Here is a 57447-nt window from a genome sequence, read left to right as displayed (position 1 = left end):
CCGTGCGCGAGGCGGGAGCACACCGGTGATCGCCACGGCCGAAGGACTTCTCGACGGGGTGCGCCGCTGGCTCGCGGAACGCGGCGCCGAACCCACCCCGGCCAAGGTCGCGCTCGCCGTCCGCGAGCAGGGCGGCGTGCTCGGCGACAGCGAGGTGCTGCGTTTCACTCACCTGCTGCGCCGCGAGCTCATCGGCGCGGGGCCGCTGGAACCGCTGCTCGCCGACCCTGACGTGACGGATGTCCTGGTCTCCGCGCCCGACCAGGTCTGGGTGGAGCGTGGCGGCGGGCTCGAACTCAGCGACGTGCGCTTCGCCGACGCCACGGCGGTACGCCGGCTCGCGCAGCGGCTCGCCGCAGCCGCCGGACGCCGCCTCGACGACGCCCAGCCTTGGGCGGACGCCCGACTGCCCGACGGGACACGCCTGCACGCCGTGCTGCCACCGGTCGCGGTCGGCTCCGCCTGCCTGTCCCTGCGCGTCGTACGCCCCCGGGCCTTCACCCTGGTCGAGCTGACAGCCGCAAAAAAAATCCCTCCCGGCGGGAACGCCGTCCTGCGCGCACTCGTCGCCGCCCGCCTCTCCTTCCTGGTCAGCGGCGGCACGGGAACGGGCAAGACGACGCTGCTCAGCGCGCTGCTCGGCCTCGCCGGACCGGCGGAACGCCTCGTACTGGCAGAGGACTCCGCCGAGCTGAGACCCGCACATCCCCATGTCGTGCGGCTGGAGACACGGCCCGCCAATCAGGAGGGCGCGGGACGCGTCACGCTCCAGGACCTCGTCCGCCAAGCGCTGCGGATGCGTCCCGACCGACTCGTGGTCGGCGAGGTGCGCGGCGCCGAGGTCGTACACCTGCTCGCCGCGCTCAACACGGGGCACGAGGGGGGCTCGTGCACTGTCCACGCCAATACGGCCTCCGATGTCCCGGCCCGGCTGGAGGCGCTCGGCACCGCCGCGGGGCTCGACCGGGCCGCGCTGCACAGCCAGGTGGCCGCCGCGCTCTCCGTCGTTCTGCATCTGGTCAGGGACCGCGCGGGCCGCCGCCGGATCGCGGAAATCCGCGTGCTCGCGCGCGACACGGCCGGGTTCGTGGTCACGGTGCCCGCACTGCGCTGGGGCGAGCACGCCTTCGTACGCGAAGAAGGCTGGCCCCGTCTCAAGGAGCTGTTGCGCGAGCGAGGCCAGGAGATCGCCTCGTGACCGGGCAGTCGTGGTCGGTGCTGGCGGACGCGGCCCCGGGATATCGCCGAGTGCTCGGCTCACCGGCCTGGGCGCTCATACTGGCAGTGGCGAGCCTGGTGCTCGTGCGGCGGGGGCGACGGCCCGGGGCGGCCAGAGCACGGGCGTTGCTGGCCGACGGCCCGCGGTACGAGGCGCCCGAGGCGTGGCGGCGCGCGTTCGCGCGGCTGCGGGCCGTGTGGCGTCCGGAGTGGTGGTGTCTGCCGGGAGCGGTGGCGGTGGCCCTGCCGGCAGGGTCCTTCGTCCCGCTGGTTCTGGCGGCACCGGCCTGGCCCCTCGTGCGCGGGCTGCGTCGCGCCCGGGCGGTGGCGCGAGCACGGGCCGCACGGGCGGACGCGGTGGTGGTGCTGTGCGGGCTCCTGGCCGGTGAGGTACGTGCCGGGAACAGACCCGCCGAGGCCCTGGCCCACGCGGTGAGCGCCTGCGGTGAGCTCGGCCATGGCCGGGCGGACATCCTGGCGGCGGCCCGCTTCGGCGGGGATGTCCCCGCCGCGCTGCGCGTGGCGGCGCGGGAGCCGGGTGCCGAAGGGCTGGTCGGCCTGGCGGCCTGCTGGCGGGTGGCACTCGACCGGGGAGCCGGGCTCGCGGTCGGCTTGGAACGCCTGGAACGCGCGCTTCTCGCTGACCGGGACCAGCGCGCCGACCTCCGCGCGCAGCTGAGTGGGGCCCGTGCGACGGCGGCACTCCTGGCCGCGCTGCCGCTCCTCGGACTGCTCCTCGGCTCGGCGGTCGGCGCGGCCCCGCTGAACGTCCTCTTCGGCTCGGTACCGGGCTTCGTGTGCCTCGTGCTCGGGAGTGCGCTGGAGGCCGCCGGGGTGTGGTGGTGCCTGTGGCTCGTGCGGCAGGCACAGCGCGGAGCGGGGCTCGCGCGGTGAACGGGGAAGTCATCCACAGGGCGGGGACAGCCGCGTGGACCCTGACGCTGTTCCTCCTGCCGGGGATGCTGCTCGCCCGCCGCCGCGGGGCGGTCGTACGGGCCCGCGGCCGGAGGCTGTTCGGCACGGAGGAGCGCGGCTCGCCACGCCGTACGGACACCGGGTCCGGGTCCGGCGCGGCACGACGATGGGTGAGCGTCGCGGGGGCGGGGCTGGCCGCGTGGGCCCTGGTCGGCGGTGTGAGCGGGCCGGCCTGTGGCGCTGTTGTGGCCCTCCTCGTGCGCCGGTGGATAGGTGCTGAGGAGGCACGCCGGGCGAGGAACGGGACCGGTGGGAACCTGCCGCCGACGTGGCTTCGCCGTCCGCGGCGGCAGGACGGGACTCCGGCCGATCTGCCGCTGGCGGCGGATCTGCTCGCCGCCTGCGTCGCGGCGGGTGCCGGGCCGGTGGAGGCGGCGGAGGCGGTGGGAGGTTCGCTCGACGGACCGGTCGGGGAGCGACTGCGGCATGTCGCGGCGGAGATCCGGCTGGGCGGGGAACCGGAGCGGGCCTGGGCACTCTTCGGCTCGCTGCCCGGAGCGGGCGGCCTCGCCGGCCTGCTCCAGCGCGCCACGCTCTCGGGCGCGCCGATCGCGGCACCGGCCCTGGCACTCGCGGCGGACTGCCGCGCCCGCTGGGCGCGCGGTGCGACGGCGGCGGCCCGGCGGGCCGGGGTGCTGGTGACGGCGCCGCTCGGTCTCTGCTTCCTGCCGGCGTTCCTGATCCTCGGGGTGGCGCCCGTACTGCTCGGGCTGGCAGGGCAGCTGACGCACCGCTGAGCGGAGCGGCGGCGGAGGAAGAACTCGGAGGGCGCACGGTCCGCCGAGACGGAAAAGAACCAAGGAGCATGTGATGGGGAACAACGTGAAGGCCGGGCGCGGGACTCGGGGCCGGGGCGGCGCGGGCGTGCCCGGAGCGGTTACGCGAGGTGGCACGCACGACAGGAAGCGCGGTGGAGCAGCTGCCGGAGGCAGGGAGCGGCAAGACCTCGGGGAGGAGCGTCTGGTCATCGCCCGTGGTTGTCGTGCTCTCGCGGCCGCGGCGCGTGAACGCGGTGCTCCGGGGGAGGGCCCGGCGGGAGGTCGGCCGGCGAAAGGTCGCCCGGCGGCGCACCGGGTGGCGGAAAGTCGTCCGGCCGGGGAGCACCCCGCGCGGGGGAAGCGAGCGGACGGCGCGACATCGCGGCGTGGTGGCGAGTGGGCGCCGGGGTGCACGGCGCTGAGGCCGCGACGCACGGGCGAAGTGGTGGACACGGGACGCCCGGTGGAGGGTCGTTCCGCGCGACCCGCGAAAGCGGGTGGGCCCGTAAAGCCGGGTGGCGCGGGACGGGCGAGCGGAGCCGTCGAGCGGGACGCGTCCGTGGAGGTGGGCGCACCTGCGAGGGCCGGTGGCCCCCGAGGCTCGGATCGTGCGGTGGGCACGGACTGCTTCGCGAACTCCGGTCGGTCCGGGGAAGCGGACGGTCCCGCGCACTCGGTTTCCGTGGACGCGGATCGTTCCGTGGACGCCGGGAGTTCTCGGGTGCCGGGCGATCCCTCCGCTGCCGGGCGTGCGGAGAAGGGTGCCCGTCGCGGCGAGGCGAAGGCCGGTACCCGTCGGCGGCGTAGGAGGCGGCGCGCGGCGGGTGATGTCCCCGCTCTCGGCACGGGGGTGTTGCCCCGGGCGGGTGGCGAGGGAATGACGGCGGACCGTGACGTGGCCGCAGCGGCGGTGGGTAACGCGGCGTCGCTCGTCCGGGACGAGAAGGCGAGGACAGCGCCGGTCCCTCAAGCGGACGGGGACCGCGATGCGCGGTTGGCGCGGGCCGGGGTGCGGCTGGAACGGGCGCGGCGCCGGGCGGAAGTGCTGGACCGTCGGCGGACGGCGGCCCAGGGAAGCGAGGCATTCCCCCGGTACCACCGCAGGGACGCGGCGCGGCGGGACCTGATGCGACGGCGCATCCGCTGGACCTTGCGGCAGGCCACGAAGGAAGCGAGGGAGCGCGGGGATGCCGGCATGGCGACAGCCGAGTACGCCGTCGCCCTGCTCGCCGCCGTGGGTATCGCCACGGCGCTCTACAAGGTCGTCACGAGCGGCGCGGTGCAGTCGGCTCTCCAGTCCGCGGTCATGAAGGCGCTCCATGGGTGAGAGGAGCCGCCCCGGGCGTCGTGTGGCGTGCGCCGACGCCCGGCCGGGCGCCTTCCGCGGGCGGGACGAGGGGATGGTGACGGCGGAGTCGGCGATCGTCCTGCCCTTGCTCGTGATGGTGACGCTCGCTCTGGTCTGGGCGTTGTTCGCGGCGGCGGCGCAGGTGCGCTGCGTGGACGCGGCCGGTGCCGGAGCCCGGGCCGCCGCGCGGCAGGACCCGGAGGCACGCGCGGTGGCCACGGCCAGGGAGGTGGCACCGGAGGGCGCGCGGGTGACGATCGCGCGGGAGGGGGACCTCGTACGGGTCACGGTCACCGCCGACGCGCCCGGTCCTGGCGGGCTCGGGGTCCGGCTCGGCTCCTCCGCCGTCGCGCTCGCCGAAGAGACGGACGGCGACGGGGAGACCGACGGCGACGGGGAGGCGACCTCGTGAGCCGCGAGCACCGCGTCGGCGGTGTGTGGACGGGGGATGGCCGGAGCGCGGGGGACCGAGGGGCGGCGACGGTGTGGGCCGTCGCGGTGCTCGCGGCGCTGGGAGTCCTCTTCGCCGGAGTCCTGGGCTACGGGCAGGTGGTCCTCGCCCGGCACCGCGCCGCCCAGGCCGCCGACCTGGGGGCGCTCGCTGCGGCGGACACATGGGCGCGGGGCACCGTCGCGGCCTGCGGGACGGCTCGGCGCGTGGCCGGGGCGCAGGGCGGGCGGCTCGCCGCGTGCGGACTGCGCGGGCGGTACGCGGACGTCGCCTCCGTCGGGACGGTCGGGCCGTGGACCGTGCGGGTCAGGGCACGGGCGGGGCCGCCGGTGGTGGCACCGGTGCCACCACCGGACGAGTATCCGGTGCCGGGCGCGGCTTCGGAGCCTGACCGGTCTCCGTGGCCGGGGCCGCCGCGTCAGGAGCGCCCTTGAGGAGTGCGGCGAGGAGGCGGACGGCGGCACGTTTGTGGAGGGGTTCGTTGCCGTTGCCGCACTTGGGGGACTGGACGCAGGAGGGGCAGCCCGAATCGCACTCGCAGGCGGCGATGGCCTCGCGCGTCGCGGTGAGCCACTCGCGGGCGGTGGCGAAGGCGCGCTCGGCGAAGCCGGCGCCGCCGGGGTGGCCGTCGTAGACGAAGACCGTGGGCAGCAGCGTGTCGGGGTGGAGCGGCACGGAGACCCCGCCGATGTCCCAGCGGTCGCAGGTGGCGAAGAGCGGGAGGAGACCGATGGAGGCGTGCTCGGCGGCGTGGAGGGCACCGCCGAGTTGCTCGGGGTGGATGAGGGCGGCGTCGAGCTGGTCCTCGGTGACGGTCCACCACACGGCGCGGGTCCGCAGGTGGCGTGGGGGCAGGTCGAGCTTCGTCTCGCCTAGTACCTCGCCGGTCAGGAGCCGGCGGCGCAGATAGGAGACGACCTGATGGGTCACCTCGACCGAGCCGAAGCAGAGGCGGCCCTCGCCCCAGGGAATCGAACGATCGGTCTCCAGGACCGAAACGGAGGTGGTGTCACGAGCGACGGTGGTGTACGGCGGTGACGCCTCCGTGACCAGGGCGACGTTCGCTTCGAGGTCGAAGGCGCGGACCTGGTAGGTACGGCCCTGGTGGAGGTGGACGGCGCCCTCGTGGACGGTCGAGTGCGAGGCGGAGGCGTCGACCGTGCCGAGCAGACGCCCTGTGCCGTCCTCCACGATCTGCACCGGCGGGCCGCCCTCGCCGCGGATGTCGGTGAGGTCGGCGGCGCGCTCCTTGCGGGTCCAGTACCAGGACGGGCCGCGGCGGCGCAGCAGTCTGGCGCCCTCCAGCTGCGGCAGCAGCTCGGCGGTCGCCGGGCCGAACAGGTCCCTGTCCCGCTCGGTCAGGGGCAGCTCGGCGGCTGCCGCGCACAGGTGCGGGGCGAGGACGTAGGGGTTGTCCGGGTCGAGGACGGTGGACTCGACGGGCTGGTCGAAGATCGCCTCGGGGTGGTGGACGAGGAAGGTGTCGAGCGGGTCGTCGCGGGCGACGAGGACGGCGAGGGCACCCTGCCCCGTACGCCCGGCGCGGCCCGCCTGCTGCCAGAGCGAGGCGCGTGTGCCCGGGTAGCCGGCGATGAGGACGGCGTCGAGACCGGCCACGTCGACGCCGAGTTCGAGGGCGGTGGTGGCGGCGAGGCCGAGGAGTTCGCCGGAGTGGAGGGCGCGTTCGAGGGCGCGGCGTTCCTCGGCGAGGTAGCCGCCCCGGTAGGCGGCGACGCGGGACGCCAGGCTCCGGTCCCGCTCGGCGAGGCGTTCCTTGGCGATCACGGAGATCAGCTCCGCGCCGCGCCGGGAGCGGACGAAGGCGACGGACCGCACGCCCTGGAGCGTGAGGTCGGTGAGGAGGTCGGCGCTCTCGGCGGTCGCGGTCCGGCGTACGGGGGCACCCTTCTCGCCCTGGAGCTCGGTGAGCGGGGGCTCCCACAGCGCGAAGACGACCTCGCCGCGCGGGGAGCCGTCCTCGGTGACCTCGGCGACCGGCAGCCCCGTGAGCCGCTGCCCGGCGAGGGCCGGTTCGGCGGCGGTGGCGGAGGCGAGGAGGAAGACGGGCTCGGAGCCGTAGCGGGCGCAGAGCCTGCGCAGCCGGCGCAGGACCTGGGCCACGTGGGAGCCGAAGACGCCGCGGTAGACGTGGCACTCGTCGATGACGACGTACTTGAGCGCACGGAGGAAGGAGGACCAGCGGGGGTGCGAGGGCAGGACGCCCCGGTGGAGCATGTCGGGGTTGGTCAGGACGTAGTTCGCGTACTGGCGGACCCACTCGCGTTCCTCGACGGGGGTGTCGCCGTCGTAGACGGCGGGGCGCACGGCACGGCCGAGCGGCGCGGCGAGCGCGCGGACGGCGCGCCGCTGGTCGGCGGCGAGCGCCTTCGTCGGGGACAGGTAGAGGGCGGTGGCGCCGCGTCCGTTCGGGGCCTCGGAGCCGTCGAGGAGGGTGGAGAGCACGGGGACGAGGTAGCCGAGGGATTTGCCGGATGCGGTGCCGGTCGAGACCACGACGGATTCGCCGTTGAGGGCGTGCTCGGCCGCCCGCGCCTGGTGGGACCACGGATGCTCGATGCCAGCCTCCTGCACGGCGGCGATCACTTCCGGCCGAACCTGATGCGGCCAGACGGCATAGCTCGCCGGGCGCGGGGGCAGGTGCTCCGTATGAGTGATGCGCTCAGCGCGGCTCGACCCCCCGGCGAGACGGTCCAGAACCGCTCGGGGAGAGTGCTGTGCGGCCGTGCCCCGAGGGGGGCGGCCGGTCGTGGAGTACGTGGCCATCGACATCGAGTGTGTCACTGGCGCGGTGGACAATGCCCGGAAGGCGTCGTGCACCTGCACCGGTAAGTGATTGAATGCCATGGCGGCTGGCGAACCGTCCCGGGGGCTCAGGCCGAGGTGTCCCGAGGGACGACCGCTCGATAGCAAGGTGCTGGAGGATCAGTGGACCTGTCCCTGTCGACTCGCAATGTGTCCGGCCCTGGTGGCGACCGTACGGTCGTCGAGGTTGGCGGCGAAATCGACGTTTACACCGCTCCCAAGCTGCGTGAGCAGCTCGTGGAGCTGGTGAACGACGGCAATTTCCACCTGGTGGTCGACATGGAAGGGGTCGATTTCCTCGACTCCACCGGTCTCGGCGTCCTGGTGGGTGGCCTCAAGCGTGTCCGGGCCCATGAGGGCTCGCTCCGCCTCGTGTGCAATCAGGAGCGCATCCTCAAGATCTTCCGAATCACGGGCCTGACGAAGGTCTTCCCCATTCACACCTCGGTTGAGGAAGCCGTCGCGGCCACCGACTGAGTTCCGCTCCGCCCCGGGCCGCTGGGCCCGGGGCCGGGGGCGGGCCACCGGCGGGTCCTTCCCCCGGTGCGCCCGCAGGCACGTTCGTACGTCTGAGGGGGACCGCATGGCCACCGTCGAACTCCGCTTCAGCGCGCTGCCCGCGCACGTCAGGACGGCCCGGCTGGTGGCGGCATCGGTGGCCCGTCGCTCCGGTGTCGACGAGGCCGTGCTCGACGAGGTACGGCTCGCCGTGGGCGAGGCGTGCACGCGCGCCGTGGGGCTGCACCAGAACCACGGGGTGACCGAGCCGGTGAGCGTGCGGCTGATCGAGGGGGAGAACCAGTTCTCCATCGAGGTCGTGGACCAGGCTCCGCACGCCTTGGTGACGGATGCCACTCCCGGCGCGATGATTCGCGACGAGGACGTGGACACCGAGGGTGAGGACGAGATGGGCCTCGCGGTGATCAGCGGACTCGTGGACGACGTGGAGGTCACCACGGGCGAGGACGGCGGTCGTCTGCGGATGACCTGGCCGGCCAAATCGGACGTCTTCGCGGACAGCGGGCCCAGCGCCTGACGGTGAGGCACCGCCTCGGAAGGCGGAGTGGCGTCCCCGGTCGTCACGGCCCCGCCTCTGCGAGTGGGTCCGGCCCGCCCTGGGCGTGACGCAGCGTTTGTGGACGCGCGTGCCCAGCTCTGGGCCTTTCGTTGTCCGTCGTCCCCTCGGGCCGCGTTCTTCTGCGTCCGCCCGGATTTTTCGTTCCCGCGTCGCTCCGACTCCCGCCTGGGTCGTCCGCGCCCGGTCTCGGTTCCGCCCGGTCTGGTGCGCGCTGTGTGCGGTGCGCCTGCGGAGCCGCGTACGGGGTGCGCCTCCGTGCCTCGTACCAGTTTCCCGCGGCTGCCTCGAACCGGTGCCCGGTCCGCCTTGTCGCGGGGAGCTCGGCTGCCTCGTAGTGGCGGCTCGGTCGATCGGATCGTGCGGGCTTTCACGCCGCTGAGCCCGCGAAGCCGCGCAGTATGCCGTGAGTCATCTCTCTCGTGGGGCAAATGGCGCAATAAACCGCGAACTTCTCGAAGGGCGCGTGGGCTCTTCGTCGGCCCCGTGTAAGTTCCGGGGCCGACAGTCATGGAGGGACCGATCCGTTGAGCAAGAAATTCGTGTGCGCACTGTCCGGCGGTGCGGTGCTGCTGCTGGCCCTGTCGGGGTGCGGCGATGACAACGACGCCAAGGTCAACGACTGGGCGAAGACCTTCTGTGGCGACATCAAGCCCGACGTCGACAAGATCAACGCGTCCACCGCCGCGATCGACAAGCAGACGGCCGACACGAGCAAGCCGGCCGAGGTCCAGAAGACCGACTCGAAGGCGTTCCAGGACCTCTCGACCGCCTACAAGGGGCTGGCCCGTTCTCTCGACCAGGCGGGCGCGCCGCCGGTGGACAACGGTGAGGACATCAAGAAGGACGTCGTCAGGGAACTGAACGCCAGCTCGGCCTCGTACGCGAAGCTCAAGAAGACGGTGGACGGGCTCGACACGGGCAACCAGGCGAAGTTCGCCGACGGGCTCAAGGACGTGGCCGGGCAGCTCGCCAAGATCTCGCAGGGCAGCAACGCGGCGCTCAACGAGCTCCAGTCCGGCGATGTCGCGAAGGCGATGAAGAACCAGAAGAACTGCCAGAAGGCCTCGCCCTCGCCCTCCGTGCCGAACGCGTCACCGTCCGCCTGAGTCCGGGTGCCCGAGTCCCGTCGCTCGCGTCCGGGCGGCTGGGGCCGCCTTCCGGAGTCCCGCCCCGGCGGTGGGAAGCGGGGTGCCTGAGTTCGTTCGCCTGAGGGCGGGCGGGGGAGACCAGGCGTGAAGGCCGGGCCCGGGAGGCGGGGCGGGATGGCGTCGCGTGGGGGCGTTGCCCTGTGTCGCTCGGCGCTTCGCGTGCTGCGTGGTTCCGAAAGGCGCGGTCCCGCTCGGCGCGCTCACGGACGCGGCGTCGCGGGCAGCCAGGCTCTGCGGAAGACCCACCCTCAGCTGCATGGGCGCCGCGCCCTCAGCTCCTGGGCGCCGCGCCCTCGCCGCCCCCCATGCCCCCTCCCCCCGTTGTCAGTGGTACCCGTCACAATGGACGGGTGAGCACGACTTCTACGCACGCGAGCCCGCAGGACCCCGCCGAGCCGTTGCCCGGTGCCGAAAGTTTGCCCCTTCATGAGGGCAGGGGGGCCGAGGTGGCGGAGCTGTTGCGGGAGGCGCTGCGCACGGCTGAGTTCACCGCCGACGGCCTGCTCGATCTGCTCGGCGCACCGGCGTACGCGGCTCTCGCGCGCGGCGAGACCGTGCCGGCCCTGCGCGCCACCCGCGCCGACGGTCCCGTCGCGACGCTCGTGCGGCTCTTCCTGCTCCAGCGCGCCGTGAGCCGCGCGGCGCTCGTGGCGGTGCTCGGCGAGGAACTGGTGGCAGCGGCGGCGGAGTGCGGCTGGCTGCGTGAGGACGACCGGGGCGAGCTGCTCGCCACCGTCGATGTCCGCCCGTACGGCGGCCCCGAGGGCGAGGACTGGTACGTTGTCTCCGATCTGGGCTGCGCCGTGGGCGGTGCCGGCGGGATCGGCCGGCGCGCGGAGGGCGTCGTCCTTGGCGTCGGCGGTGCCTCCACGACCCTCGCCGGACTCACCGTGCGCGCCCCGGCCGACAGCGTCCTCGACCTGGGTACGGGCTCCGGCATCCAGGCCCTGCACGCCTCCGCGCACGCCGTCCGTCTCACGGCCACCGACCTCAACCCGCGCGCGCTCGTCTTCGCCGCGCTCACCCTCGCCCTCTCCGGAGCCGGGCCCGCGCGCCTCCTCGCGGGTTCGCTCTTCGAGCCGGTCGGTACGGAGACCTTCGACCTCGTCGTCTCCAATCCCCCCTTCGTCATCTCGCCCGGCGCCCGGCTCACCTACCGCGACGGCGGGCGGGAGGGGGACGGCCTCTGCCGCGAGCTGGTTTCCTCGGCGGGGGAGCGGCTGAACGAGGGCGGGTACGCGCAGTTCCTCGCCAACTGGGAGCACGTCGAGGGCGAGACGTGGACCGAGCGGGTGCGCGAGTGGGTGCCGGCGGGTTGCGACGCCTGGATCGTGCAGCGCGAGGTGCAGGACGTCACGCAGTACGCGGAGCTGTGGCTGCGGGACGCCGGTGACCACAAGGAGGGGAGCGCGGAGTACGCGCGGCGGTACGAGGAATGGCTCGATTCGTTCGCCGCGCGTGGCACCACGGCGATCGGCTTCGGCTGGATCACGCTGCGGCGCACAGCCGCCGCCGAGCCCTCCGTGACGGTCGAGGAGTGGCCGCACCCGGTCGAGCAGCCTCTCGGCCCGGCGGTGCGCGCGCACTTCGCCCGCCTCGACTACCTCCGTACGCACGACGACGCGGCGCTCCTCGCCGACCACTTCCGGCTGGCCCCCGAGGTGGTGCAGGAGCAGATCGGGCAGCCGGGCGCGGAGAACCCCGAGTACGTGGTGCTGCGCCAGCATCGCGGGATGCGCCGGGCGACCAGGGTGGACACGATCGGCGCGGGCTTCGCCGGCGTGTGCGACGGCACGCTGAGCGCGGGGGCGATCCTCGACGCCATCGCACAGCTTGTGGAGGAGGACCCGGTCCTGCTCCGGGACCGGACCCCCGCGCAGATCCGCCTCCTGGTCGAGCAGGGTTTCCTCTCGCCGGTGGGCCCGAGCGGCCCGCGCGGGGCGGAGGAGGGAACGCCGGACGCCCTCTGAGACAGCGGCAGGGGACGGGGAGCCCCCACCTCTGTCCTCGCCCCGCCCCCACCTGCGCCGCGCCCTCGCCCCGCTCGCTCCCGCACCGCCCGTCGCCCGCGCCCCCGCCGGTCGTCCCCTCCCCCCGTCGTCCCCCGGCGTCCCCGAGTTCACCTGGGGTTTGTGTGGACGAAGTGCCCCGGTGCCAGCCTTCCCGCAGTGGAGGGGCCGGGACCGGACCGGCCCGTGGTGGTGCCGGGGACGGCGCCGGGGAGGCGGGGGCCCGGATGGACGGGGTCGATGCGGTCACGGAGAACCTTCCGGCGGTCTTCGCCGGGGTGGTGTTCCTGCTCTTCGGGGGCCGTCTGCTCGTGTGGACCTGTGTGCGACTCGCCCTCGGCGCGCCGGTGGCCGAGGGGGTCAGGGCGGGGACGGCCGCCGCACTGGCGCTGCTGGGCGCGGCGGGCAGTCTCGGGCTCGGGCTCTGGTGCTTCGGGCGGATCTGAGGCGGCGGGGGCGCGGGACGGGCGTACCGCCGTTGTCGTAGAGCGGGCGGCGGCCGGGGCGAGCGGAGCGGCGGGGCGGGTGGTCCGGGCGGCGGCTCGCTCGTGAGGAGGGCCCTGGCCCGTACCGCCAGAGGCGCTCGCACCCCCTCCGACCTGCGGCGGAGCACGGGCGGCCGGTCGCGCCGCGCGCCGTGCGCAGCGGCGGGTAGCCGGTCCGGGCGGCAGGAATGGCGGTAGTCGGGTTACCGTTCGAGTGGCCGTTGCGGGCTTTTCCCGTTTGACACGGGGGCGGGAGGTACCGTCACACTCCGCAGCGTCAGCAGTCACCCACCCGCAGGAGTGTGGGAGGCGTCGGGCCCCCTGCGGCCCGGCCCCGGGCACGTGTCCACGTCCCGCGGACCTTGAGCCTCGACCGGAGAGAAGAGCCACGTTGTCCCCGACCAGCGAGACCGCGAACGGCGGTCGCCGACTCGTCATCGTCGAGTCGCCCGCGAAGGCGAAGACGATCAAGGGCTACCTGGGCCCCGGCTACATCGTCGAAGCGAGTGTCGGGCACATCCGCGACCTCCCCAGTGGTGCCGCCGAGGTCCCGGAGAAGTACTCCGGCGAGACGCGTCGCCTCGGGGTCGACGTGGAGCACGACTTCCAGCCCGTCTACGTCGTCAACGCGGACAAGAAGTCGCAGGTCAAGAAGCTCAAGGACCTGCTGCGCGAGTCCGACGAACTCTTCCTCGCCACCGATGAGGACCGGGAGGGCGAGGCGATCGCCTGGCACCTCCAGGAGGTCCTCAAGCCGAAGATCCCCGTCCACCGGATGGTCTTCCACGAGATCACCAAGGACGCGATCCGCGCGGCCGTCGCCAACCCGCGCGAGCTGAACCAGAAGCTCGTGGACGCCCAGGAGACCCGCCGCATCCTCGACCGCCTCTACGGCTACGAGGTCTCGCCGGTGCTGTGGAAGAAGGTCATGTCGGGCCTGTCGGCCGGGCGTGTCCAGTCCGTCGCCACGCGGCTCGTCGTCGAGCGGGAGCGCGAGCGCATCGCGTTCCGTTCGGCCGCGTACTGGGACCTGACCGGTACCTTCGGCACCGGCCGCACCGGGGACGCGAGCGACCCGTCCACCGTCGTCGCGCGGCTGAACAGCGTGGACGGCAAGCGCGTCGCGCAGGGCCGCGACTTCGACGCGAGCGGCCGGCTCAAGTCGGACGTCCTCCACCTCGACGAGCAGGCCGCGCGCACCCTCGCGAGCGCCCTCGCCGAGGCGCGCTTCGCCGTGCGCTCCGTCGAGTCGAAGCCGTACCGCCGCTCCCCGTACGCGCCCTTCCGCACCACGACCCTCCAGCAGGAGGCGAGCCGTAAGCTCGGCTTCGGCGCGAAGGCGACGATGCAGGTCGCGCAGAAGCTGTACGAGAACGGCTTCATCACCTACATGCGTACGGACTCCACGACGCTCTCCGACACGGCGATCTCCGCCGCGCGCGCCCAGGTCACGCAGTTGTACGGCGCCGACTACCTCCCGGAGAAGCCGCGTACGTACGCCGGGAAGGTCAAGAACGCGCAGGAGGCGCACGAGGCGATCCGCCCCTCGGGCGATCGTTTCCGCACGCCCGCCGAGACCGGCCTGAGCGGCGACCAGTTCCGGCTCTACGAGCTGATCTGGAAGCGCACGGTCGCCTCGCAGATGAAGGACGCGACCGGCAACAGCGTCACCGTCCGCCTCGGCGGCACGGCGAGCGACGGCCGCGACGCCGAGTTCTCCGCCTCCGGCAAGACGATCACCTTCCACGGCTTCCTCAAGGCGTACGTCGAGGGCGCCGACGACCCGAACGCGGAGCTGGACGACCGCGAGCGGCGCCTCCCGCAGGTCGCCGAGGGCGACCCGCTGAGCGCCGAGGAGCTGACGGCCGACGGGCACGCCACCAAGCCGCCCGCCCGCTACACCGAGGCCAGCCTGGTCAAGGAGCTGGAGGAGCGCGAGATCGGCCGCCCCTCCACGTACGCCTCGATCCTCGGCACGATCCTCGACCGCGGCTACGTCTTCAAGAAGGGCACCGCGCTCGTCCCGTCCTTCCTCTCCTTCGCCGTCGTCAACCTCCTGGAGCGCCACTTCGGGCGCCTCGTGGACTACGACTTCACGGCGAAGATGGAGGACGACCTCGACCGCATCGCGCGCGGCGAGGCGCAGGCGGTGCCGTGGCTGCGGCGCTTCTACTTCGGTGAGGGCGACGGCGCGGGCGAGGGTGCCGCCGCTGCCGCCGGCAACGGTGACGGGGACCACCTCGGCGGGCTCAAGGAGCTCGTCACCGACCTCGGCGCGATCGACGCGCGCGAGATCTCGTCCTTCCCCGTCGGCGACGGCATCGTGCTGCGCGTCGGGCGGTACGGGCCCTACGTCGAGCGCGGCGAGAAGGGCACCGAGGAGTACCAGCACGCCGACATCCCGAGCGACCTCGCGCCCGACGAGCTGACCGTCGAGTTCGCCGAGGAGCAGCTCGCGAAGCCGAGCGGCGACTTCGAGCTGGGCACCGACCCGGAGACGGGCCGCGAGATCGTCGCGAAGAACGGCCGCTACGGCCCCTACGTGACGGAGATCCTGCCCGAGGGCACGCCGAAGACCGGCAAGAACGCGGTCAAGCCGCGGACCGCCTCGCTCTTCAAGTCGATGACCCTCGACACGGTCACGCTGGACGACGCGCTCCTGCTCATGTCGCTGCCGCGCGTCGTCGGTACCGACCCGGAGGGCGTGGAGATCACCGCGCAGAACGGCCGCTACGGCCCGTACCTCAAGCGCGGCACGGACTCGCGGTCGCTCCAGACCGAGGACCAGATCTTCGGCATCACCCTCGAAGAGGCCCTCGCGATCTACGCGCAGCCCAAGCAGCGCGGGCGCGCCGCCGCGAAGCCGCCGCTCAAGGAGCTGGGCGAGGACCCGGTGAGCGGCAAGCCCGTCGTCGTCAAGGACGGCAGGTTCGGCGCGTACGTGACCGACGGCGAGACCAACGCGACGCTGCGGGCCTCCGACAGCGTCGAGGAGCTGACGCCGGAGCGCGGCTACGAGCTGCTGGCGGAGAAGCGCGCGAAGGGCCCGGCGAAGAAAACCGCCAAGAAGGCGGCGAAGAAGGCGCCCGCGAAGAAGACCGCCACGAAGACGGCCGCGGCGGGCGCCGCGAAGAAGACGGCTGCCAAGAAGACGGCGGCGAAGAAGACCACCGCGAAGAAGACCACCGCGAAGAAGACGACGGCCGGTGCCGCCGCGAAGAAGACGGCGGCGGGGGCGCGGTCGGCCTCGGCCGGAGGCGCTGGGGACGACGGCGAGTGAGCCTCGCGGGGTGAACCGGTGCTGAGAAGCGGTGAGGGCCGGGCGGCGAAGACGCTGCCCGGCCCTCGGTCTGTGCCCACGACGTGTGGGGCGACGCAGCGGTATGGGCGGTGGGGATGGGGCTGGGTATGGGGGCCGGGGCTGCGGTCGGGAGAGTGGGCTGCGGCCGAGGGCTTGGGGCTGCGGCTTGGGGCGGGCGATGAACGATTGTGCGCGCGGGTTTCGGTGTCCGAGTCCGCGCCGAGCCTCGCATCCGAGCGTGTGTCAGACCTGGTGAACGAGCGTGCGCCCAATCCGGTGAACGAGTGTGTACCCCGCCCGGTGAACGAGCGTCCACCGAGCCTGGTGAACAACTGTGCGCCGAAACCGGTGAACAATTGTGCGTGGATTCGGTGAACGACTGTGCACACATTTCGGTGAACGGTTGTCCCCGCGCGCGTCGTGTCAACAACCGGGCACCTGCGGCGCGGGCATTCTCCGGTCACCGAAGCGCGGTCGGCGTCGAGCCCGGAAGAGGGTTGTTTGCCCGTGACGGAGTGGGTACGGGCACGGCACGGGGCGGAACGCCGCCCCGCGCAACCGAAGTCGGGCCGAGCACGGAACCCGGCGGCAGCCGGCTGAACGCGGAAGGAAGAAGGCGTGCGGGTGAGGGGACGTATGTTCGGGCGCGGCCACGGAATGTCCGACCCGGCCGATAGGCTGGGCGAATGATGCGAGCCGAGCAGGAGGCGGTCGCCGCCCGGACCTCAGACCACGCGACGTCAGGCGGCGCGAGCCCGGAGAACGCGACGCCGGACCGCGCGACCTCGGACAGCGCCCTGGTCGCGGACTCCCGCGAGCGCGCCGTCCGCGCGCTGTTGCGTTCGCAGCCCCTCAAGCGGCTGTGGAGCGCCCAGTTCGTCGGCGGCGTCGGCGACGTCCTCGCGCTGCTCGTCCTCGTCGTGCTCGTGCTCCAGTCCGCCGTCCTCCAGGACTCCTTCGGCGGCGGCTACCGCGGCGCGGCCCTCGCGGTCGCGGCCGTCGTCGGCGCGCGCCTCGTCGCCACGCTGCTCTTCGGCGCGGTCCTGCTCGGCCCGCTGACCGCGCTCACCGCGCCCGAGGGCCCGCTCGACCGGCGCTGGACGATGACCGGCGCCGACGGGGTACGGGCCGCGCTGCTCATCGTGGCCCCGCTGTGGATCGACTGGACGCCGGACAACGCGCTCGCGCTGCTCCTCGTCACCGTGTTCGTCGCCGGTCTCGCGGAGCGGCTGTGGACGGTGTGCCGCGAGAGCGCGGCGCCCGCGCTGCTGCCCGCGCCACCGGTCGAGGGCGACGCGGTGCGTCCCCTGCCCGACCACCTGCGCGCGCTGCGCACGCTGTCGGTCCGTACGACGTTCTTGGCGATCCCGGCCGCCGCGCTCGCCCTCGTCGCCGTCACCCTCGTGGGGAACCTGCTCGGCGCCGGTCTCGACTGGTTCGCGCTCCACCAGGCCGCGCTCGCCTCGTACGTCGCCGCCGGGCTCTTCGCCGCCTCGCTCTCCGTCGTCTCCGCGCTCGAACTGCCCGGCGGGCGCACACCCCGCCCGCGCTCCCCGCTGGAGGGCCTGCGCCGCCCGCGCGCCGGCGCCGAGGGCGGACGCGACAAGGGCCGTACGGGCGCGGTGCCCGCCCTCGTCGGCGCGGGCGCGGCGGTCGCCGGTGCCGTCGCCGCCGCCGTCGGCGTCGCGGTGCTGCACGCGCGCGACCTCGGGGGCGGCCCGGTCGCCTACGGCCTCTTCGTGCTCGCGCTGCTCCTCGCCGGGCTCGTCCCCGACATCACCACCGTCCTGCTGCTCCTGCTGCTCGCCGGTCTCGCCGCCGGTGTCTCCGCGCACACGGCGCACACGCTGCTCGACCAGGAGAGCGAGGAAGGGCGCCGCGACCGCGCGGGCCAGCACCTCCAGACCGTGGCCCGCGTGACCGCCGCGCTCGCCGCCGTCGCCGCGCCGGTCGCCGCCGCCTTCATCGGCCCGCACCGCGTGGAGAATGGCAAGTTCACCTTCGACCACGCCGGCGCCTCGTACACCCTGATGCTCGTCGGCGCGCTCCTCCTGCCCGTCGCCGCGCTCGTCCTCGCCAAGACCGACGACCGCAGCGGAGTCCCGCTCCGCCGGGACCTGCGGGAGGCCCTGCGCGGCGGCGAGCCGGTGCAGGCGCCCGCGACGAACGGCTTCTTCCTCGCCCTGGAGGGCGGCGACGGCGCCGGGAAGTCCACGCAGGCCGAGGCGCTCGCCGAGTGGATCAGGGGCAAGGGCCACGAGGTCGTCCTCACCCGCGAGCCGGGCGCCACCCCGGTCGGCAAGCGGCTCCGCTCGATCCTCCTCGACGTCTCCAGCGCCGGGCTCTCGCACCGCGCCGAGGCACTGCTGTACGCGGCTGACCGCGCCGAGCACGTCGACACCGTCGTACGACCCGCCCTCGAACGCGGCGCGGTCGTCATCACCGACCGGTACATCGACTCCTCCGTCGCCTACCAGGGCGCGGGCCGCGACCTCTCGCCCGTCGAGATCGCGCGCATCTCCCGCTGGGCGACCGGCGGCCTCGTCCCGCACCTGACGGTGCTGCTCGACGTCGCCCCCGAGGCCGCGCGCGAACGCTTCACCGAGGCCCCGGACCGCCTGGAGTCCGAGCCCGCCGAGTTCCACGCGCGGGTACGGACCGGTTTCCTCACCCTCGCCGCCGCCGCGCCGGAGCGGTACCTCGTGGTGGACGGGGCGCAGGAGCCGGAGTCCGTCACGCGGACCGTGCGGCACCGCCTCGACCAGCTCCTTCCGCTCTCCGAGGCCGAGATCAAGGCCCAGGAGGAGGCGCGGAAGGCCGCCGAGGAGGAGGCCAGGCGCAAGGCCGAGGCCGAGGCCGCGCGCAAGGCGGAGGAGGAGCGCCAGGAGCGCGAGCGGCAGGAACAGCTCGCGAAGCTCCGTGCCGAGCAGGAGGAGCGCAAGCGCCGCGAGCTGGAGGAGGCCCGGCGGCAGGAGGAGCTGCGCCGCGAGGAGGAGGCCCGCCAGCGCGAGGAGGAGGAGCGCCGCCGTGCCGAGGAGGAGCAGCGCAAGCGCGAGGCGGAGGAGGCGGCCCGCGAGGCCGAGCAGGAACGCCTCCGCAAGCAGGCCGCCGAGGAGAAGCGGCTGCGCGAGGAGGCCGAGCAGCGCCGCGTCGAGAAGCAGCGCAAGGCCGAGGAGGCACTGCTGCGCGCCGAGCGGGCCCGCAAGCTCGCGGCGGAGCAGGAGGCGGCGGAGCGGGCGGCACGCGAGGCCGAGGAGGCCCGGGAGGAGGAGGAACGCGCGGAGCGGGAGGCCGCAGAGCGGGCCGAGCGTGAGGCGCGGGAGGCCGCGGAGCGGGAGGCGGCCGAGCGGGATGCCGCTGAGCGGGCGGAGCGTGAGGCGGCCGAGCGGGAGGCGCGCCGTTCCGCCGAGACGTCCGTGCCCGACAACGAGACGACGCTGCGCACACCGGTCGTCAGCTTCCACAAGCCGGAGGCGGGACAGGACGAGTCCGCCGGGGCGGGACGCGAGGACGAGGGCGCCGGGGCGGGACGTGACCGGTCCGCCGGGGCCGGACGTGAGCAGGAGGACGCCGCGCGTCCGGGCGCCGGCTTCGCGGCGGGAGACCAGGACACCACGGTCTCCACGCCCGTCGTCCGGCCGGGCGCCGAGGACGAGACGACGGTCCTGCCGCAGTACCGGGAGCAGCGGGACGGCACCGAGGACGAGACGACCGTGCTCCCCCAGTACCGCGAGTCCCCGGCCGCCGGGCGCGAGGCGGCGGGGGACTCGGCCGCCGAGGACGAGACCGCCGTGCTGCCGCAGTACCGGGAACCCGGGTCCGCCGCTCCCGGCGACGGTGCCGCGCAGGCGCCCGCGGACAGCCCCGCCGACCGCGTACCGCCCGGCTTCTTCCGCGACGAGCGCCCGGGCCCGCCCCCCGCCGGGCTCGGCCCCGACGACCGTACGCGGGAGCTGCCCCAGGTGGACGAGACCGGCGCCCCCCGCCGCCGTCCCCGCCCCGCCTGGGCCGAGGAGACCCCGCTCGACGACCTGCCGACCCTCGCGGACGAACTCCTCGGGGCGCGCTACGAGCCCCGGGAGCGGCCGGGGGACGGGTCCGGCTCCGGGACGAACCCCGGCGCCGGGACGGGTTCCGGTTCGGGCGCGGGCTCGGGGGAGAAGGAGCGCAAGCGTCGTGGCTGGGGCGGGCGCGGGCGCAGGGACTGACACGCGAGGGGCCGGGCCGGGAGCCGGCCGGGCCGCCTGCGCGCGGCCCGGCCCCCGCAGCCCCCGCTCCCGGCCCGCCACATCGCCCCGACCCCCGGCCCACAGCCGCGCCACCCCCCCCGCACCCCCCCGCGTACCCCCCACCCACCCCTCGCCTGTCACACCCTTCGCCCACAATGGAGGGCGAGGTACGACGAAAGGTGCGGTGACCGATGGCGGTCTGGGACGACCTGGTGGGCCAGGAGCGGGTGAGCGCTCAGCTCGCCGCCGCGGCGAAGGACGCCGACGCGCTGGTCACGACCGTTGCCGGGGGCGGGCAGGCGGCGGCGGGCTCGCGGATGACCCACGCCTGGCTCTTCACCGGCCCCCCCGGCTCCGGACGGGCCGAGGCGGCACGGGCCTTCGCCGCCGCGCTCCAGTGCGTCAGCCCGGACCGCGCGCTGGGCGGTGAGCCCGGTTGCGGCTTCTGCGAGGGCTGTCACACGGCGCTCATCGGGACCCACGCCGATGTCGAGTTCGTCCGCACCGACCTCCTCTCCATCGGCGTGAAGGAGACGCGTGACCTCGTCCGGCGCGCGCAGCTCTCGCCCGCCACCGGCCGCTGGCAGGTCATCGTCCTGGAGGACGCCGACCGCCTCACCGAGGGCGCGGGGAACGTGCTGCTCAAGGCCGTGGAGGAGCCCGCGCCCCGTACGGTCTGGCTGCTGTGCGCGCCCTCGCTGGAGGACGTCCTGCCGACCATCCGTTCCCGCTGCCGGCACCTGAGCCTGCGGACGCCACCGGTCGAGGCCGTCGCGGACCTCCTCGTCCGCAGGGACGGGGTCGACCCGGCCCTCGCCGCGTCCGTCGCGCGCGCCACCCAGGGCCACATCGACCGCGCGCGGCGGCTCGCGACCGACGAACGGGCCCGGGCCCGCCGGGCGGCGGTGCTCAAGCTGCCGGTGCGGCTCGGGGACGTCGGCGCCGGACTGCGGGCCGCGCAGGAACTCATCGACGCGGCCGGGGACGACGCCAAGGAGGTCGCGGAGGTGACCGACGAGAAGGAGACGGAGGAACTGCGGGCCGCGCTCGGCGCGCAGGCAGGCGGCCGGCTCCCGCGCGGCACGGCAGGGGCGATGAAGGAGTTGCAGGACCGGCAGAAGCGCCGCTCGACCCGTACCCAGCGCGACAGCCTCGATCTCGCGCTGCTCGACCTCACCGGTTTCTACCGGGACGTGCTCGCCCTCCAGTTCGGCGCGGGCGCGGAGATCGCCAACGAGGACGTACGGGACTCCGTCGAGCGCGTCGCCCGGGACAGCCGTCCCGAATCGACGCTGCGCCGCATGGAGGCCATCGGCGCCTGCCGCGAGGCCCTCGCCAGGAACGTGGCGCCGCTGCTCGCGGTGGAGTCGATGGCGATGGCACTCCGGGCGGGCTGAGGCGGGGGGCGAGGACCGGTTTCGGGCTGAGGGGGCGGACGAGCCCTGTCGCGGGCTGAGGCACGGGCGGACGAGGCCGGTCGCGGCGACGGGTCACCGGGCCCCGATGAGTGCGGATAGTAGTCATGCCGTCGCGCACCGTTAAGCTTGCCGAATGAGCCTCCCGCCCCGCCGCACGTACCTCCCCTCCCGCGCGTGGTGGAGCGCCGGGGCCGCCTCGGCCCTCGCGCTCGCCCTGGCCGCAGGCGGGACGGCGGGGGCGGCGGAGCCCCCGGACGCGGCGCGCCTCGCCCCGTACTACAGCCAGCACCTCGACTGGCACCCGTGCGGCAAGCCCGCCTCCGCCTCCTCCGCCGCGCCTGCCCCTACCGCCGGGCCTGCCCTGGCCCCTGCTCCCACCGCCGCGCCTGCCCCCACCTCGCGCCCGGCCTCCGCGCGGGCCGCCGCCGTCGCTCGCGAACGCGGCTTCTCCTGCGCGACCGTCCGCGTGCCCCGCGACTACGCGGACCCCGACGGCGCCGACATCGCGCTCTCCGTCGCGCGTAAACCCGCGACCGGCCCGGGCAAGCGCCTCGGCTCCCTCCTCCTCAACCCCGGCGGCCCCGGCGGCTCGGCGGTGGACTTCCTGACGGGATACGCGGGCGCGCACTACCCCGCGGCGGTCCGGGAGCGGTACGACCTGGTGGGTGTGGACCCGCGCGGCGTCGGGCACAGCGCGCCGGTGCGCTGCCTCGACGGACCGGCCATGGACCGCTGGGCCGCCACCGACATCACGCCCGACGACGCGGCCGAAACGGCCGCCCTGCGCCGCTCCTTCCACCGCTTCGCCGAAGCCTGCCGCACCCGTACGGGAGCGCTGCTCGGCCACGTCTCGACGCCCGAGGCCGCCCGAGACCTGGACATCGTGCGTGCGGCGCTCGGCGAGCGGAGGCTCGACTACGCGGGCGCCTCGTACGGTACGTACCTCGGTGCCGTGTATGCGGAACTGTTCCCGCGCCGCGTCGGCCGCATGATCCTCGACGGCGCGATGGACCCGTCGATCGACGCGCGCCGCCTGAACCTGGACCAGACGACCGGCTTCGAGACGGCCTTCCGCGCCTTCCTGCGCGACTGCGCGCGGCACGAGGACTGCCCGCTCCCCGCGACCGCTCCCGCCGCGAACCGCGCGCTGGCCGCCTTCCTCACGGGGCTCGACCGGAGGCCGCTCCGCACGGGCGACGGCACCCGCGTGCTCACCGAGGCGCAGGCCGCCACCGGCGTCATCGCCGCGCTCTACACGGAGGCGGCCTGGCCCGCGCTGCGCCAGGCGCTCGGCGAGGCGAGCGGCGAAAAGAAGGACGGCACGACGCTGCTGAGCATGTCCGACGCCTATTACGAGCGCGGCGCGAACGGCCACTACTCGTCCCTGATGGCCGCCAACGTCGCCGTGAACTGCCTCGACGCGCCCCCGGCCTTCACCGGCCCGGCGGCGGTACGTGCCGCGCTGCCCGACTTCGAGCGGGCGTCCCCGGTCTTCGGCCGCGCGCTCGCCTGGATGTCCCTGACGTGCGCGGACTGGCCCCACCCCGCCACCGGCACCCCGCACCGCGTCACGGCCCCCGGCGCACCCCCGATCGTCGTCGTCGGCACGACCCGGGACCCCGCGACCCCCTACCGCTGGGCCCGCTCCCTGGCCGGTCAGCTCACCTCGGGCCGCCTGCTCACCTACGACGGCGACGGCCACACGGCGTACAACAGGGGCAGCACCTGCGTCGACACCACCCTGACCACCTACCTCCTCACCGGCACCCCACCGGCCCTCCGCACCACCTGCCACTGACCCGCCCTGGTCGGAACCACCCCGAAGAACTGTGTAGACTTGCCGAGGCTGCTGCACCACCATGGAACAGCACACCAGCCGCCTTAGCTCAGTTGGCCAGAGCAACGCACTCGTAATGCGTAGGTCTCGGGTTCGAATCCCGAAGGCGGCTCCGATGAACCCCCAGGTCACATAGCCCGTGACCTGGGGTTTTGTTGTTGAAGCGGGTGATGGAGGAGCCGGCGGCTCCACGTTTTTGCCCTCTAGGTGGGCACGCGTGGCATACGCGTGGCAGCGCGTGCAGGGAGAGTGCAAGCCGGTACTTCGCGCCGTTGGCGGAGCTGACTCACCTTTTTGGAGGGGGGCTACAACGTCCGGACGTGGGTGACGCTTCGGAATCGAGGCCAGCTCAGGGCTCAGCGCTATCGCTTGGCTGCGGGCGCGTGCTTGACGAGCGGTCGCCTTTGGGCGGATCGCCGAAGACTCGCTACTCCCTCCAGCTTGCCCGCCAGGCCCGGCCGCTCACCCGGCCCCGTGGGATGCGCCCGATGTGCGGGACATCAGTGGCGGTCGAAGCCCTGCTCGCCGCCGAGTAGCTCCGTTGTCAGTGCGGTGGGGTAGCTTCCACCGCATCGTGCACGCAGTCCCGTGCTCGCACGTGACGGCTTTGTGATGTCCTGGAGATGGGGGTGAGTGATGAAGACGGAAATCTTGCGGGCCTTCCGCTTTACGCTCGCTCCCACCCCCGCTCAGGAACAGCGCCTGCTGCGCTGGTGCGGCAACTCGCGTCTCGCCTTCAACTACGCCCTGGCGGCCAAGAAGGCCGCCCACGAGGACTGGCGCACTCAGGTCGTCGCGCTGGTCGACGCGGGCGTCGAGGAGGCGACGGCACGCAAGCGCGTGAAGGTGCCCACTCCGACCAAGCCGACGGTCTACAAGCGGTTCGTCGCCGAGCGCGGGGATGACCGCCGAGGTGTTGAGGGCATCGCACCGTGGTGGCACGAGATGAACACCTACGTCTTCCAGTCGGCGTTCCTCGACGCGGACGCGGCGTGGAAGAACTGGCTGGACTCCTTCAAGGGCAAGCGGGCCGGACGCCGTGTCGGCTACCCCCGCTTCAAGAAGCGCGGACTGGCCCGCGACAGCTTCCGTCTCCACCACGACGTCAAGAAGCCAGGCATCCGGCTGACCACGTACCGCAGACTGCGCTTGCCCGCGTTCGGGGAGATCCGTCTTCACGACAACGCCCGCCGTCTTGGGCGGCTCATCAGCCGTGAAGAGGCTCGCATCCAGTCGGTGACGGTGTCCCGGTCCGGGCACCGCTGGTACGCGTCCGTGCTGTGCAAGGTGCAGGTGGATCTTCCGGAGAAGCCGACGCGCGCACAGCAGACGGCGGGAACCGTCGGCGTCGACCTCGGGGTCAAGATGCTCGCGGCCCTGTCCCGCCCCCTGGACCCGAAGAGCCCGGACCGAGAGGGTCACTTCGTCACCAACCCCCGCCACCTGGCCCGGGTCGCGAAGCGACTGCGGCAGGCGCAACGCGCCCTGTCCCGCAAGCAGAAGGGCTCCGCGCGCCGGGACAAGGCCCGTCGCCGCGTCGCACGCCTCCACCACGAGGTGACGGTCCGTCGGCGTGCCGCCCTGCACCAGGTGACCAAGAAGCTCGCCACCCGTTACGCCACGATCCACATCGAGGACCTGCACGTCGCGGGCATGACCGCGACGGCGCGCGGCACCCTGAAGCGCCCCGGCCGGAGCGTCCGACAGAAGGCCGGCCTCAACAGGGCCATCCTCGACACCGCCATGGCGGAGACCCGCCGCCAGCTCACCTACAAGACTTCCTGGTACGGCTCCCAACTCGCGGTCCTGGACCGTTGGTGGCCCTCCAGCAAGACCTGCTCCGACTGCGGATGGCGAAACCCAAGCCTCACGCTGAACGAGCGGGTGTTCCACTGCGCCCACTGCGGCCTGGTGCTCGACCGCGACCTCAACGCGGCCCGCAACATCGAACGGCACACCGCGGCGCGACCCACGCCACAACAAGTCGCCTCCGGTAAGGGGGAGACTCAAAACGCCCGTGGAGAGTCCGTAAGACTTCCCCGCCCCCGGGCGGAGAAGCAGGACCCAGTGAAACGGGAAGACGCCCGGCCCAGCCCGGCGCCACCTCGGCGGAGCAATCCACCGACATCCCCTCCCACGTATAACGGACAAGCAAAGTCGTCCTGAACGTGCAGGCCAGAAAGGGTCTGGCCCGTACGCGCAGGGGATGACCGGCGACTTCCACACAGCCTTGGGCGGTTTCGGAGTCTGGCCCGTACGCGCAGGGGATGACCGGCGTCCGCTTCGACGACGAACGCGTCGAAGCCGTCTGGCCCGTACGCGCAGGGGATGACCGCTGCCCGAAGACCCACATGGAACCGTCCGGGCGTCTGGCCCGTACGCGCAGGGGATGACCGGCGCACGATGAGTGCATGGCGGCTGCCGGGGGGTCTGGCCCGTACGCGCAGGGGATGACCGGATGGGGCGCGGACGCGGCGGATCGCGGGGGTGTCTGGCCCGTACGCGCAGGGGATGACCGGCGGCGCTCGTGCCTTGAGAACTGAACAGAGAGTCTGGCCCGTACGCGCAGGGGATGACCGACACGTGGCCTGCGGGCTTCTTCCCAGGGGCTGTCTGGCCCGTACGCGCAGGGGATGACCGTACCCCGAGCTGAACAACACGCTCCCCGAACGGTCTGGCCCGTACGCGCAGGGGATGACCGTATGTAGAAACGGCCCTCGCGGCGGGCCGTCAGTCTGGCCCGTGCGCGCAAGGGATGACCGGGCTGGCTCCAGCCCTTGCGCGGGGCGATCCGGTCTGGCCCGTACGCGCAGGGGATGATCGTTGAACTCGTACTCCGCTCCGTCGCGGTGTTCGTCCGGCCCGTACGCGGAGGGGATGATCGCCGGTCTCGTGCACGCGGATGAGGAGTCTCACGCTTGGCCCGTACGTGAAGGGGACGACCGCGCAGAGGCGGTGCGTCCCCGTGTTCGCGGGCTCCCGGCTCGTACGCGCAGGGGGATGACCGCAGCTAGCGGCTGGAGCCGGAGATCCGCCGCGCCAATTTCGAGGCCCGCGTCGGCGCCGCCCCGGACTGGACCTTCGCCGTTGAAGTTCAGGAGGGGCTGAGAGCGCTCGGGTTCGGCGGTGCTTTCGCCGCGCTGTACCTGGGGTTGCATCCGAGGGGTCCCGCCGGGGGCCGGCGGGCTCCGTGAGCGTGAAGCTGTCCTCAGGGGCGGGGTTGATGTTTGTGCAGTTTGCCGCGGTAGGTGCAGCCGGGGCAGGTGTCTTCGCCTTCGATGTGGCCCTCGTACCAGCCGTGGGCGGCGGCGTCGAGGATGGCTTCCTCGGCCGTGGCTTCGCCGTTGTGGAGGGCTTGGAGGGCCTTGGCGACAACGATGCGGAGCGCTGCGTTGTCGGGCGAGGGGAACGGCGGGGACGGCATGGGCGAGGGCGAGTCGGTCGGCATGGCGGCAGCCTACGTGCCGGGAGGGGGCCCGCCCTCGTCGTCGGGGGATGTGCCGAGGCCCGCTGTCGGTGCGGGGCGGCGCCTCGCACCGGCTGGGAGGGTTCCGGAGACAGCAGCAGGCCGTTCCCCGTTGGGTGGGCGGGAGACGGCCTGCGGAGGGACGGGGGGTTAGGCGGAACGCTTATGCGCGCGGGCTCCCTCGATGGGGGTGACGTTGGCCGAAGCCGTCGTTGCGGGGGGCGCGCTCTCGACGTTCTGAGCGGGGCGTGTGTGGGGGACGAAGGCGGCGACCTTCTCCGCCGAGTCGCGGCCGAGTTCGGTGAGGACGGACTGGTAGATGTCGCGCGTGATCCGGGTGCTCGTGTGGCCCAGGATGGTGGAGACGACCTTGATGTCGTCGTGCACGGCGAGCATCAGGGTGGCGGCGACGTGACGCAGGTCGTGGAGCCGGATGGGCGGCAGTCCGGCTGCCCGGACCAGCCGGTCGAACAGGTCGGAGAGCCTGCCCGGGTGGAGCAGCCCGCCGTCCTCTTCGGTGAAGAGGTGCCCGGTGTCCTGCCAGCCTTCTCCCCAGGCTTCGCGTTCGGCTTCCCGGCGCCGGAGGTGCTCCTGCAGCCCGGTGTTGGTCTCGCTGTCGATGTCGACGGTGCGGACGCTGCCGTCGGTCTTGGGGGTGTCCTCGTAGAAGTTCCACCCGTCCTGGACGAGCTGTGTGGCGATCGTGAGGGTTGCCGAGGTATGTGAGTAGTCCACGTCCCGGAGCCCGCATCCTTCCCCTCGGCGAAGACCTCGGTAGGCGATGATGCGGAACAGCAGGTAGAGCCGGTGGTGGCATATGGAGTCGAGGAACGTCGCGGCCTGGGCCGGAGTCCAGACCATGACGGGGCTCGGCTTCTGGCCGGTCCTCGTCCACTCGGCGACGCGCTCATCGGTCCAGATGAGCGCCTTCGCGGACTGGGCGGTTTCCAGCTCGACATGCTCGGCCGGGTTGAAGGCGGGCATGATCTGCTGGGAGATCGCCACGTTGAGAGCGGCGCGCAGGGTCGCCCGGATGTGCTCCTGCGTGCTCGGATTCGTGACGCGGCGGAACGCGGGCATGTCGGCGAGCTGGAACCGCAGTGCCCGCCGCTTGGCCCTGTTCTCGGCGCCCTTGTTCGGCGTGGCCTTCAGCTCGGCCGCGACCGCGCGGCGCTCGGTGTTCTGCTCCACGATTTCGTGGTTGGTCTCGTTCATCGCGATGAACATCGCGGTGACGTGGTGCACCCGCAGGCGATCCAGGCGAATGGTTCCGAGGTGCGGCTTGAGGTGCACGCGGACATCGGTCTCGTACCGCTTCGCGCCACCGCGCTTGAGCTTCCTCTTGTTCGCGAGCCACGTGTCGAGCCACTCGGCCACGGTCGTCTTGAGGGCGACGGGCTGGCCCACCTTCACGCGCTTCTGCGTCGCTTCGAAGTCGGGCAGCGGCGATCGGTCCCTGGAACACTTCGCCAGCGCGTCGCTGACCTGCTGACGGCCCCACTCGTCGTCTTCGTCGGGGATGCGCAGCAGGGCCCAGACCTTGTCCAGCTCCTCCTCGGCCTTCGTCGACGACTCGAACCCGGTACGCCTGTAGCGCCGAACGGTGCCGTCCTGCGCGGGGTCGAGGACCTGTGCTACGCGCCAGACGCCGTGGCGGCGGTTGCTGGTGAGTTTCGGGCAGGAAGCACCCCACCGCTTACCCGTGCCGGGCTTCACGCAGTTGCAATGACGGGAGACGGTTCCTCGTTTGAGCTTCACGCCGTGGCCTCCTGGTCCTTCGCGAGCGCGGCCTCGTCGACGTGCTGGAGGTCAGCAGGCAGTGGCGGGGGAGTCAGGCCGCGAGCGCGCATGCGGTCGCGATGTGCGCGCAGATCTTTGCGGTCCTCAAGCGAGAGCGCTTCGTAGGACCGGGCGCGTTCCTGCAAGCCCGGTACGAGCGTGGGGTCGAGGGCGGTCTCGGCGGCGCGGCGGCGGGCAGTGGCCATGGCGATGGAGGCTTCCACCGCCGCGAGCACGTCGTCGTGCGCCCGGTACAGGTCGAGAACCTCCTGGTGCTCACCGGAGGGGGCGGCGGAGTGTCGCCCCTCGCCGGTGAACCAGGCGAGACCGTCCCACGGGGAGGCGGTGCGATGAGGAAGAACTTCGACCTCCGCCTCGGTGCCGTCGAGCGGGAAGAGGAGCAGCACGGGGGGTACGCCCACGACATCGGCCAGGACGAGGAGGTCGGCGACGGAGAGGGACGTCCTCCGTCCGGTCTCCAGGTTCTTGATCGTCTGTGCGGTCATCTCCTCGTAGCCCCGTTCCGCGCAAGCGGCCGCGACTTCGGCCATCGTCATGCCTGCCGTCGTGCGTGCGGAGCGCAAGGCGGATGCGATGCGCGCGGTCAGTTGCGAAGTCCACGAGGTAGGTGCCATGTAGGCACTTTATGATCTGAGAAAGTGCGGCCGCAAGTTCTGTGCTACATGTACACCCTGCTCGTTACCGTCGAAGTCGCGCCCGGGTGCGACGAGGGCACCAAAGGAGGCGTGATGGATAAGGGCGTTGGCGCTAAGGATCTGCTGGCTCTGCCCGCCGTGATCAGCATCGAGGAGGCGAACGCTGTCCTTGCGATCGGGCGCTCCACCGGGTATGCCCTCGCGAAGAAGGGGGCATACCCGGTCAGGGTGCTGCGGCTGGGGCGTTCTTACCGGGTTGTCACGGCGGAGCTGATCGAGTTGCTCGGCGTCAACTGAGCTGCCGGCGCGGAGGTTGGCCCGGCGCCGGCAGCGTCCTGTCGATTGCCGCCATGAGCCATGGTGACACCACTGGCTTTCAGGAGGCCCTGGATGGATCCGTAGGAGCGGCCTGTCTCCGTGGCTATGTCGCGGATGGTCATGGTCGGGTAGACGGCGAGCGCTGCTCGGGTGAGGTCGGCGGCTTCCTCTTCTGTCAGCCGCTTGCCCTTCGGGAAGCGGGGCAGCGTCCTCTGCTTCGCTGTCCGTTGCGGCACGATGTTTTCCACTTTCCTCGGATGATCGCGTTGGGGGTTGTCAGTTCGAGACGTTGCTGTGGACGCTCCGCGCCCGCGGTCGCGGAGCGCCGGAGCCCGGTGGTCCGCAGGAGCCGCCGTTTTTCGGGGGCATGAGGAGTTCGAGGCCAGCGCTAGGGAGCGTATCGAGTCGTGATCAATCTGCGGGATGTGCCTTCGTGGCACGGTCTGGTCCGGTAGACCGTCGTACGTGACGCGAGTGCAACTGACCGACCCGGAGTGGGATTTCATTGAGCCGTACCTGCCGATCGGCGAGTACGGCCCGTACCCCGAGCGGCTGCGGCAGCAGTTCGAGGGCGTGATCTGGCGGTTCAAGACGGGCGGGCAGTGGCGGGAGATGCCGGCAGAGTTCGGCGCCTGGTCGACCGTCCACAACCGCTTCCGGCAGTGGCGTGACGCCGGGGTCTTCGAGGCCCTGCTGGAGGGCCTGATCGCGGAAGCCGCGAAGCGCGGTGAGGTGGACCTGTCCCTGGTCAGCATCGACTCCACCACCGCCCGTGCCCACCACGACGCGGCCGGCATGCACCTGGACGAGGAGGTCCTCACCGCTCTGGAGAAGGCTGCCGCCGAGGCGGAGAAGGCCAGGTCGAAGGGGGCGGCTGCGACGAACAAACCGGGCAGGAGGCCGGGAGCGATCCCGGGCGGGAAGAACGACGGCGCGTCCGGCGCCGACGCAAACTTCGGCTGAAGGCCGCCCTGCTCGGACGCTCCAGGGGCGGGCAGACCAGCAAGATCTATGTCGCCGGCGACCGGAGGTGCCGCCCGCTGGCGTTCATCCTGACCGAGGGGCAGGCCGCCGACAGTCCGCAGTTCATCCCAGTGCTGGGGAAGGTACGGGTCCGCGGGCTCGTCGGCCGTCCCCGCACCCGGCCGGACGCGGTCGCCGCAGACAAGGCGTACTCGTCCCGCGGCAACCGTGCCCACCTGCGCAAACGCCGTATCAAAGCGGTCATCCCGGAGAAGAAGGACCAGGCCGCCAACCGGAACAAGAAGGGCTCCCACGGCGGCCGGCCCGTCAGCCACAACGCAGACCTCTACAAGGAGCGGAACACCGTCGAGCGTCTGATCAACAAGCTCAAGGCATGGCGAGGCATCGCCACGCGCTACGACAAGACCCCCGACAGCTACCTCGCCGGACTCTACCTACGCGCCTCGATGATCTGGATCAAGGACCTCACACGAGCAGCCTCTTGATCACAACCGAATACGCTCCCTAGCGATGCTGCTTGGACGAACGGGGCGATCCGGCCGGAACGGACCTCGTACTCCGTCCACGGCTCGTTCCCAAGGTGCGGTCATCGGCGTGTCGGGGCACCGGCAGGTGGACTGGGCAGTGACCAGGGGGTGACATGTTCGACGTGGCTGAACTCCGGTACTGCGGGCGGAACTCGCACGGCATTCTCGCGTCGTGGTGCGTCGGGTGCAGGTGCCTTCCGGGAGAGGGGGCGATGCGGGGCCGCTGCCATCCGGTCGTGAGGTTTCGGCCGGTTCCACGAGGTGATCTGGTCGAGCAATCCAGGGGCGTCCACCCCGGCACGGGTGACGAAGAGGTTGCCTCGGGCGCGAAGACCTCCGTTGTCTTCCACGAGGATTCCACTCGCGCAGAGCCGGACGACTCCGTACTGGGCGCTCACGTAGGGCAGATCAAGTGCGTGCGCGAGCTGAGCGATGGTCGCACCCGGGTTCGAGGTGAGGTGGTACAGGAAGGGCGCCAGGTGCTTGTACGCAAGGTGGTGGAGAGCGTCCTCGACGCGTTCGGCTTCCGGTGCGGGAGGGGCGAGCAGGTCGTGCTGGCGCGACCAGTCCCCGAGTGCGGTGTGGACGTCGCGAAGGCTGGCCCCCAGGGGGGTGAGGGCCACGGGCTTGCGCGGCGCCGCGGATTCGATGAGTCCGTCGGCGGCCATGCGTGTCAGCCGCTTGGCGAGGACGCCGTTTGGGACGAAGGGCAGGTTCTTTGCCAGGGCGCCCGGCTGGAGGGGGCCGTGGTGCTCCAGGGTCTGCACAACCCAGGTCGTCCACCGGGGGGCGATCTTGATGATTGCCTGTCCGGCGTCGGTCACGTGCTTCGTCGTCTGGGGGCTCATACGGTCTCCGTTCGGGAAAGCAGTGCGCGGACGAGGTGGGGCAGAGATTCGGGGCCGCCGGGCGCGAGGTTCTCCGGGCTGTGGAGTGTCTCGGCGTCCTCCCGTAGTCCGGCGGCGATCTCTTCGCACTCGGTGTCCAGCCGGGCCCCGGCCTCAAGGGCTGAGGTGAGTGCACCGGCGTAGCGATTGGGCGCGATGTCGCACAGGGCGGCGGCTGCCCGGACGGAGGCGAGCGGGAGCGTGGGGGGCGCGGTGGCGGTCGACGCCGGGAGGGGAGGGGAGTCGGGGGAGCCCTCGGGCAAACCGGTGTTGTCGCAGATCGTTTCGACGGCGTGGATCAGGGTGGTGAGGGATTCGGTGTACCAGCCGAGGGCCGAGGCGAGGCTGGACAGGGCGAAGAGGTCCGCGAGGGAACGACCCGGGGCGTCGATGAGGGCGTCGAGCCGCTCGGACAGGTGCGCTGCCACCTGCGGGCCGGCCGCCAGGGGGCCGAGGACGGGGTGGAGGTAGGAGCGCGTGGGCGGGGTCGGGTAGGGGGCCGTGAGACTTGAGGCCACCTGGTCGGCGGCCTCAGCCAGAAGGTCGGCCAGATTCACGGTGGTTGGCACGGTTCCTCGTTTCAGCGGTTGCGTGCGGGGGCGGCGGCGGGGTGCAGCTCGGTGCGCGGCGAGGCAGCGGCTTGGCGGCCGTTGCGCGCGCGCAGGGCGTGGGGGGAGCGAGCCCGCGCCGCGGCGAGCTGCTCCGGGGAGGGGGTGTCTCGGTCGTTGATCCGGCCGAGGCGGAGCTGGGCGTCGCGGTAGACGGTGTAGCCCCTGCGGGGACCCGCCGCGATCAGGAACACCTCCTGGTCGTGGTGAAGGTCGTAGCGGGTGTCCCGGTACTCGACGACGAGCCGCCACCGCGCCTCGGGGTCGAGCACCACCTTGTGGGCACCGTCGAGCGCGCCTCGCAGCGGCTGGGCTGTGCCGTCGCCGTGGACGAGGCGCTGCAGCTCCAGAAGGGCGCGATTGCGGATCCCTTCCGGCAGCCTGCGCAAGTCGAGCAGCGCGTCGGGGTGCGCGGCGAATCCGTACCGCGCCGTCACAGCGACCGCCCCCGCTCGGGCGCACAGAGCGGCGCGGGAATCTCGCCGTACGCCGGGACGCTTGAGGAGTACGAGGAGCGGCTGCGGGCTGCTCGGACCCGCAGGTCCGGCGAAGGCGGGGGCGGGAGGGGGGTACGCCGGTCGCCGCGGAGCCAGGCTCGTGCGGTGGTCGTGGACGCGAACGCGCCCTCCTTGAGGGAGTAGGTGTCGGCTCGTGCCGTCTCCAGGAAGACTCGAAGGGGGCGCGTGCGGGCGGTCTTGTCGATGCCCATGACCCAGGACTCGTCCTGCCCGTGCCATTGGTCGAGGATCCGCAGACGGCTCCGGCGCAGCCGGTTCTCGGCGATGACCGTGAAGGGGTCGCCTGGCCGGGGCAGTCCGTCGGCGAGCCGGACGGCAGCGGCGCCGGGGCAGCCGTGTTCGATGAGCCATGCCTGTGCGAGAGGAGCGAGGGTGTGCCGCTGGTGCTCCATGCGGAACAGGCCGGCCTCGGGCGCCCGCTCGACCCGGGCGGAGAGCAAGGGCGGTTGGCCGGCGACGGCCCACCCGGCTGAGGTGTCGTGGAGCAAGTACCACGACGTCGTGCCGGTATCGGTGGTGTTCTCGTGGTGCTCCGTGAGCGGTTCGAGGTCTGTCTCCAGAGGGGCCTTGATGGAGAAGAGCGTTGCCCCTTCGTCGGGGACGAGGCCCTCCAGGCGGAAAGAGAAGTCGGTCTTCACGCGTCCGCCAGGTCGGCCGGGGACGGGAGGAGACGGTGGGCTGGACGGGCGGCGTTGGTGGTGCACGCCGCGAACGGTCCTTCCGGGGAACGAAGTTGCGCCATGACGTGGTCAAGGTGGTCGCGGTGCCAGACGGCCGGCCCCGTCAGGCCCGCCTCAACGTCGGTGAGCGACTGCCAGGCCAGCCACAGCCCGTGGAGCCGGGCAACCGCCTCGGGGTGCTCGCGCCAGTCGGGGCACCACGGTCGCGCGGCGCTGATCTCCCTGCCGTACACGGGAAGCAGGAGGTACTCGACCCAGGCGGTGAGCCCCTCCAGCTCTCGCGCGTACTCCTCGCCGCCGAGTGCGAGGATGAAGAAGGACTCGCCCCCCTCCTCGCCTTCCACAAGCGGCTCCAGGGCGGGGACTGCCCCGTCGGCGCCACCCGAGACCCGTTCGATCTTCCGCTGGAGCGCGGAACGGACGTCCGCCAGCTCGTCGTCGTCCAGACGCACCTCGTCCGGGATCGGATCAGGTTCGACGTTCTCCTCGGTCAAAATCTCCTCCTACGGCTCGGGTGGGCACAGGGTCCGCAGAAACCGCGGTTTGGCCATGCCGTGGGGGAGGAGGTAGAGACGGTCGCTAACGCACCGCGTGCTCGCCGTGCGGGCACGCGAACTCCGGTACGAGGAGGCGCAGAGCCTCCTGGGCCTGCTGCGGGACGACGCCGTTGCCCAGCAGCGTGAGGGCGGCCGGACGGCCGAGCCCCGGTGTGTGCGTGACCCAGCCCGCCGGGAGGCCCTGCATCCACTCCACGAACTCGGGCCGCAGGCGGCCCTCGACGGTGGGCGCGGGCGCGGGACGGGTCAGCCCCTCCCATCGGGCGATGGCGGCGGCGTACGGGCCCCACTGCCGCTCTGGCCCGGGTGGGGGGACGGAGCCGAGATGCTGGTGCTGCACGGAGGGTTCCAGTCGCTCGGCGTTGAGCTGAGCGCGGCTACCGCGCCGGGCAGGGCGGGGTCGCCCCGTCCGTATGCCTGCCGGGGCGAGCCCTTCGGGCCGTCGCTGGCCTTCGGCGTCGGGAGAAGGTGCTCGACCTCGTCCTGGAGGTTCGGTCCGTGGCCCCCGGCTCGACGGCGATCGGGGTGCTGACTCCCCCCGTTCGAGCCGAGATTGCTCGTCGGCGTCTTGAAGAGAGGGGCTGGGCCGGGCGACGAGGAAGACGCGCTCACGCCGGTGCGGGGCACCGATCGCGGAAGCGGGTAGCACGAGCCATCGAGCGTCATACCGGAGGTCGGCCAAGGAGCCGAGTACGGCGCCGAGTGCCCGCAGACCAGGATCTGCCTGGTCTCCCATGCACCACGGGCAGGGTTCCACGTCGCGAGAGGGGGCGGCGGGGGAGGTGAGTAGTCCTCGGACGTTTTCGATCACCACCAGGCAGGGGCGGAGGGCCTTGATGGCGCGCGCGACGTGCAGCCACAGGCCCGAGCGGGTGGACGGGGCGAGACCGGTACGCGGACCGGCGACCGAGACGTCTTTGGCAGGGGAAACCCGCCGTCAGCACGCACACGGGTCGAACGTCGGGCCACGGCACGGTGCGGATGTCGCCCGCGTTGGGCACCCCGGGCCAGTGCCGCTCCAGGACGCGCGAGGCCGCGGGATCGGTCTCGCAGTGCCAGACGACCTGGCCGTCGAAGAAGTGCTCCACGGCCAGGTCCAGGCCCCCGTAGCCGGAGCAGAGGCTGCCGACCGGGCGCGCGCTGGTCGTCGAGTCTTGTGGGGCCAGTTCGAATGCCGGTTCGCGTAGGGGCGAGGTCATCGCGCGTGTCCCTCCTTCGAGCGCGCTGAGGGGTGTGAGGAGGGCTTGGCTGCGGCGCTCGTTGCAGCGGGGCGACTGCGGGCGCGCGCGAGGCCGGGCTGGGCTACCTCGCGGATCCGCTCTTCCCGCGTCCGGCCGACGGCGGGAGGAAGTCCCGTACGTGCCTGCTCCAGCCGGTTGCGGGGAGAGGAGATCGTTTCGAGAGCCAAGCGCCCGTGGTGCACGAGCCGGGCGGGGGAGTACCGGACATCACCGGCCATGCTCTGCACGCGGTCGGCGGCGAGATCGATGGCCCGGAGCAGGCCGGAGGCGAGAACGCGCTCGCCGAGCCAGTCGAGCGAACCCGCCGCCGGTCCCCGGCTGACGGCGTCGAGGCGGCGGCGGTTCTCGGGCGACAGCAAGTCGCGCCGACGGGCCTCCCACGTCAACGTCAGGGTGTCGACGGGCTCTCCACGGTGTGCGAGAGCGCGTGCGCAGGCGAACAGATCCCCGTACGCGGCGAAGTCGCCGGGTTCGAGCCAGGAGATCGCCTCCAGCCCAGAGGCCCTTCCCCGTTCGAGTGCGGCGAGAAGGTCACGTTCGTGCTCGACGGGGAGGTTGAGCGGCGAGTGCACCGCGTCGTTGAAGGCCGGCGCGTGCCCCCTGGCCCGGGGAGGTGCGCCCCACCGCCGTCCCACGGCGTCGAGGTGCTCGGCGAGGGCGTCGACGCGATGAAGAGCAGTGCTCAGTGCTGTGTCCAGGCCGGAGCGGTGCACCTCCCGCGCGGCTTGTCGTGTGGCCGTGGCGTGGCGCAATACAGAGCGGTGGAGCGAGCCTTCGAGGACCATGCGCCCGTAGACCGGAGCGTGGTCGACGTACGGGCAGGAAGCGATCAGGTCGTGGAGGTACGGAGCCGAGAGCCCGCGCACGCGCCGCTGAGCCTCGCCGAGGATCGCCTGCGGCCAGGCGAGGGTGACCGGCTCGGCCTGCGCCTCGGTTGGCTTCGCGGGGGCCATGGCTTGGGCGGCGGCGAACAAGGCGGTGTGGTGGGGGGAGTGGAAGTCGTCGGGATGCAGCCAGGAGAGACGGTCGAGTTGGGAGGGTGAGAGCAGGACGGCCCCGAGCAGGGCCTGCTCGGCGCGCAGCAGCGGGTCGACCCACGGCCTCTCGGGCGTCGGCGCGTTCATCGGCGATGCCGGTTCGAAGACGGCGAATCGGGGTGGCAGGCGGCGTCGCCTGCGCTGGGCCTGTGAGCGTCGGCTCGCGTTCCCTTTGACCGAGGTGCCGGATACGCGGCAGCAGAGGGTACGTCCGACTGGAGGCCGCCGTGCGCGGCGATGAAGGGGAGAAGGTGTGGGTGGCGCCAGTGGTGTCGGGGGGTCTCCGCGATGACCACGCACGCGGGGCTTGTGGTGTGCCGGGTGAGGCACCGCGGGGCGGTGATCGCCGTCATGCGGGCGTGCCACTTCGGCGGGGCCGGCCAGGTCGGGGGTGGTGTGGTCATGAGCACGCTCCGAAGTCGTCCTGGGTGAGCTTGGCGAGGGCCCGGTCAGTGATGGATGCGGTGGCGGCGTCCGAGGCGGGCCCGAGGGTCTTGGCCGAGGGCTCCGCGTACCAGGGCTTGAGATCGATGAGCGCGATGCGCGTACCGGTGGCCAGAACCAGCGCCTTGCCTTTGGGGAGGGCGCGGATCTGGTCCGGGGGGAGGATGCGCTCGGTGCGCATGCTCACCGAGGTCGACGTGCCGCTCTCGGAGCGCGAGACGGAGGTCGTCTGCACTTCGTGCTCGCCGATGGCCCGCGAGAGCTGGTCCGCGAAGTCGATGTCGTCGATGCCGGAGCCGACCAGCTTGATCGTCGCGGCCGACCAGAGGGCGTCCATACCGTTGTCGCCCCACACGCGTTTCCCCTGCTTGTAGCTCTGCAAGATCGTGATGGGGAGTACGCCTCGGCTGCCCAAGTGCGAGTAGAGATCGGGGAGATCGCTGATGCGGCAGACGTTCGCGGCTTCGTCGAGTACGCACAGGGCGGGCGGGTCGAGCCTGCCTCCGCTGCGCTCGGCGACGGCGACGGCCGCGCGCATCACCGAGTCGGCGGCGGCGGCGATGATCGCCGCCGCGCTCCCGCCCCCGTCCTTGGAGAGCAGGAAGAGGGTGTCCCGGGACTGGGCGAAGTCGAACGGTCGGAACTCGGGCAGTTTTGCCGAGCGGGTCACCCACGCGGCGATCTCCGGTTCGAGGAGGCAGCTCGCGTACTGGCGGGACGTCTCGTAGATCCCGTCCCGGGTCTCGACGGCACCGGAGACGGTCCCCTGGAGCTGAGCGGCCACGGCGTGGTGGCCGGCGTCGGCCAGCAGGTCGACGGGGGTGCGGTCCGAGGGCGAGGCGAGCCAGGCGAGGACATCGGTCACAGGCCGTCCGGCGGAGGCGCCGGCGAGGAAGAGCGCCGCCAAGGTGTTGCTCGCGGCGGTCGACCAGAAGTCGTTGCTGTTGTTCTCGTCCACCGACGCGGCCACGAAGTGCCCTGCCAAGCGCTTCGCGCCCGCCAGGTCATGAGCGGAATCGAGGATGTCCCACCACATCCGCCGGGGGTAGTGCGCGATCTGCTGGGGATCGAGCGTCCACACGGTCCCCACCGCAGCGCGCGCGTCGAACGTCGTGGTGAAGGCATCGCCGCCCGCCTTGTTCGAGGTGAGGACCACCGGCCCGGGGGCATCCAGAATCGCGGGGATCGCCAAGCCCGTCGTCTTGCCGGAGCGTGGCGCCATGATCGCGACGATCACGTCCTCCCAGCTCGCCCGCAGTTCGGTGCGGCCCAGGACTCCGAGACGGACACCCCGGTCCGCAGCGGGTACCTCTTTTCCAGCTCCGGTCCTTCAGGCTCGGGCGGAGCGAGATGGCCCGCTGTGCGATCGCCTTGCCCGTGAGGGCGGCCACGTCCTTGCGCGTGGCCATCCCCTGGCGGCGACCGGAGGTGAAGCGCGCCCAGAGGAGGGCGGCGAGCCCGGCGAGAGCGGCGGTGAGAACGGCGGGCACGATCCGGGCGCCGACCAGGAGCGCGAGCGGAGGCACGCGTGGCCAGAGGGCGGCAGGGTGGAGCGCGGCCTCCACGGGGGCGAAGGGCGACCAACCGCGCTGTCCGAGCGCGAGGTTGACGGCGTTCCCCACGAGGTAGGCGAAGGTGCCGTATGTGAGGCCGGCGCCGACGGCGCCGAGCAGCGCGACAAGAGCCGCGTCGGTGCCGGTGGCGGAGGTGGGCGGGCGAGTGGTGCGCAAACGTTTCTCCAGGTGGGCTGGCGACGGGGGCGTGCTGCCTGCTGCGGTCCGCACATCACAGGTCCCATAGCGGTACGAGGGTTGAGGGTGGGCCCGGATCGGCGCCCGCGCGGGACCGGCTCTTCTACTGCGCGGGCTCGGGTTCGACGTGGAGCACGAGCGCGGCTTCTGCCGCGTCCCGTGCGGTGACGGCGTCGGTGAGAGTGGGCCCCGAGGTGATGAGGTAGCCGATGCGCGCCTCGTCGAGGGAACCGTTCGGGGGGAGCGCGACCCGGTCTCCGGCGTCGCGCAGCCAGCCCCACTCGCCAAGGCGTCCCGCACCGCTGCCCGTGGGACGAAGGGCGTTGAGACGCCGCTCGGTGAGGGTGCCGGAGGTCTTGGGGTAGAGGAGGCGTACGGCCGCCGCACCGTGGCGGGTCGGCATGAGGTCAGGCGTCATGTCCGCCGCCACGGAGGCGGCAATGCCCGGGAGGTCAAGGCCGGTCGCCCGGCACACCAGGCGTCCGATCCAGTCGCCGCCGATACGTGCGTTCACCTCGATGATGCGCGGCCCGTTCTTCGTGACGCGCATCTCGACGTGCGAGATCCCGTCCGTCACGCCGAGCGCCGCGAGGGCCTGCCGGGCGACGGGGGAGACGAGGGGAAGCAGCGGGTCGTCGCGCTCCACGGTATGGCCGACCTCTTCGAAGAAGGGCGCGAAGGCGACCTCCTTGCGAGTGACGGCGAGAGCCACGGTCTCGCCCGCGAAGGTCATGCACTCCACGGAGATCTCCGGCCCGTCCAGGTACTCCTCGACGAGAACGCCGTGCCCTTCGGGGCCCTGCTCCCCGGCGCCCGCATTCGCGAACTCCCATGCCTCGGCGAGCGCTTCGGACCGGGCGGCCTTGATCACGCCGATGCTTGCGGCGTGGGAGGCCGGCTTCAAGACGACGGGGTAGCCGATGGTGGCGGCGGCCTGGGCCGCCTCGTGCGCCGACTGGACACGTATCGACCGGGCCGAGGGCACTCCGGCCTCGGCGAGCAGGCGGCGGGTGGTTCCCTTGTCCCGGCAGGCGAGCATCGCCTCGACGGAGTTGCCGCGCAGCCCGAGGCGTTCGGTGAGGGTGGCGGCGGGGACGAGAGCGTATTCGTCCCACGTCAGCACACCACCGATCTCATGACGTGCGGCGATGGCCAGACCGGCGGCGACCACGGCGTCGGCATCGCGCGGGTCGGCGATCTCGTGGTCGACGACGAGGTCGCCGACCAACCCGGCAGGAGGCGCGGCGTCGATGACGACGAGTTCATGCTCGGCGGCGGCCGACTCCCAGCAGTAGCCACGGTATGTCTCATCCGTCCCGCCCACGATCACGAGGACGGGCAGAGCGGAGGAAGAGAAGGGCATGGTGATACTCCAAGTTCCTTTTGGGTGTGGGTATTTCAGAGCGCGGCGGTGGTACGGGCGTCGTTCGTACGTAGTTGCCACAGCGCGCCCCCGAGCACGAGGCCCTGGACGAGAGAGCAGACGGTCACCACGGTCCCCAGGTGGGAGGACGGGACCGCTCCGACGACGAGGCCGGCCACGGGGAGGGGCACGAGGACGCAGATGATCGACGCGGAGAGGGTCGACGCGAAACCCGAGGCCGGGATGAGCCGAGCGCGAAGGGTCCGGAGCACCACCGTCAGGCCGCCCTCGGCGGCCATCATCACCGCCACCGCCCCCGCGTAGGACGCGAAGTCCGGGGCCACGGCGACGGCGAAGCACCCGGTGGTGCAGAGCCCGGCCGAGGCAGCTCCCACAGGCCAGATCCCCCAGCGGGTGATGAGCCTCTGAGCAGCCCAGACGACGCCGAGCGAGCCGAGGGCCGCCAGCGTCCACACGAGACCGAGGTGCGCGGCCGACCCGTCGAAGCGCTCGACGACCACGATCGGCGCGGCGGCCTGCACGAGCCCGGTCGCGGCATTCGAGGCCGCCAGGCCCCCGACGAGCCACAGCAAAGCGGGTATCGAGCACAAGGTCCGCCAGCCGTTTCGCAACCCGCCTCCGGCGCGATGAGGCGCGGTCAATGCTCCCGTCTGCTTCGGCGTGAGGCAGCTCGTCGCGAGTGCAAGAGCGGTGACGCTCAGGAGCAGGGGCACCGGTCCCGCGAGGAGGAGCAGTCCACCGAGAGCGGGCCCCGCCAGACCTGCCCCCATGTCGATCCCGGTGAGGCCCGCCTGCACCCGGTGTGGGACGGACGCGTGGCGCGCCGCCTCCGCGCCGAGCGCTTCCGAGGCCACGAACCCGATCTCCGCGAGTAATCCGCTGAGCGCGCCGAGGACGAGCACCGTCGCCGTACGGCCTCGGTCTTCGTGCACACCGAGGAGGACGGCCGCAGCGGCGCACAAGCAACCGGCCCGCACCAGGTTCCCCCAGCGAAGAATCCGCGCGGGGCCGTACCGGTCCGCGAGGCCGCCTGCAATTCCGAAGGCCCCGATCCGGGGCGTCCACTCCACGGCGAAGACGAGCCCGGTGAGCGCGGGCGAGCCCGTCGTGAGCAGGACCAGCAGCGGGATCGCGTAGGTGATGAGCGCACTCGCCAGGGCGTCCGACCCCCGCACCGCGTACAGCCTCGGACGGGAAAGGGAGGTGAGAGCGACGGTCACCGCACACATCCGCCTCGTCCAGCCGCAGGAGGCGGGATCGGGGGAAGAGCGGGTTCGCCTGCACCACGTCCGCTGTTCTGCACCTGCGAAGCACGGACTGCCACGTCCCGGGCCGGGGCGAGGGAGGCGGTTTCGGCAGGCACGCTCTTGAGGTCCTCCGAGACGGACCAGAGGAGATCGGCCGCACCCTCAAGGCGATCCGGCAACTCGTACGCCTCGGGGGCAAGATCCTTCACCTGCTCGGCCGCCGCCTGCACCGCCTCCTGCACGCGCACCAGCGCACCGTGTTCGGGGTCGAGGAGCTGGCGGAGGTGATCGCCGAGGGCGACGCCCCCTTCGGCGCCCCGTACGGCATCCGACAGGTCCCGGATGCGGTCCCCGAGCGGGTGGAGACGCTCACCGAGGCCGGGAGAGAACCGGACCTCGTAGCGGGCCGCAGTAAGCATGTCCACGGCGTGAGCGGTGGTCGAGTCCCGGAGGGACGGCTCCATCTGGGCCGCCAGCCGGTGCCGAAGGCCGTGCCAGTCCGCGTGGCGCCTGAACCCCGCGCGCTCCAGCAGCTGATGGGCCAGGCCGTCGCCGCCGAGGGCGACAACGGCTCCGGTCGGCTGTTGAGTGATCGTGATCGACAACATGAACTCCCACCGCGGCACCACGAAGGCCCTATGCCTGAAGCCGCGCTGGGGAGAGGATCTGTGTAAAGCGCGGTTTGGCCATGCCGAGGAAGTCTGGTAGACGCCCCAACAGCTGGTCTGTACGGCGGCGGTACCACATATTTCGGCGGCCGTGAAGATGGGGGTGTAGGAAGTAGTGAGCGAGTTTTGGGATGCGGCGAGCGCGGTCGCGACTGCTGGTGCCACGTTGGTCGCCCTTGGGCTTGGCGTTTTCGAGGTGCGAGCACGCCGAAAGGACAGCGACGACAGAGCGGCGGCGCAGGCGCGTTTGGTTATATCGAGTGTCAGCGGAAATCGCGGGATTGTGAGGAATCATAGTTCCGATCCCCTGCTCGAACTGAGAATCATTCGGGTAGACGCAACGTATGGTGGACGCGAGCGCGGTGCTGCTGTGCGGTGGTCGGACGAAGACGAACGGGTCTTTTACGATGTGCCTGCTGGCGGGGAACGGCAACTGACGCTTATCGAACAGTCCTGGGGCCCCGTATACGGTCAGGAGGGCTGGGAAATCGGAACAGATGAGGGAATCGCCCCTGCCGGTGCTGCCGATATCCGACTCACTGTCCAGTTCATGGATGTAGCAGGACTCTGGTGGGAGCGGGTCGGGCGCAGGACACCCACCCGAATATTCGGGGAACCCGCTATGCCGGAGCCGAATCCCGAATAGTCGGCGCTTCATAAAAAGCTGGTTGCGGACCGCTGTGTGTCTTCCTGGGTGGGCCGTTCGAGAGCCGGATTCAGGGTGCGCACGTTGCCGCTTCCAGCAGCTCCGGAAGGTCGGAGGGGTCAGCCTTGCGCTGGTCGAGCCACCAGCCCGCGCAGTCCACGCTTCGTGCGGCTTCCTCGACGGTCTCCCACTCGGCCTCCGTCGTGTCTCTCTCCATCACGAGGGCGGTGTACGCGTCGGAGAGGAGCTGGTGGCGGCAACGGGTAGCCCACGGGACCATTCGTTCCGTGCCATGGAGAACGGGCATCTGGTGAAGTTTCGCCCACTCCTCGATGGCCTTCTCTTCGGCCGCGCGTTCCTTTGAACGTTCGGCGGCGCGCGCGGTTTTCCAGCAGGTGGTGCAGGGTTGTGTCCCGAGCCACTCGGCGAAGCCGGCCCGGCGATCGGCGGGCCGGGTAGTGAGGTCTCGTGCTTCCGTGTGGCCGCAGGCGTGCTCGATTGTCCATTCCGTGGGGATCGCCACGTTTGTTCCTGCTTTCTGTCCTTTGGGCGTAATCAGCGTGGTTGTGTGGCGGCTCAACGTGTCTTGCGGATGGCGTCTGTGGCTGCCTTGGCGATGGCGGCGGGAGCGCTGGAGGGCTGGGGCAGGTGGAGGAGGGTAGTCCCCGGGAGGTGCTGGGACTCCGAGGTGAGGGTGAGTTGGAGTACGGCGCAGCCGGCGGTCGTGAGCTGCTTGACGCGGGTGACGGCCTGCGCCGTTTCGTCGATGCCGTACCGGGCGTCGGTGACGATCACGAGGAGCCGGCCCGCACCCGGGCGGCTGAGGTCGAGGCCGTGGTCGAGTGCGTCGATGGCGTCGCCGAGGTTGTGGGCGGCGCCGTTGGCATTGAACGTGGTCACGCGCTCGGGCGCGCGGTTGCTGGGGCGGGTCAGTGCGGTCAGGTGCATGTCGTAGGCGATGGTGGCGGTACGGGAGTCGGGGTCGGTCAGGGCCGCTGCGCGGGCCACGATCCAGGCGGCGGATGCGACGGGCGCGCAGGCAGCACTCATCGAACCGGAGACATCGACGGCGATGCCCACGCGCAGTGGTGGGGTGGGGGAGTTACGGCGGCGGGTGTGGGTGAAGGGCTCCGCGGTGGGGACCGATCCGGCCGCGCGCTGTGCGTCGCGGGCGAGGGCACGGCCCATGTTGAGGCGGCCGGGAGGGGTGGGGCTGGTGGTCCGTTCCTCGGTGCGCTCGCGGTAGGCGGCGGCGCGTAGGGCGCGGCTCAGGCGCGCGGCGGCACTCTGCTCGGTGGCGGTGGGCTTGCGGGTGCCGGTGACCGGGTTGCCGCGGGGCGCCGGTGTGCCGTCGGGGGTGACGGTGGTGCCATGGGGATTGAAGACGCTCTTGGCGGTAGCGGCCTTACGCCGCTGGTTGGCGGCCCGCTGGGCGCGGTCCTGGGCCTGCGCCTTGGACCGCGCGGCGACGGCGACGTCCGCTGCGACCTGTGCCGCGAGGTCGGCGGCGTCGGTCGCGGCCATGCTGTCCATGACGGACTCCACGGCGCCGGACAGCAGATCGCTGAGGTTCCCCGGCACGGGCAGGGCGGGGGCCGCGCTGTCCAGAGCGTCGCACCAGTCTTGGGCGTGCGCGAGCATGGTCGTGGCGTCGTGGTCGGCGCACTGGTGGGCGGCGGTCCAGATGCGGGTGAGGGTGCCCAGCAGGTCTGCGCCCAGGACCTTTTCGCAGAGGTCGGCGACGGCCCGGGTCTCGCCCGCGTCCAGGATGCCGACGTCGCGGCGGCCGAGGATCAGGGCCGCCACGGTGGCGGCGTGATCGATGCCCTGGAAAGCGGGGTGGGCGATGTCGGGCATGACGAGGGTCCGGGCACTGGTGCGCAGGTACGGGCGGTCGGTGGGCCGCGTGACCAGGTGTGCGCCTTCGACGCGGCTCTCTTCCAGCAGGAGCGCGGCCTCGACGACACGGGGGTTCGCTCCGGCGGGTTCCGTCCAGACGGAGTGGGCCGCGTGTGCGGCCTCGTGGACGAACACCCCCCACGCGCCGGGATACCGCGCCTCATCGCCCACGATCCGTGGATGGATCTCGTGGGGCTGGAGGGGGGCGAACAGCCGGGCGTCGAACTCGACCTCCCCCAGCGTGGGGAAGTAAGCGGCGGGTGCGCCGCTGCGGGTGCCGGGCCGACAGGTGACGAGGAGGTCCTGGCGGCCGGCGAGGTCGACGAGGCGGTCGCCGAGTTCGGCTCCCACGCGCAGCCACGCGGTCGGGGAGGAGCGGGGCTGTGCGGGCGGGGCGCCGTCGTCGGCCCAGCGTGCGAGGTCGGTCTCGTCGTCGGGCGTGGTGGTGGTGGGCTGGACGTGGTGGTGGGCGCTCATCGCGCGTGTCCCCGGTTCGCGGAGCCGGCGCTCGGGGGCTGCCGGGCGGCCGAGGCGGGGAGCTGCTTGCCGAGGGTGAGGGGCTTGACGTGCTTGATCCCTGCGGCCTTGGTGACGGCGTCGGCGACAGCGTCGCGATCCTCCAGCGGAGCGATGCCGATCAGATTTGCGAGCGCGGCCTTGGTGCCGAGGACGGCCTCGGTCTTCTGGTAGCTGAGCAGCTCCCGCAGTTGGGGCGCCCAGCCCAGTTCGCCGAGGTCGACCTGGCGGGCGAGGTGCCGGGCGACCCGGACGACCCGGGCATCGATCCGCAGCGCCAGCGCGAGGTCGTAGTCCGTGCCGACCTGGATCTGCACGCTGAAACGACTCGACAACGCCTCCGTCAGCACTGCCCCGTGGACGCCGGGATTGTGGCCCGCGACCACGTAAAAGCCGCTCTCGGCCTTGATGGTCTCGCCCTTGTGCGCCTTGACCTGGATCTGCCTGCGCCCGTCCATCGCGGGATACAGCGCCGCCAAGACCTTCGGCGCGATCAGGCTGGCGTCGTCGATCAGCAGGGCGCGGCCCTCGGTCATCGCGGTGACCACCGGGCCGTACTGGAACACGTAGGCCCCCGCGTCGTCCTGCGTGTACTCGCCGATCAGGTCGCCGACCGTGGTGTCGCCGTCCCCGGCGACGGTGAGCAGGTCCGGGAAAGCGGCCTCCACCAACGACGTCTTACCGGTGCCCGGAGGGCCGTAGAGCAGCACCGGCACGTCGGCGTCGCGCAAGCGGTTCAGCGCCTCGACGTCGGGCAGATCGGCCAGCTCCCGGGGGTGGTAGAGCTGGCCCCCCGCGCGACGGATCGGGCCGGTCTGCCTGGGCGTGGTTGCTGCGGGAATGGTCGTGCGGGCCGTCGCCGCCTGGGCGCGGGGAGAGTGGGTGCCCGGTGGGCTGATCACAGCGGCTCGACCGGCTGCGGCGGTCTTCGCGTTCGCGCGGAACGTGGGCTGTCCGGTTCCGGTTCCGTTTCCGTCTTGATCGGCCTCGCCGCGTCGCACCAGGGTGAGGGCGGCGTTGCGGACGGCACCGTGGGAGTGCCCCAGTTGCCTGGCCATGTCACCGATGGTGAGCGCATCCGCAGGCCGGTCGGCCAGCAACCGGGCAACCTTGGCCCGTAGTTCGCCAGCCCTCGTGCGTGCTGGACTGGTGGGCGGTCCGGGTGTGGTCAAAGCGGGAACCCTTCAGCGGATGGGGAAACGACCCGAGTTGGCGATGTGCTGCAAGGTGGGCCGGTCTCGAAGCGGGTCAGGGACTGTGCCGACGTCGCCGACCGGCCCGGCCGGGCCGTGGCGTCGGCGCTCACCAGATGACCGAGGGATCGGTCCACATGCACGGGGTGGTCGGCGACGAGCAGTTCGCCAGCCGCCGAGCAGGGCCGGGCGTCCGCTCCGTACCGGGCTTGGTCGCTTCGCAGGCGCAGTCGGGCGTCTCGTCGAAGCCGGACTCGAGCAGGATCCTCCGGGCGGCGGCGTTGTAGCTGGTCGTGGTGATCTCGCCGGTGAGGGCGTGCCGGATCGTCATGAACGACTCTGGCGCTTCGGACAAGGGATCTCCTACCGGTGGTGACGAGGATGAGGTGGGGTGGTGGGCGAAGGCGACGCGGGCGACGAGATGCTGATGTTCGGTTCGGCTACTGCGGGTGTGGGATTGCGCCGGGGGGCGGGAGCGGTCTGCACAGCCGCGACTGCGGCGTGGGGCCCCACGCGAGACGCGAGCGGAGCGGCGTTGCGGGCCTCGGTGCGACTGTGGAAGACGGCCTGGGCAAGGCCGGGGTCGGCTGCGACGATCCGCCCCTTGTTCTGCAGGGCCCGGATGGAGCCCGAGACGACGGTCAGGGCCGAGGCCCGGTCCAGTCGTCCCGGCAGCGTGAAGATGTCCAGTTCTTCGTGGTGAATCCAGCCGCGAGCGGTGAGAGCGTGGTCGCCTCGGTCGGGCCCGTCGGGGGTGCTGGCGGTGGCGGCGACGATGCCGAGTTCGGGGTGCTCGGCGAAGACGACGTCGGGATCGGGGAGAGAGGTCATGGAAGCGTCTTCCTCTCGGTGATGGCGAGAACGCTGTGCGATGGAGGGGCGCCTTAGCGGGAGCGGTGCGGTGGCGCCGGTGGGGGAGGTGATGGGGGCCGTGGGCTGACGGGTGTCTCGCCTGTCGGCGCGGCCGGTCGGGAGGGCGCGGCGTGGGGACGCACGGAGGGCACTGGCGGGCCGGTGCGGCTTGCGAGGTGGGCTCCGGCGCGCGCGAGCGCCGCTCCCTGGGCGGACAGGAGGTCGGCGTAGTGCCATCCTTCGCTGTTGCGCAGTTCGATGGCCCGGATCTCGTACAGGTCTCGGTACCTGGACGGCATGGGGTTGAGGTAGGTGACGGCCTCCGCCCACTCGTCCTGCAGCTCGGCGGCCCGTTCGAGGGTGGTGTCGATCCTGCGCAGTACGCTCAGGTCGAGACTGATCGGGCCGTTCAGGTAATCCACCGCCAGCGCGCTCGCCCGGACGCCTGCGAGGACTTCGGGACCGTGGGCGAGGAAGGTCTCGACGTGGGTCCATGCCTCGGCGTCGCGCCGGACTTTGCCGTCGGCGTAGCGCTCTTCGTCCAAGGGCCAGCCGTCGCTGTCGCACAGGGAGTCCGAGATGTCGTCCCATGCGTCGGAGGCGCGGGTGATGCCCTCGGCTGCGGCGGCCAGCGCGGGAACATGGCGGGTCCAGGCGGGCTCGTCGGCGGGCTCAGAGCCGGGGGCGCCGGTCGGGGTGGTGTTTGCGTCGGTCATGTGGTGGACCTCGTGAAGTGTGCGGGCCCTTGCCGGGTGCTCAGCGGGAGCGTGGGTACAGCAAGGGGGCCGCTGGGTTCGTGACCTCGGCGTTTTCGGGTCCCATGCGTGTGTCGGTGTCGAAGAGTTGGCGTTCTTCGGGGTGGAGGATGTGCTGGGTGATGAAGCTGCGGCCGGCGACCTTCCAGAGTCCCCGGCCGCGGGTTAGGGCGGAGACGGCCTGGGCCTCGACGCCGGTGAGGCCGAGGAGCGTGGTCGCGGCGGCGAGCTGGTCCTGCTCCTGGCGGTAGATGACGCGCGTGGAGCAGTCGCTGAGAAGTCCTTCGGCCAGGGCGCGTCCGCGCGAGCCCGCCGAACCGGCGGCGAGGAGGTCGCTGAGCCGGTGAATGATCATCCAGTTGGCGATGCCGAGGCCGCGGGAGAGCTTCCACTGCGCCTGCATGCGTTCCAGGAGCCCGGTGTGGCGCATGATGCGCCAGGCTTCGTCGTAGATGACCCAGCGGCGCCCGGCCTCGGGGTCGGCGAGGGCGGCCTCCATCCAGGCGCTGGCGCAGGTCATGGCGAGGACGAGGCCGAGGTCGTCGCCGGTGCCGCCGAGGCGGGAGAGGTCGATGGTGAGCATCGGCGCGTTCGGGTCGAAGGCGACGGTGGAGGGGGCGTCGAACATGCCGCTCAGGTCGCCGTGGAGCAGGCGGCGGAGGGCGTGGCCGAGGTCGTCGGCGGCGGTCGCGATGCGTCCGGCGGACCCGGCGAGGACGGCGTCGATGCGGTCCGGGTGGGTGAGGATGCGGGCGACGTCGCCGAGCAGGGGGACGGCGCCGGCGCTCTCGGCCTCGGCGACGGCGAGGTCGAGGGCCGTGTCGAGGGCGGTGTGCTCGGCGGGGCGAAGGTCGCGCCCGAGGACGGTGCGGACGAGTCCTGCGAGCAGCAGAAGGCGCCGCTTGCGGACTTCGCCGCGCCAGTCCTGCGGCGATACCGAGGCGGGCCGGGCCGGGGCGTCCAGCGGGTTGAGGCGTCCGCTCAGTCCCGGGCCGAGCGCGATCGTTTGCCCGCCCAGGGCCGAGGCGACCGGCCCCCACTCGCCCTTGGGGTCGGAGGGCACGTAGATCTTGTAGCCGTGGGCGATGGCGCGCAGCGCGATGCTCTTGGCGAGCGCGGACTTGCCTGTCCCGATGATCCCGGCGATGACGCCGTTGGGGTTGGTGAAGCCCTCGACGCGGCCTGAGGCGTATAGGGCGAAGGGGTCGTAGCAGAAGGCGGCGTCGGCGTGGACGTCGCGCCCGATGTAGAGGCCCTCGGCGCCGAGGCCACCCTCGGCGAGGAAGGGGTAGGCGCCCGAGACGACGGCAGTGGTCAGCCGGTGGGCGGGCAGACGGAGCTTCCCGCCGCGCGCGGAGGCGGGGCCGGGCCTGCCGGAGGCCGGATAGGTGGCCCGCATTTCGGAGTCGAGCCCTGGCGTGGGCTCCTCGCGGTCGCTCTGTCCGGCGGTGGCTGCGCGGCGGCGGGCGGCGGCGAGGCGGGCGCGGTGGACCTTGCGCTCGGGGCGGTCGGGCCGCTGGGTGGGGGAGAAGAAGGGGGAGGCGGTGGCGCGGCGCATGAAGTCCTCGTGTCAGGTGCGGAGTTCGGCGGCGGTGGCCCGGCGGCGGATGAGCCGTACGGCGCCGTGGTGGCGTCGGCACAGGTGGGTGGGCGCGGGGCGCGGCCCGGGTGCGGCGTGGGCGGCGCGGTGCAGGAGGTCGGTCAGCTGCCAGGCGCGAAGCCGTGCTTCGCGTAGTGGTGTGGCGGCTTCCTGGATCGGGGTGGCGCGCTCGGCGTGGACGTCGAGGAGGCGTAGCAGGGCGCATCCGAGGTCGTGGAGAGCGTCGAGGTCGTCCGGGCCGGCGAGGAGGGGCCCGGTGCAGGTGGCGCGGTGCAGGTCGAGGGCGGTGGCGGCGAGCGGGAGCAGGCCGTCGGGTGGGGGCGGTTCGGGCTGGTGCATCGGGTTGCCCGCTTATGCCGCGAGGGTCAGCGGGAGCGCGGCGCTCGTGAACGCTTCGGCCTGCTGCATGAGGAGGGGGCGAAGGTCGAGCTGGGCTGCGACGGCCGCCGTCTCGATCGTGGCGCAGGCGGCGCGCAAGTCCTTGTCGTTCTCGGCGGACACGGTGATCAGCCCGGTCAGCGCGACATCGGCGTGACCGGCGATCAACTGTCGTTCCCGGTCGCGGACGTCGGCGTACTCGGTGCTGTCCGCCTCGGATTCCACCTGTCCGCGCCGGGCGCGCTCGGCGGCGTCCGCGATGATCGCGGACTTCCGGCGGCGTACGTCGCGCAGCGCGGAATCCAGGCCCTGCGGTGTGTAGATGAGGGAGAGGGAGCGGCGTACCCCGGCGGAGAACTGGACGGGGTGGAGGAAGGCGGCGCTCACGGCCGTGCGGGGCCAGTTCTCCACCCAGTAGGTGGCGTGGACGGCGGAGTCGGTGCTGATCCGGTCCCGGTGCTCGACGAGGACGACGGGCCCGGCGGCGGTCGGCGCGGCGGCGGGCAGGGGGCCCTCGCTCCAGGAGTCGAGGGCGGGAAGGGCTGCCGGGTCGTACGCGGAGCGGGTCACGGCGGCGATCTGCCCGGCGGTGAGCCATCCGGAAGAGGTGAGCCCGGCATCGCGCAGGGCCTGCTCGGCGGTCGAGGTGAGCTGGGCGAGCACGCCGAAGGCGCCGCTCAGGCCGCCGCCCGCCTGCGCGGCGAGACGTCGCGTCGCCTTGAGGTCGAGGGCGAGCGCGACGTACATCTCGTGCGGTGCCGCCGCCGGGCCCGCCGAGGCGATCAGCTCCTCGTACAAGGCCCCGGCCCCGGGGGCGTGCGGGGCCCCGTGCTCGGCCCAGTACCGGCGCAGGGCGTCGCCGGAGCCGGGCACGGTCCGCTCCAGGACCTGGACGCGCGCCACGTGGCCGGTGCGGGCGAGCGCGGCGAGCGCGCGGCCCCACCCCGCGACGTTGGCCTGCTGGGTGGCCGGGTCCAGGAGGGCGAAGGCGCGCGAGGAGACGCGCAGCACGGCGGTGAGAGTGGCACCGTGGGGGTCGTGCACTGCGGACAGGCGGCCGTCGCCGCTCGTGACGACGCGAAGGCTCGCGGCCCGGCCCGGCAGATGCAGCAGCCCGTCGCGCACCGGGCGGGAGCCGGGGCGGCGCAGCCACAGGAGCTGGTGGCGTATGCGGCGCAGCGCGTACCGGAGCACGACGGGTGTCCAGTCCGGCAGTGGGCGGCCTCGGCGGCGGCCGAGCGTGAGGGCGAGGAGGACGGCCCACAGGGGCAGTAGCGCAAGCGCGGTGAGGACGCCGCCGAGCAGCACCACCAGCAGGAGCAGGAGCCCGGAGAGTGCGGAGAGCGCGAGCTGCGCGGTGGAGAGGCCGGCGAGCACCCCTCGGCGGGAGCGGTGGGGGAACTTCACGGTCGGGGGGGAGGGGGTTTCAGGCATGGTGGTCCCAGCGGTCGAAGAAGCGAGGGGCACGGGGGCGGGCGGCGCGACGGGCTGCCCGCCCCCTGTCTCAGGTCACGAGCCCTCGGGCGGTGGGGACCCGGGCCCCGGGGCCGGCATGTTCGCCTTGCGAAGGTCCGGCGGGGCCGGGGCCGGGCTCGGCGCGGGAGCGTCGGCGGGCGGCCGGGTGATGAGCGGGGGGATGCCGGGCCTGCGGATGAGCGGGGTGCCGCCGTCGCCCTCGGCGTCCGGGTCCTCGCCGTAGCGGAAGCGGACGGGGGACTGCTCCGCCCCGCCGTCGATGCCTTCCTTGCTCAGCCGGCTCCCGCCGCTCGGGTCGATCCCGGCGGCCGTGCCGGAGGAGTCCGTGCCGGGCACGGAGGACGGTCCCTGCGGCGCGGGGACACCGGTCGATGCCTGGAACGCGAGACGGCCCGCGGTCTTCGCGGCGTTCGCGGCCACGGTCACGCCCGCGACGGCGGTGCGGTGCAGGTCGTCGTGGCCGCCGCTGTCCGTCGCCCAGTGCACGAACTTGTAGCAGGCGTAGGGGCACAGCAGCACGAGGACCATCACGACGAGCCCGGCCAGGGCGTCGGAGACCGCGCCGATGCCGTCGCGGGCGTGGGTCTGGCCCAGGGCGGAGACGCCAATGAGGAAGACAACGGTCATCACGAGTTTGGAGAAGACGAGGGCGGCGGTCGCCTCGATCCAGCCGCGTCGCCACCGCTTTGCCGCCTCCCAGCCACCACCGGCTCCGGCGAAGACGGCCAGGGTCACCATCACGAGGACGCCGACCTTGCGCGCGACCATGACGCACCATTAGAGGAAGGCGCCGATCGAGCAGGCGAGCGCGACGAACGTGGGCGTGACCCACCCGTTGCTGTACATCGTGCCGAGGTCGGGTCCGCCCACGAGCCTGCGCACGGCCTCCGCGATCGAGGTGTGCGCAGTCGCGAAGAGGCTGTCCGAGAGGCTGTCGGTCACGGTGATCGCGACGGACGTGAAGGAGACGGCGCAGCAGGAGAAGAGGACACCCGTGACGGTGCCGGTGACGGCCTGGGCGAGCGCCCGCTCGTCGCGCCGGAACGCGGCCTGCACGAGCTGGAGGCAGAAGGTGGCGACGATCACCACCAGGCCGATGGGCAGGATCAACTCGTAGTTCTGCCGGAACCAGTGCGCGTCGAGGTCGATCGCGGTGGTGGCGTCGACGGTCCGGGCCGCGAGGTCAGCCGCGGACGCGGCCAGTTCCCCCACGCTCTTCGCGATCCAGGCGCCGACCGCGTTCGTCACCGTCCCGCCAGGATTCTGCGCGAAGTCGATCGCGCCGCACACCTTGTCCATCAAGGGGAGATCACAGACGGCCACGCGAACCTCCCTTCATCTGACTTGAGTTCGAGGTCACGGGGCCACCGCCGGGAGCACTCCGGCCAGCGCGCACGCGCGCTGGGGCCGGCACTGGACGGCGAGCGTGGCCGTACGGGTCTCCGCGCCGGCCTTCGCGTGCCCCTTCCAGGCGATCGACTGGTGGCCGGTGACGGTGACGGCGTAGACGTACGCCGTGCCCAGACGAGCCGGGTCCTCGCGCAGTGCACGGGCGAACGCCTCGGGATACCGGGCCTCCGACGCGGTCGCCTTCGCGTACTGCCCGGAGGCAGACATCTCGCTCCACAGCGTCGGCGAGGGCACCTGCTCCTCGACAGAGCCCCGATCCACCATCTGCTTCTCACGGGTGAGCCAGCGCTCCAGCAGCGCGAGGTGCTCGACCTGCGTGGTGCTGCGGGTGTCGTACGACCACAGGGCGGCAGCGGCGGCCTTGGCGTAAGTGAGCGGATCGGACGTCGACGGGGGATCCAACACCTCTGCGGGCGGGGCCGCTTCGGCCTCCGGCGAGCCCTCGGCAGGGGCGGGCGAGGAGGAATCGCGCCCTGTGGGGGCGGGCGACGCCGCCGGGACGTGAGCGGCAGGTGCGCTCTCGGGGCGGGTGAGATACCCGACGAGTCCGGCGACAGCGAGCAGGACCACGAGGACGAGCGCGCCGAGTGCGAGCCGGCCCCTAGCGCCTACAGCGCTGTGGGCCGGGGTGAAGGAACGTTTCATCAGTGCACCTGTGTGCCCAAGGCGGAGAAGAAGGTCACGATCCCGTTCGCCGCCCCGAGCAGCAGGGCAGCCCCGGCGCTGACGAGCACGCCCTTCTTTCCGGTCGCCTCCGCCTGGTGGCCGCCGGAGTGGTGCCCCCACGCCCAGACGGCAGCGCTGACCGCGAGTGCCCCGACGGAGGCGATGATCGCGAAGAGGTTGATGCCCCCGACGACCTTCTTGAGGACGGAGAGGCCGGGCAGACCGCCCTCGGTGGGTTTGACGCCCGGGTCGTAGGCGAGCTGGATGACGTCGAGGACATGGTGCACGGGCACTCCGATTCCGGGCATGCCGAAGGCAGCCCTGGCGCGGACGGGAGAAAAGAAGAGAGAAGAGAGGGAGCGGTCAGCGCTGCTGGGACGACTGGGTGGCGGACGGCGGCGGCGATGCGGCCGGGCGTTCGGCGTCGACGGGATGCGCGGCGCGTGCGGAGCGGCTGGCGGAGGCGCTGCTCGCCATGCGGCTGAAGACACCGGGACGCTTGGCCTTGATCTGCCGGAGCAACTCGGGCTCGGGCCCGGACAGCCCTTCGGAGAACTCGTCGACGGCCCGCGCCGCTTCCCTGAGCTGCCCGTGGACGGACAGCAGGGAGCTGCGGTACTCGTTCTGTTCGGTGGGCGCAACGGGCTCCGGGGAGAGGTGGAAGCGCACCGCGCACTCCAGGGCCGGTGCCGCCCGCAGCAGCGCCTTGTTCACCAGCAGCGCGGCATGGGCGTACGCGTACGTGGACCGGCGATCGGCCTCCGCCTCCGGCGAGTCGCCCGCCACGTCGACCGGTCCGACGGCGTTGTCGACGAGCCCCGCGTACGACTCGGAGAGGTGCGTCAGCATCCCCGAAAGTCCTTCCCCGTGCACGGTATTGCGAGAGGTGAGGCGATAGAACAGGGCGGCACACCGGTTGAGGTGGCGGGCCGTCTCCCGCAGGAGGCGTGCCTGCTGTTTGACCGACAGGAGAGCCTGCGGCTGGTACGGCAAATGGATTCCCTTCTGGTCAGACGACCCGCCGGGCGGCGAGGACGTCCCCCCGCCAGGCGTCGAGGGTCGTGATGCGGACGACGTCGCCGGTGTGCGGCGCGTGGATGATCAGTCCGGAGCCGATGTACATCCCGACGTGCTCCGGCGAGGCGGCGCTCCCCTCGGTGAAGAGGAGGTCGCCCGGCTCAAGGCGGCCGACCGAGACGGCCTTGCCTTCCTTGACCTGCGTGTACGTCGTGCGGCTGAGGCGCACCCCGGCGGCGGCGTACGACTGCTGCATGAGCGAGGAGCAGTCGCACCGGCCCATCGGATCCGGGCCGTGCGCATCCGCGCAGGACCCGCCCCACTGGTACGGCGTGCCGAGCTGCCCCTGAGCCCAGCGGATCGCGGTCCGCACCGCGACCGGGGCGTCCTTCGGGATGCTGTAGCCCTTCGGGACCGTCCCGGCCGGAATCGGCCCGAACGCCGCCTCATCTGCAGCGCATCCGTCGCCCGTGGCGAGGGAGGCAGCGCCTGTGCCGCCGCCGGGTTCCAGGACGTGGGCGAGCGCAGTCCGCAGGGCGAGCGCGAGACCCTCCCACTTGGCGTAGGCGTCGGGGAGAGCCGAGCGCTGCACGGCCTGCGCCGCCTGGGTGAGGGACAGCGACTGCCACCCGTCCACCTTCCGCAGCGCCTCGTAGAAGCGCGTCGCCGCGTGCACCGGGTCCCGGATCTCCTCGACCGTCCCCCACCCCTGCGAGGGACGCTGCTGAAAGAGCCCCACGGAATCGCGGTCCCCGTACGCGAGGTTGCGCAGCCCCGACTCCTGAAGAGCGACCGCGAGGGCGATCACCTGGCCGCGCGCGGGGACGCCGAGCGAGATACCGGTGGCCACGATCCGCTCCGCGTTCGGGATCTGCTCGGCCGGGTCGGGAAGACCCTCGACGTTCACCTCGGTGGCCTTGCCGCCCGCGAGGAGGTGCTCGACCTGGCCGGCCACAGCAGCCGTGTCGACGGGGGAGGTTGAGGTGCAGCTCGCTTCGGCCGTCGTACTCGCGACAAGCAGTACGGGCGCGGCGAGCAGCAGGGGTGCGGCGGCCAGCAGACCGAGCGCCGCTCCGGTGGTCTTCACGAGGTCGTAACCCGTGTTGATGTGTGCATGGATGCCTCCCGTGGTGAGAAGGCGCGGCGCCGGAGACAGTACGAGAAGGTCCGCGACGCCGCGCCAGGCACGTACCGCTCAAGGCGGCCCGGCCAGAGAGGAATTGGGCCCCTGTTGGCCGTGGGTGCGAGCGCGGCAGCAAGCCGCCCTCGTAATCTCTCGCGCCGCACGAATGCCTCCGAACACGCAGGTCAACGCCCTCCGAACCGGTTTCCGGCGGGCTGTGCGGCGAGACGGTACGCACGAACCTCGGCCGCACCAAACGGCAGCCGAGGCACGGGAGTCGAGAGGCGGTCGCGTTAGGTACGGCCGAGGTTCGCGGCTACTCTCCGCCGGACCCATTCCCGCCTGGCAGAAAGGGGGCGAGCCGATGGGCTACACGCTTCACCGCGGCGACGCGCTCACCATCCTCAAGACCCTCCCCGACGAATCGGTCCACGCCGTCATCACCGATCCCCCGTACAACAGCGGCGGACGCACCAGCTCCGAGCGCACCGGGCGCACCGCGCGCGCGAAGTACGTCACGAGCAACAGCGCCCACGACCTCGCCACCTTCCCCGGCGAGAACCGCGACCAGCGCTCCTACCGCTCCTGGCTGACCGAACTGCTCACCGAGGCGTACCGCGCGGCGACCGAGCACTCCGTCGCCATGGTCTTCTCCGACTGGCGCCAGGAGCCCACCACCACCGACGCCCTCCAGATGGCGGGATGGACGTGGAGCGGGACGATCTCGTGGATCAAGCCCGCGAGCCGCCCCCGCAAGGGCGGACCCAAACAGGACACCGAGTTCGTCACCTGGGGTGTCAAGGGCACCCTGGACAACACCCGCGACCTCTACCTCCCCGGCCACTACATCGCCTCACAGCCCCGCAAGGACCGCGTCCACATCACCCAGAAACCCGTCGAGATCATGCGGCAGCTCGTCAAGGTCTGCCCCGAAGGCGGCACGGTCCTCGACCCCTTCACCGGCAGCGGCTCGACCGGCGTCGCCGCCCTGCGCGAAGGACGCAACTTCCTCGGCGTCGAACTCTCCACCCACTACGCGGACATCGCCGAACGGCGGCTGCGCGCGGAGCTGACCCAGGACGACTTCGTCCTCGCCGGGCCCGAGGAGTGAGGTCGAGAACCGGCCCGGGGCCGGCGGATCGCAGACGGCGAAGGGCGGCTGGTGCACCGTGAGCCGGTGCACCAGCCGCCCTTGCGCGTGTGTCAGGCCGCTTCGAATGCCCGCCGTATCAGCGGCTGCACTCGCCTCAGGGTGGGTGGGCACCTAAAACGACAATACGCGAAGATCGCGAAGAAGAGGAAACGAAGCGCAGCCTCCAGTAACGGGAACGTCAGCATGGTGCGCCGGGGGTCTGCTCCACTCCATGGTGATGTTGTCTGGCGTAGCCCACGAAGCGGCTCACGAGCACACCATTTTCGCCACTACGTCTCCCGCTGCCGCTGCGGCCGTGTAAAACTCCACCAGGTCGTCCACCCGGGTTGCCAGCCACCGCTGGAAATCAGCGTCCACGTCCGCGCCGAAGGCTTCCACCACTGCGTCCAGATGTCTCGCCACCCATGCCTGGCCGCCGCCCTCGGCGGAGCTCATAGAGGCCGCAGTCCGCTGCACCCCTTCCACGCTGAGGTACGTCACGATCTCCGTGCCGGTTTCGCCCAGCAGATCGCCGCCGAGTACGGCCTGGTATCCGAGTGTATCTGGGCTGTCGTCCGCGCCGGCAAGTGCGGCCAATACGAGGTTCCACTGTTCCCCCAGGTTCATCAGTACTCTGGATTCCTCCTCTGCGCGGCGCCGGTCGGGGGGACACGCGTCGGGCAACGCCTCGATAGCTGCTTCGGCGCTCGTGGGAAGGTCATCAGCCTTGAACCGACGAAGGTACAGCGCTACAGACATGGAAATTCTCCTGATCGCGGACATGCGGTGCGCGTACAAGGCAGGCAATCTTGACGGCCCTGCCAATGACGAGTCGACTCGCGACGACGGTGACGCCCTGCCGCTGTGTAGGGCCACTGTCCGCTGACGTTGCCGTCACCTATCGCGAAAGCCCCGCCAGGATTCACCTGACGGGGCTTCACACTTGCTCACTTG

At 72.2% G+C, this 57447-nt stretch carries 46 protein-coding genes, 1 tRNA gene, 6 pseudogenes and 1 CRISPR repeat array; of the genes and pseudogenes, 20 read left to right on the top strand and 33 right to left on the bottom strand.

What is annotated here, in order from left to right; translation table 11 throughout:
• Window positions 1-25 precede the first annotated feature (25 nt).
• The 6 genes and pseudogenes from SSBG_RS12610 to SSBG_RS34575 all read left to right on the top strand — a co-directional run.
• On the top strand, window positions 26-1198 hold the full coding sequence (locus tag SSBG_RS12610; RefSeq protein ID WP_037869624.1) for a TadA family conjugal transfer-associated ATPase: 1173 nt from the start codon (window positions 26-28) through the stop codon (window positions 1196-1198).
• Window positions 1195-2112: a type II secretion system F family protein gene (locus SSBG_RS12605; protein WP_008746520.1), complete on the top strand. Its 918-nt coding sequence runs from the start codon at window positions 1195-1197 to the stop codon at window positions 2110-2112. The genes SSBG_RS12610 and SSBG_RS12605 overlap by 4 nt, the downstream gene beginning before the upstream one ends.
• Entirely contained in the window at window positions 2109-2930 is an 822-nt protein-coding gene (locus SSBG_RS12600; protein WP_037869621.1) for a type II secretion system F family protein, read from the top strand. The genes SSBG_RS12605 and SSBG_RS12600 overlap by 4 nt, the downstream gene beginning before the upstream one ends.
• Before the next feature lie 1216 nt (window positions 2931-4146).
• Window positions 4147-4278 (top strand): DUF4244 domain-containing protein, encoded by a 132-nt coding sequence (locus tag SSBG_RS36135; RefSeq protein WP_234010506.1) that lies wholly within the window; start codon window positions 4147-4149, stop codon window positions 4276-4278.
• Window positions 4271-4711 carry a TadE family type IV pilus minor pilin gene (locus SSBG_RS12590; protein ID WP_008746517.1) on the top strand — a complete coding sequence of 147 codons (441 nt, stop codon included), beginning with the start codon at window positions 4271-4273 and terminating at the stop codon, window positions 4709-4711. The genes SSBG_RS36135 and SSBG_RS12590 overlap by 8 nt, the downstream gene beginning before the upstream one ends.
• Window positions 4708-5016, top strand: a pseudogene (locus tag SSBG_RS34575) (Rv3654c family TadE-like protein); the annotation flags it as partial. The gene SSBG_RS12590 and the pseudogene SSBG_RS34575, both read left to right, overlap by 4 nt.
• A 40-nt stretch (window positions 5017-5056) precedes the next feature.
• Here the strand turns inward: SSBG_RS34575 and SSBG_RS12585 are convergent.
• Window positions 5057-7615, bottom strand: a complete 2559-nt coding sequence (locus SSBG_RS12585; RefSeq protein WP_008746516.1) for a DEAD/DEAH box helicase — start codon at window positions 7613-7615, stop codon at window positions 5057-5059.
• A gap of 81 nt (window positions 7616-7696) precedes the next feature.
• Here SSBG_RS12585 and bldG point away from each other — a divergent pair, with 81 nt between their 5' ends.
• From bldG to SSBG_RS12530, 11 genes are all read left to right on the top strand, one after another.
• Window positions 7697-8050 carry an anti-sigma factor antagonist BldG gene (bldG, locus tag SSBG_RS12580; protein ID WP_007823876.1) on the top strand — a complete coding sequence of 118 codons (354 nt, stop codon included), beginning with the start codon at window positions 7697-7699 and terminating at the stop codon, window positions 8048-8050.
• Between the two features lie 106 nt (window positions 8051-8156).
• Window positions 8157-8609, top strand: a complete 453-nt coding sequence (locus SSBG_RS12575; protein WP_008746515.1) for an ATP-binding protein — start codon at window positions 8157-8159, stop codon at window positions 8607-8609.
• A 566-nt stretch (window positions 8610-9175) separates the two neighbouring features.
• On the top strand, window positions 9176-9757 hold the full coding sequence (locus tag SSBG_RS12570; protein ID WP_008746514.1) for a hypothetical protein: 582 nt from the start codon (window positions 9176-9178) through the stop codon (window positions 9755-9757).
• A gap of 392 nt (window positions 9758-10149) precedes the next feature.
• Window positions 10150-11769 (top strand): DUF7059 domain-containing protein, encoded by a 1620-nt coding sequence (locus tag SSBG_RS12565; RefSeq protein WP_050776762.1) that lies wholly within the window; start codon window positions 10150-10152, stop codon window positions 11767-11769.
• Window positions 11770-12035: 266 nt separating this feature from the next.
• Complete coding sequence (locus tag SSBG_RS12560) at window positions 12036-12254, top strand: hypothetical protein (protein WP_037869617.1); 219 nt, start codon at window positions 12036-12038, stop codon at window positions 12252-12254.
• 430 nt (window positions 12255-12684) lie between these two features.
• A complete protein-coding gene (gene topA / locus SSBG_RS12555; RefSeq protein WP_008746511.1) occupies window positions 12685-15573 on the top strand; it encodes a type I DNA topoisomerase in 2889 nt (962 codons plus the stop codon).
• A gap of 710 nt (window positions 15574-16283) precedes the next feature.
• A complete protein-coding gene (gene tmk / locus SSBG_RS12550) occupies window positions 16284-19802 on the top strand; it encodes a dTMP kinase (protein ID WP_008746509.1) in 3519 nt (1172 codons plus the stop codon).
• A gap of 212 nt (window positions 19803-20014) precedes the next feature.
• The gene (locus SSBG_RS12545; RefSeq protein ID WP_008746508.1) at window positions 20015-21220 is read left to right on the top strand and encodes a DNA polymerase III subunit delta'; all 1206 of its coding nucleotides are present in this window, start codon (window positions 20015-20017) and stop codon (window positions 21218-21220) included.
• Window positions 21221-21374: 154 nt separating this feature from the next.
• Window positions 21375-23039, top strand: a complete 1665-nt coding sequence (locus SSBG_RS12540) for an alpha/beta hydrolase (RefSeq protein ID WP_008746507.1) — start codon at window positions 21375-21377, stop codon at window positions 23037-23039.
• 77 nt (window positions 23040-23116) lie between these two features.
• A tRNA-Thr gene (locus tag SSBG_RS12535) sits at window positions 23117-23190 on the top strand.
• Window positions 23191-23714: 524 nt separating this feature from the next.
• A complete protein-coding gene (locus SSBG_RS12530) occupies window positions 23715-25244 on the top strand; it encodes an RNA-guided endonuclease InsQ/TnpB family protein (protein WP_008746506.1) in 1530 nt (509 codons plus the stop codon).
• Between the two features lie 18 nt (window positions 25245-25262).
• A CRISPR array of direct repeats spans window positions 25263-26023; the repeat unit is 29 nt; unit sequence GTCTGGCCCGTACGCGCAGGGGATGACCG.
• 263 nt (window positions 26024-26286) lie between these two features.
• Here SSBG_RS12530 and SSBG_RS12525 read toward each other — a convergent pair.
• From SSBG_RS12525 to SSBG_RS12515, 3 genes are all read right to left on the bottom strand, one after another.
• Complete coding sequence (locus tag SSBG_RS12525) at window positions 26287-26526, bottom strand: hypothetical protein (protein WP_008746502.1); 240 nt, start codon at window positions 26524-26526, stop codon at window positions 26287-26289.
• Between the two features lie 168 nt (window positions 26527-26694).
• On the bottom strand, window positions 26695-28302 hold the full coding sequence (locus SSBG_RS12520) for a site-specific integrase (protein WP_008746501.1): 1608 nt from the start codon (window positions 28300-28302) through the stop codon (window positions 26695-26697).
• A complete protein-coding gene (locus tag SSBG_RS12515) occupies window positions 28299-28958 on the bottom strand; it encodes a helix-turn-helix domain-containing protein (RefSeq protein ID WP_008746500.1) in 660 nt (219 codons plus the stop codon). The genes SSBG_RS12520 and SSBG_RS12515 overlap by 4 nt, the downstream gene beginning before the upstream one ends.
• A 48-nt stretch (window positions 28959-29006) precedes the next feature.
• Between SSBG_RS12515 and SSBG_RS12510 the strand changes: the two genes are divergently transcribed.
• The gene (locus SSBG_RS12510) at window positions 29007-29276 is read left to right on the top strand and encodes a hypothetical protein (RefSeq protein ID WP_324603509.1); all 270 of its coding nucleotides are present in this window, start codon (window positions 29007-29009) and stop codon (window positions 29274-29276) included.
• Here the strand turns inward: SSBG_RS12510 and SSBG_RS36130 are convergent.
• The gene (locus SSBG_RS36130; RefSeq protein ID WP_420790271.1) at window positions 29228-29803 is read right to left on the bottom strand and encodes a helix-turn-helix domain-containing protein; all 576 of its coding nucleotides are present in this window, start codon (window positions 29801-29803) and stop codon (window positions 29228-29230) included. The two genes, SSBG_RS12510 and SSBG_RS36130, sit on opposite strands and share 49 nt — an antisense overlap.
• On the opposite strand from SSBG_RS36130, the pseudogene SSBG_RS31045 reads away from it, so the two are divergent.
• A pseudogene (locus SSBG_RS31045) lies at window positions 29763-30766 on the top strand (IS5 family transposase). The gene SSBG_RS36130 and the pseudogene SSBG_RS31045 overlap by 41 nt on opposite strands.
• Window positions 30767-30867: 101 nt before the next feature.
• Here the strand turns inward: SSBG_RS31045 and SSBG_RS12495 are convergent.
• From SSBG_RS12495 to SSBG_RS12375, 27 genes and pseudogenes are all read right to left on the bottom strand, one after another.
• Entirely contained in the window at window positions 30868-31656 is a 789-nt protein-coding gene (locus tag SSBG_RS12495) for a winged helix-turn-helix transcriptional regulator (RefSeq protein WP_008746497.1), read from the bottom strand.
• Window positions 31653-32264 (bottom strand): hypothetical protein, encoded by a 612-nt coding sequence (locus tag SSBG_RS12490; RefSeq protein ID WP_106429333.1) that lies wholly within the window; start codon window positions 32262-32264, stop codon window positions 31653-31655. Before SSBG_RS12490 ends, SSBG_RS12495 begins: the two co-directional genes overlap by 4 nt.
• Before the next feature lie 11 nt (window positions 32265-32275).
• On the bottom strand, window positions 32276-32740 hold the full coding sequence (locus SSBG_RS12485; protein WP_008746495.1) for a hypothetical protein: 465 nt from the start codon (window positions 32738-32740) through the stop codon (window positions 32276-32278).
• Complete coding sequence (locus tag SSBG_RS12480) at window positions 32737-33459, bottom strand: hypothetical protein (RefSeq protein WP_037869614.1); 723 nt, start codon at window positions 33457-33459, stop codon at window positions 32737-32739. The genes SSBG_RS12485 and SSBG_RS12480 overlap by 4 nt, the downstream gene beginning before the upstream one ends.
• Window positions 33456-33995 (bottom strand): DUF4913 domain-containing protein, encoded by a 540-nt coding sequence (locus SSBG_RS12475; RefSeq protein ID WP_008746493.1) that lies wholly within the window; start codon window positions 33993-33995, stop codon window positions 33456-33458. The genes SSBG_RS12480 and SSBG_RS12475 overlap by 4 nt, the downstream gene beginning before the upstream one ends.
• A gap of 85 nt (window positions 33996-34080) precedes the next feature.
• The gene (locus SSBG_RS33675) at window positions 34081-34398 is read right to left on the bottom strand and encodes a hypothetical protein (protein ID WP_234010505.1); all 318 of its coding nucleotides are present in this window, start codon (window positions 34396-34398) and stop codon (window positions 34081-34083) included.
• Between the two features lie 309 nt (window positions 34399-34707).
• A pseudogene (locus SSBG_RS36125) lies at window positions 34708-34923 on the bottom strand (C-5 cytosine-specific DNA methylase); the annotation flags it as partial.
• Between the two features lie 121 nt (window positions 34924-35044).
• Window positions 35045-35257 (bottom strand): annotated as a pseudogene (locus tag SSBG_RS36120) (hypothetical protein); the annotation flags it as partial.
• Window positions 35254-36423, bottom strand: a complete 1170-nt coding sequence (locus tag SSBG_RS12465) for a DnaB-like helicase N-terminal domain-containing protein (RefSeq protein ID WP_037869612.1) — start codon at window positions 36421-36423, stop codon at window positions 35254-35256. The gene SSBG_RS12465 and the pseudogene SSBG_RS36120, both read right to left, overlap by 4 nt.
• A 313-nt stretch (window positions 36424-36736) precedes the next feature.
• Window positions 36737-38510, bottom strand: a pseudogene (locus SSBG_RS12460) (type IV secretory system conjugative DNA transfer family protein).
• 124 nt (window positions 38511-38634) lie between these two features.
• Window positions 38635-39894 carry an ATP-grasp domain-containing protein gene (locus SSBG_RS12455; RefSeq protein WP_037869610.1) on the bottom strand — a complete coding sequence of 420 codons (1260 nt, stop codon included), beginning with the start codon at window positions 39892-39894 and terminating at the stop codon, window positions 38635-38637.
• A gap of 35 nt (window positions 39895-39929) precedes the next feature.
• Window positions 39930-41144, bottom strand: coding sequence for an MFS transporter (locus SSBG_RS12450; RefSeq protein WP_008746489.1), 1215 nt, complete (start codon window positions 41142-41144; stop codon window positions 39930-39932).
• Window positions 41132-41770 carry a hypothetical protein gene (locus tag SSBG_RS12445; RefSeq protein WP_008746488.1) on the bottom strand — a complete coding sequence of 213 codons (639 nt, stop codon included), beginning with the start codon at window positions 41768-41770 and terminating at the stop codon, window positions 41132-41134. The genes SSBG_RS12450 and SSBG_RS12445 overlap by 13 nt, the downstream gene beginning before the upstream one ends.
• A 776-nt stretch (window positions 41771-42546) precedes the next feature.
• The gene (locus SSBG_RS12440) at window positions 42547-42999 is read right to left on the bottom strand and encodes a hypothetical protein (RefSeq protein WP_037869606.1); all 453 of its coding nucleotides are present in this window, start codon (window positions 42997-42999) and stop codon (window positions 42547-42549) included.
• A gap of 53 nt (window positions 43000-43052) precedes the next feature.
• On the bottom strand, window positions 43053-44852 hold the full coding sequence (locus SSBG_RS12435; RefSeq protein WP_008746486.1) for a hypothetical protein: 1800 nt from the start codon (window positions 44850-44852) through the stop codon (window positions 43053-43055).
• Window positions 44849-45949, bottom strand: a complete 1101-nt coding sequence (locus SSBG_RS12430) for an AAA family ATPase (protein ID WP_008746485.1) — start codon at window positions 45947-45949, stop codon at window positions 44849-44851. Before SSBG_RS12430 ends, SSBG_RS12435 begins: the two co-directional genes overlap by 4 nt.
• Window positions 45950-46193: 244 nt before the next feature.
• Entirely contained in the window at window positions 46194-46415 is a 222-nt protein-coding gene (locus SSBG_RS12425; RefSeq protein ID WP_037869602.1) for a hypothetical protein, read from the bottom strand.
• 32 nt (window positions 46416-46447) lie between these two features.
• Window positions 46448-46915: a hypothetical protein gene (locus SSBG_RS12420; protein WP_008746483.1), complete on the bottom strand. Its 468-nt coding sequence runs from the start codon at window positions 46913-46915 to the stop codon at window positions 46448-46450.
• 53 nt (window positions 46916-46968) lie between these two features.
• Window positions 46969-47652, bottom strand: a complete 684-nt coding sequence (locus tag SSBG_RS12415) for a hypothetical protein (RefSeq protein ID WP_008746482.1) — start codon at window positions 47650-47652, stop codon at window positions 46969-46971.
• A 40-nt stretch (window positions 47653-47692) separates the two neighbouring features.
• Window positions 47693-49249 (bottom strand): ATP-binding protein, encoded by a 1557-nt coding sequence (locus SSBG_RS12410; protein WP_008746481.1) that lies wholly within the window; start codon window positions 49247-49249, stop codon window positions 47693-47695.
• 12 nt (window positions 49250-49261) lie between these two features.
• Window positions 49262-49630 (bottom strand): DUF6238 family protein, encoded by a 369-nt coding sequence (locus SSBG_RS12405; protein ID WP_008746480.1) that lies wholly within the window; start codon window positions 49628-49630, stop codon window positions 49262-49264.
• Between the two features lie 12 nt (window positions 49631-49642).
• Complete coding sequence (locus SSBG_RS12400) at window positions 49643-51103, bottom strand: SCO6880 family protein (protein ID WP_008746479.1); 1461 nt, start codon at window positions 51101-51103, stop codon at window positions 49643-49645.
• A gap of 75 nt (window positions 51104-51178) precedes the next feature.
• Window positions 51179-52468: pseudogene (locus tag SSBG_RS12395) on the bottom strand (SCO6881 family protein).
• A 33-nt stretch (window positions 52469-52501) separates the two neighbouring features.
• A complete protein-coding gene (locus tag SSBG_RS12390; RefSeq protein ID WP_008746478.1) occupies window positions 52502-53200 on the bottom strand; it encodes a hypothetical protein in 699 nt (232 codons plus the stop codon).
• Complete coding sequence (locus tag SSBG_RS12385) at window positions 53200-53529, bottom strand: DUF6112 family protein (protein ID WP_050776761.1); 330 nt, start codon at window positions 53527-53529, stop codon at window positions 53200-53202. The genes SSBG_RS12390 and SSBG_RS12385 overlap by 1 nt, the downstream gene beginning before the upstream one ends.
• Window positions 53530-53584: 55 nt before the next feature.
• Complete coding sequence (locus SSBG_RS12380) at window positions 53585-54214, bottom strand: hypothetical protein (protein ID WP_008746476.1); 630 nt, start codon at window positions 54212-54214, stop codon at window positions 53585-53587.
• A 16-nt stretch (window positions 54215-54230) separates the two neighbouring features.
• Window positions 54231-55325 (bottom strand): C40 family peptidase, encoded by a 1095-nt coding sequence (locus SSBG_RS12375; protein WP_008746475.1) that lies wholly within the window; start codon window positions 55323-55325, stop codon window positions 54231-54233.
• 400 nt (window positions 55326-55725) lie between these two features.
• Between SSBG_RS12375 and SSBG_RS12370 the strand changes: the two genes are divergently transcribed.
• Window positions 55726-56472 (top strand): DNA-methyltransferase, encoded by a 747-nt coding sequence (locus tag SSBG_RS12370; protein WP_008746474.1) that lies wholly within the window; start codon window positions 55726-55728, stop codon window positions 56470-56472.
• A 288-nt stretch (window positions 56473-56760) separates the two neighbouring features.
• Here SSBG_RS12370 and SSBG_RS12365 read toward each other — a convergent pair whose 3' ends face one another.
• Window positions 56761-57276, bottom strand: a complete 516-nt coding sequence (locus tag SSBG_RS12365) for a DUF1877 family protein (protein ID WP_158677771.1) — start codon at window positions 57274-57276, stop codon at window positions 56761-56763.
• Window positions 57277-57447 lie beyond the last annotated feature (171 nt).

The organism is Streptomyces sp. SPB074 (genome assembly GCF_000154905.1).
GTDB lineage: Bacteria > Actinomycetota > Actinomycetes > Streptomycetales > Streptomycetaceae > Streptomyces.
The sequence above is the reverse complement of the archived record's forward strand: the minus strand, read 5'-3'. Positions and strand labels throughout refer to the sequence as shown.

Coding starts and splice junctions, on each gene's coding strand:
- SSBG_RS12590 (WP_008746517.1), top strand. CDS start 4,271: ATGGGTGAGAGGAGCCGCCCCGGGCGTCGTGTGGCGTGCGCCGACGCC.
- tmk (WP_008746509.1), top strand. CDS start 16,284: ATGCGAGCCGAGCAGGAGGCGGTCGCCGCCCGGACCTCAGACCACGCG.
- SSBG_RS12495 (WP_008746497.1), bottom strand. CDS start 31,656: ATGAGCCCCCAGACGACGAAGCACGTGACCGACGCCGGACAGGCAATC.
- SSBG_RS12400 (WP_008746479.1), bottom strand. CDS start 51,103: ATGCCTGAAACCCCCTCCCCCCCGACCGTGAAGTTCCCCCACCGCTCC.
- SSBG_RS36135 (WP_234010506.1), top strand. CDS start 4,147: ATGGCGACAGCCGAGTACGCCGTCGCCCTGCTCGCCGCCGTGGGTATC.
- SSBG_RS12530 (WP_008746506.1), top strand. CDS start 23,715: ATGAAGACGGAAATCTTGCGGGCCTTCCGCTTTACGCTCGCTCCCACC.
- SSBG_RS12515 (WP_008746500.1), bottom strand. CDS start 28,958: ATGGCACCTACCTCGTGGACTTCGCAACTGACCGCGCGCATCGCATCC.
- SSBG_RS12545 (WP_008746508.1), top strand. CDS start 20,015: ATGGCGGTCTGGGACGACCTGGTGGGCCAGGAGCGGGTGAGCGCTCAG.
- SSBG_RS12430 (WP_008746485.1), bottom strand. CDS start 45,949: ATGGCCAGGCAACTGGGGCACTCCCACGGTGCCGTCCGCAACGCCGCC.
- SSBG_RS36130 (WP_420790271.1), bottom strand. CDS start 29,803: ATGAAATCCCACTCCGGGTCGGTCAGTTGCACTCGCGTCACGTACGAC.
- SSBG_RS12390 (WP_008746478.1), bottom strand. CDS start 53,200: ATGAAACGTTCCTTCACCCCGGCCCACAGCGCTGTAGGCGCTAGGGGC.
- SSBG_RS12370 (WP_008746474.1), top strand. CDS start 55,726: ATGGGCTACACGCTTCACCGCGGCGACGCGCTCACCATCCTCAAGACC.
- SSBG_RS12385 (WP_050776761.1), bottom strand. CDS start 53,529: ATGCCCGGAATCGGAGTGCCCGTGCACCATGTCCTCGACGTCATCCAG.
- SSBG_RS12450 (WP_008746489.1), bottom strand. CDS start 41,144: ATGTGTGCGGTGACCGTCGCTCTCACCTCCCTTTCCCGTCCGAGGCTG.
- SSBG_RS12415 (WP_008746482.1), bottom strand. CDS start 47,652: ATGACCGACGCAAACACCACCCCGACCGGCGCCCCCGGCTCTGAGCCC.
- SSBG_RS12365 (WP_158677771.1), bottom strand. CDS start 57,276: ATGTCCGCGATCAGGAGAATTTCCATGTCTGTAGCGCTGTACCTTCGT.
- SSBG_RS12410 (WP_008746481.1), bottom strand. CDS start 49,249: ATGCGCCGCGCCACCGCCTCCCCCTTCTTCTCCCCCACCCAGCGGCCC.
- SSBG_RS12465 (WP_037869612.1), bottom strand. CDS start 36,423: ATGAACGCGCCGACGCCCGAGAGGCCGTGGGTCGACCCGCTGCTGCGC.
- SSBG_RS12525 (WP_008746502.1), bottom strand. CDS start 26,526: ATGCCGACCGACTCGCCCTCGCCCATGCCGTCCCCGCCGTTCCCCTCG.
- SSBG_RS12585 (WP_008746516.1), bottom strand. CDS start 7,615: ATGGCATTCAATCACTTACCGGTGCAGGTGCACGACGCCTTCCGGGCA.
- SSBG_RS12455 (WP_037869610.1), bottom strand. CDS start 39,894: ATGCCCTTCTCTTCCTCCGCTCTGCCCGTCCTCGTGATCGTGGGCGGG.
- SSBG_RS12405 (WP_008746480.1), bottom strand. CDS start 49,630: ATGCACCAGCCCGAACCGCCCCCACCCGACGGCCTGCTCCCGCTCGCC.
- SSBG_RS12425 (WP_037869602.1), bottom strand. CDS start 46,415: ATGACGATCCGGCACGCCCTCACCGGCGAGATCACCACGACCAGCTAC.
- SSBG_RS12540 (WP_008746507.1), top strand. CDS start 21,375: ATGAGCCTCCCGCCCCGCCGCACGTACCTCCCCTCCCGCGCGTGGTGG.
- SSBG_RS12435 (WP_008746486.1), bottom strand. CDS start 44,852: ATGAGCGCCCACCACCACGTCCAGCCCACCACCACCACGCCCGACGAC.
- SSBG_RS12575 (WP_008746515.1), top strand. CDS start 8,157: ATGGCCACCGTCGAACTCCGCTTCAGCGCGCTGCCCGCGCACGTCAGG.
- SSBG_RS12420 (WP_008746483.1), bottom strand. CDS start 46,915: ATGACCTCTCTCCCCGATCCCGACGTCGTCTTCGCCGAGCACCCCGAA.
- SSBG_RS12560 (WP_037869617.1), top strand. CDS start 12,036: ATGGACGGGGTCGATGCGGTCACGGAGAACCTTCCGGCGGTCTTCGCC.
- SSBG_RS12510 (WP_324603509.1), top strand. CDS start 29,007: ATGTACACCCTGCTCGTTACCGTCGAAGTCGCGCCCGGGTGCGACGAG.
- SSBG_RS12445 (WP_008746488.1), bottom strand. CDS start 41,770: ATGTTGTCGATCACGATCACTCAACAGCCGACCGGAGCCGTTGTCGCC.